The sequence below is a fragment of the Rheinheimera marina genome, assembly GCF_042654345.1.
In the GTDB taxonomy this organism is placed as follows: domain Bacteria; phylum Pseudomonadota; class Gammaproteobacteria; order Enterobacterales; family Alteromonadaceae; genus Pararheinheimera; species Pararheinheimera marina.
In genome coordinates this window covers 689128-746798 of the sequence record NZ_JBHSGB010000010.1, presented here as the reverse complement: position 1 = coordinate 746798, position 57671 = coordinate 689128, and the positions used below count along the sequence as shown (strand labels likewise).

The 57671-nt window shown below is 51.2% G+C and carries 51 protein-coding genes (2 of these 51 only partly in view); 23 read left to right on the top strand and 28 right to left on the bottom strand.

From position 1 onward, the window contains the following. From ACFO3I_RS13020 to ACFO3I_RS13000, 5 genes are all read right to left on the bottom strand, one after another. Positions 1-6: the beginning of an MAPEG family protein gene (locus ACFO3I_RS13020; RefSeq protein ID WP_377334494.1), read on the bottom strand. Its footprint begins 375 nt before the window's first position; the window shows 6 of its 381 coding nt (coding positions 1-6); its start codon is at positions 4-6; its stop codon lies beyond the left edge, outside the window. 2 nt (positions 7-8) lie between these two features. Continuing rightward, a complete protein-coding gene (hemH, locus tag ACFO3I_RS13015) occupies positions 9-992 on the bottom strand; it encodes a ferrochelatase (protein WP_377334492.1) in 984 nt (327 codons plus the stop codon). Positions 993-1045: 53 nt separating this feature from the next. Beyond that, entirely contained in the window at positions 1046-1690 is a 645-nt protein-coding gene (adk, locus tag ACFO3I_RS13010) for an adenylate kinase (RefSeq protein WP_377334490.1), read from the bottom strand. A 353-nt stretch (positions 1691-2043) separates the two neighbouring features. Then, positions 2044-2754 carry a DUF3379 family protein gene (locus tag ACFO3I_RS13005; RefSeq protein ID WP_377334488.1) on the bottom strand — a complete coding sequence of 237 codons (711 nt, stop codon included), beginning with the start codon at positions 2752-2754 and terminating at the stop codon, positions 2044-2046. Further along, the gene (locus ACFO3I_RS13000) at positions 2747-3295 is read right to left on the bottom strand and encodes a sigma-70 family RNA polymerase sigma factor (protein WP_377334486.1); all 549 of its coding nucleotides are present in this window, start codon (positions 3293-3295) and stop codon (positions 2747-2749) included. The genes ACFO3I_RS13005 and ACFO3I_RS13000 overlap by 8 nt, the downstream gene beginning before the upstream one ends. Before the next feature lie 352 nt (positions 3296-3647). Here ACFO3I_RS13000 and ACFO3I_RS12995 point away from each other — a divergent pair, with 352 nt between their 5' ends. Then, a complete protein-coding gene (locus ACFO3I_RS12995) occupies positions 3648-3860 on the top strand; it encodes a hypothetical protein (protein WP_377334484.1) in 213 nt (70 codons plus the stop codon). 106 nt (positions 3861-3966) lie between these two features. On the opposite strand, the gene htpG is transcribed toward ACFO3I_RS12995, so the two are convergent. The 8 genes from htpG to ACFO3I_RS12955 form a co-directional block, all read right to left on the bottom strand. After that, the gene (htpG, locus tag ACFO3I_RS12990; protein ID WP_377334482.1) at positions 3967-5898 is read right to left on the bottom strand and encodes a molecular chaperone HtpG; all 1932 of its coding nucleotides are present in this window, start codon (positions 5896-5898) and stop codon (positions 3967-3969) included. Between the two features lie 161 nt (positions 5899-6059). Continuing rightward, positions 6060-6665, bottom strand: coding sequence for a recombination mediator RecR (recR, locus tag ACFO3I_RS12985; RefSeq protein ID WP_377334480.1), 606 nt, complete (start codon positions 6663-6665; stop codon positions 6060-6062). A gap of 5 nt (positions 6666-6670) precedes the next feature. Continuing rightward, positions 6671-7003 (bottom strand): YbaB/EbfC family nucleoid-associated protein, encoded by a 333-nt coding sequence (locus ACFO3I_RS12980; RefSeq protein WP_377334478.1) that lies wholly within the window; start codon positions 7001-7003, stop codon positions 6671-6673. Positions 7004-7081: 78 nt separating this feature from the next. Beyond that, on the bottom strand, positions 7082-9319 hold the full coding sequence (dnaX, locus tag ACFO3I_RS12975; protein ID WP_377334476.1) for a DNA polymerase III subunit gamma/tau: 2238 nt from the start codon (positions 9317-9319) through the stop codon (positions 7082-7084). Between the two features lie 14 nt (positions 9320-9333). Beyond that, positions 9334-9882, bottom strand: coding sequence for an adenine phosphoribosyltransferase (gene apt, locus ACFO3I_RS12970; RefSeq protein ID WP_377334474.1), 549 nt, complete (start codon positions 9880-9882; stop codon positions 9334-9336). 248 nt (positions 9883-10130) lie between these two features. Further along, complete coding sequence (locus ACFO3I_RS12965) at positions 10131-10856, bottom strand: HvfC family RiPP maturation protein (protein ID WP_377334472.1); 726 nt, start codon at positions 10854-10856, stop codon at positions 10131-10133. Continuing rightward, positions 10846-11682 (bottom strand): HvfB family MNIO-type RiPP peptide maturase, encoded by an 837-nt coding sequence (locus ACFO3I_RS12960; protein ID WP_377334642.1) that lies wholly within the window; start codon positions 11680-11682, stop codon positions 10846-10848. Before ACFO3I_RS12960 ends, ACFO3I_RS12965 begins: the two co-directional genes overlap by 11 nt. Before the next feature lie 52 nt (positions 11683-11734). Beyond that, on the bottom strand, positions 11735-12049 hold the full coding sequence (locus ACFO3I_RS12955; RefSeq protein WP_377334470.1) for an HvfA family oxazolone/thioamide-modified RiPP metallophore: 315 nt from the start codon (positions 12047-12049) through the stop codon (positions 11735-11737). A gap of 144 nt (positions 12050-12193) precedes the next feature. Between ACFO3I_RS12955 and ACFO3I_RS12950 the strand changes: the two genes are divergently transcribed. From ACFO3I_RS12950 to ACFO3I_RS12935, 4 genes are all read left to right on the top strand, one after another. Then, positions 12194-12580 (top strand): hypothetical protein, encoded by a 387-nt coding sequence (locus ACFO3I_RS12950; protein ID WP_377334468.1) that lies wholly within the window; start codon positions 12194-12196, stop codon positions 12578-12580. A gap of 61 nt (positions 12581-12641) precedes the next feature. Next, entirely contained in the window at positions 12642-14384 is a 1743-nt protein-coding gene (locus ACFO3I_RS12945) for a tetratricopeptide repeat-containing sulfotransferase family protein (RefSeq protein WP_377334466.1), read from the top strand. 289 nt (positions 14385-14673) lie between these two features. Then, entirely contained in the window at positions 14674-16416 is a 1743-nt protein-coding gene (locus tag ACFO3I_RS12940; RefSeq protein WP_377334464.1) for a tetratricopeptide repeat-containing sulfotransferase family protein, read from the top strand. 57 nt (positions 16417-16473) lie between these two features. Then, positions 16474-18264, top strand: a complete 1791-nt coding sequence (locus ACFO3I_RS12935; protein ID WP_377334462.1) for a 2OG-Fe(II) oxygenase family protein — start codon at positions 16474-16476, stop codon at positions 18262-18264. Here ACFO3I_RS12935 and ACFO3I_RS12930 read toward each other — a convergent pair. The 3 genes from ACFO3I_RS12930 to ACFO3I_RS12920 all read right to left on the bottom strand — a co-directional run bounded on the left by ACFO3I_RS12930 (position 18233) and on the right by ACFO3I_RS12920 (position 26127). Beyond that, positions 18233-19879, bottom strand: coding sequence for a tetratricopeptide repeat-containing sulfotransferase family protein (locus ACFO3I_RS12930; RefSeq protein WP_377334460.1), 1647 nt, complete (start codon positions 19877-19879; stop codon positions 18233-18235). The two genes, ACFO3I_RS12935 and ACFO3I_RS12930, sit on opposite strands and share 32 nt — an antisense overlap. Before the next feature lie 96 nt (positions 19880-19975). Then, positions 19976-22762 (bottom strand): TonB-dependent receptor plug domain-containing protein, encoded by a 2787-nt coding sequence (locus ACFO3I_RS12925; protein ID WP_377334458.1) that lies wholly within the window; start codon positions 22760-22762, stop codon positions 19976-19978. Positions 22763-23250: 488 nt separating this feature from the next. Continuing rightward, positions 23251-26127: a TonB-dependent receptor domain-containing protein gene (locus ACFO3I_RS12920; RefSeq protein WP_377334456.1), complete on the bottom strand. Its 2877-nt coding sequence runs from the start codon at positions 26125-26127 to the stop codon at positions 23251-23253. A 463-nt stretch (positions 26128-26590) separates the two neighbouring features. Here ACFO3I_RS12920 and dinG point away from each other — a divergent pair, with 463 nt between their 5' ends. Genes dinG through ACFO3I_RS12900 form a run of 4 tightly spaced genes read left to right on the top strand, consistent with a single transcriptional unit; the run spans position 26591 to position 30902 of the window. Further along, positions 26591-28618: an ATP-dependent DNA helicase DinG gene (gene dinG / locus ACFO3I_RS12915; RefSeq protein WP_377334454.1), complete on the top strand. Its 2028-nt coding sequence runs from the start codon at positions 26591-26593 to the stop codon at positions 28616-28618. Then, the gene (locus ACFO3I_RS12910; protein WP_377334452.1) at positions 28618-29394 is read left to right on the top strand and encodes a sulfite exporter TauE/SafE family protein; all 777 of its coding nucleotides are present in this window, start codon (positions 28618-28620) and stop codon (positions 29392-29394) included. The genes dinG and ACFO3I_RS12910 overlap by 1 nt, the downstream gene beginning before the upstream one ends. After that, a complete protein-coding gene (priC, locus tag ACFO3I_RS12905) occupies positions 29395-29964 on the top strand; it encodes a primosomal replication protein PriC (protein WP_377334450.1) in 570 nt (189 codons plus the stop codon). It abuts the gene before it with no gap. Next, a complete protein-coding gene (locus tag ACFO3I_RS12900; protein WP_377334448.1) occupies positions 29940-30902 on the top strand; it encodes a histone deacetylase family protein in 963 nt (320 codons plus the stop codon). The genes priC and ACFO3I_RS12900 overlap by 25 nt, the downstream gene beginning before the upstream one ends. Here ACFO3I_RS12900 and ACFO3I_RS12895 read toward each other — a convergent pair. After that, a complete protein-coding gene (locus ACFO3I_RS12895; RefSeq protein WP_377334446.1) occupies positions 30899-31993 on the bottom strand; it encodes a tryptophan 2,3-dioxygenase family protein in 1095 nt (364 codons plus the stop codon). The genes ACFO3I_RS12900 and ACFO3I_RS12895 overlap by 4 nt on opposite strands. Positions 31994-32143: 150 nt before the next feature. Between ACFO3I_RS12895 and ACFO3I_RS12890 the strand changes: the two genes are divergently transcribed. The 4 genes from ACFO3I_RS12890 (at position 32144) to ACFO3I_RS12875 (ending at position 34354) form a co-directional block, all read left to right on the top strand. Further along, positions 32144-32413: a late competence development ComFB family protein gene (locus ACFO3I_RS12890; RefSeq protein WP_377334444.1), complete on the top strand. Its 270-nt coding sequence runs from the start codon at positions 32144-32146 to the stop codon at positions 32411-32413. After that, complete coding sequence (locus ACFO3I_RS12885) at positions 32391-32579, top strand: YbaM family protein (protein ID WP_377334442.1); 189 nt, start codon at positions 32391-32393, stop codon at positions 32577-32579. Before ACFO3I_RS12890 ends, ACFO3I_RS12885 begins: the two co-directional genes overlap by 23 nt. Positions 32580-32587: 8 nt before the next feature. Further along, positions 32588-33505 (top strand): DMT family transporter, encoded by a 918-nt coding sequence (locus ACFO3I_RS12880; RefSeq protein WP_377334440.1) that lies wholly within the window; start codon positions 32588-32590, stop codon positions 33503-33505. Positions 33506-33571: 66 nt separating this feature from the next. Beyond that, complete coding sequence (locus ACFO3I_RS12875; RefSeq protein WP_377334438.1) at positions 33572-34354, top strand: substrate-binding periplasmic protein; 783 nt, start codon at positions 33572-33574, stop codon at positions 34352-34354. Positions 34355-34632: 278 nt separating this feature from the next. Here the strand turns inward: ACFO3I_RS12875 and ACFO3I_RS12870 are convergent, their stop codons facing one another. Next, the gene (locus ACFO3I_RS12870; RefSeq protein ID WP_377334436.1) at positions 34633-35139 is read right to left on the bottom strand and encodes a DUF1993 domain-containing protein; all 507 of its coding nucleotides are present in this window, start codon (positions 35137-35139) and stop codon (positions 34633-34635) included. Between the two features lie 75 nt (positions 35140-35214). Then, positions 35215-35607 (bottom strand): cytochrome b562, encoded by a 393-nt coding sequence (locus ACFO3I_RS12865; RefSeq protein WP_377334434.1) that lies wholly within the window; start codon positions 35605-35607, stop codon positions 35215-35217. Between the two features lie 112 nt (positions 35608-35719). Between ACFO3I_RS12865 and ACFO3I_RS12860 the strand changes: the two genes are divergently transcribed. Further along, complete coding sequence (locus ACFO3I_RS12860; RefSeq protein ID WP_377334432.1) at positions 35720-36511, top strand: PhzF family phenazine biosynthesis protein; 792 nt, start codon at positions 35720-35722, stop codon at positions 36509-36511. On the opposite strand, the gene ACFO3I_RS12855 is transcribed toward ACFO3I_RS12860, so the two are convergent. Next, positions 36508-37227, bottom strand: a complete 720-nt coding sequence (locus tag ACFO3I_RS12855; protein ID WP_377334430.1) for a DUF445 domain-containing protein — start codon at positions 37225-37227, stop codon at positions 36508-36510. The two genes, ACFO3I_RS12860 and ACFO3I_RS12855, sit on opposite strands and share 4 nt — an antisense overlap. A gap of 399 nt (positions 37228-37626) precedes the next feature. Here ACFO3I_RS12855 and ACFO3I_RS12850 point away from each other — a divergent pair, with 399 nt between their 5' ends. Then, positions 37627-38217 carry an FMN-binding negative transcriptional regulator gene (locus tag ACFO3I_RS12850; RefSeq protein ID WP_377334428.1) on the top strand — a complete coding sequence of 197 codons (591 nt, stop codon included), beginning with the start codon at positions 37627-37629 and terminating at the stop codon, positions 38215-38217. Positions 38218-38276: 59 nt separating this feature from the next. Next, complete coding sequence (locus ACFO3I_RS12845; protein WP_377334426.1) at positions 38277-38690, top strand: hypothetical protein; 414 nt, start codon at positions 38277-38279, stop codon at positions 38688-38690. A gap of 107 nt (positions 38691-38797) precedes the next feature. Here the strand turns inward: ACFO3I_RS12845 and ACFO3I_RS12840 are convergent, their stop codons facing one another. Both ACFO3I_RS12840 and ACFO3I_RS12835 read right to left on the bottom strand, forming a co-directional pair. Further along, positions 38798-38956, bottom strand: coding sequence for a hypothetical protein (locus tag ACFO3I_RS12840; RefSeq protein WP_377334424.1), 159 nt, complete (start codon positions 38954-38956; stop codon positions 38798-38800). A 77-nt stretch (positions 38957-39033) separates the two neighbouring features. Then, positions 39034-42282 (bottom strand): S41 family peptidase, encoded by a 3249-nt coding sequence (locus ACFO3I_RS12835; RefSeq protein WP_377334422.1) that lies wholly within the window; start codon positions 42280-42282, stop codon positions 39034-39036. A gap of 202 nt (positions 42283-42484) precedes the next feature. Here ACFO3I_RS12835 and ACFO3I_RS12830 point away from each other — a divergent pair, with 202 nt between their 5' ends. Continuing rightward, entirely contained in the window at positions 42485-43372 is an 888-nt protein-coding gene (locus ACFO3I_RS12830; RefSeq protein ID WP_377334420.1) for a dioxygenase family protein, read from the top strand. A gap of 56 nt (positions 43373-43428) precedes the next feature. Here the strand turns inward: ACFO3I_RS12830 and ltaE are convergent, their stop codons facing one another. Then, positions 43429-44499, bottom strand: coding sequence for a low-specificity L-threonine aldolase (gene ltaE, locus ACFO3I_RS12825; RefSeq protein WP_377334418.1), 1071 nt, complete (start codon positions 44497-44499; stop codon positions 43429-43431). 108 nt (positions 44500-44607) lie between these two features. Beyond that, positions 44608-45204 (bottom strand): LysE/ArgO family amino acid transporter, encoded by a 597-nt coding sequence (locus ACFO3I_RS12820; RefSeq protein ID WP_377334416.1) that lies wholly within the window; start codon positions 45202-45204, stop codon positions 44608-44610. A gap of 95 nt (positions 45205-45299) precedes the next feature. Between ACFO3I_RS12820 and ACFO3I_RS12815 the strand changes: the two genes are divergently transcribed. The 3 genes from ACFO3I_RS12815 (at position 45300) to ACFO3I_RS12805 (ending at position 49455) form a co-directional block, all read left to right on the top strand. After that, entirely contained in the window at positions 45300-46172 is an 873-nt protein-coding gene (locus ACFO3I_RS12815; RefSeq protein ID WP_377334414.1) for a LysR family transcriptional regulator ArgP, read from the top strand. Between the two features lie 169 nt (positions 46173-46341). Further along, the gene (gene fusA, locus ACFO3I_RS12810; protein ID WP_377334412.1) at positions 46342-48447 is read left to right on the top strand and encodes an elongation factor G; all 2106 of its coding nucleotides are present in this window, start codon (positions 46342-46344) and stop codon (positions 48445-48447) included. 228 nt (positions 48448-48675) lie between these two features. After that, entirely contained in the window at positions 48676-49455 is a 780-nt protein-coding gene (locus ACFO3I_RS12805) for a dienelactone hydrolase family protein (RefSeq protein ID WP_377334409.1), read from the top strand. 6 nt (positions 49456-49461) lie between these two features. Here ACFO3I_RS12805 and ACFO3I_RS12800 read toward each other — a convergent pair whose 3' ends face one another. Both ACFO3I_RS12800 and ACFO3I_RS12795 read right to left on the bottom strand, forming a co-directional pair. After that, positions 49462-49986: a helix-turn-helix domain-containing protein gene (locus ACFO3I_RS12800; protein WP_377334407.1), complete on the bottom strand. Its 525-nt coding sequence runs from the start codon at positions 49984-49986 to the stop codon at positions 49462-49464. Beyond that, a complete protein-coding gene (locus ACFO3I_RS12795) occupies positions 49983-50462 on the bottom strand; it encodes an AraC family ligand binding domain-containing protein (protein ID WP_377334405.1) in 480 nt (159 codons plus the stop codon). Before ACFO3I_RS12795 ends, ACFO3I_RS12800 begins: the two co-directional genes overlap by 4 nt. 60 nt (positions 50463-50522) lie before the next feature. Here ACFO3I_RS12795 and ggt point away from each other — a divergent pair, with 60 nt between their 5' ends. Further along, the gene (gene ggt / locus ACFO3I_RS12790; RefSeq protein WP_377334403.1) at positions 50523-52262 is read left to right on the top strand and encodes a gamma-glutamyltransferase; all 1740 of its coding nucleotides are present in this window, start codon (positions 50523-50525) and stop codon (positions 52260-52262) included. 167 nt (positions 52263-52429) lie between these two features. Here ggt and ACFO3I_RS12785 read toward each other — a convergent pair whose 3' ends face one another. After that, on the bottom strand, positions 52430-54595 hold the full coding sequence (locus ACFO3I_RS12785; RefSeq protein WP_377334401.1) for a prolyl oligopeptidase family serine peptidase: 2166 nt from the start codon (positions 54593-54595) through the stop codon (positions 52430-52432). Between the two features lie 182 nt (positions 54596-54777). Between ACFO3I_RS12785 and ACFO3I_RS12780 the strand changes: the two genes are divergently transcribed. Both ACFO3I_RS12780 and ACFO3I_RS12775 read left to right on the top strand, forming a co-directional pair. Then, positions 54778-55878, top strand: a complete 1101-nt coding sequence (locus tag ACFO3I_RS12780; protein WP_377334399.1) for a dienelactone hydrolase family protein — start codon at positions 54778-54780, stop codon at positions 55876-55878. A gap of 122 nt (positions 55879-56000) precedes the next feature. Beyond that, the gene (locus tag ACFO3I_RS12775; RefSeq protein ID WP_377334397.1) at positions 56001-57545 is read left to right on the top strand and encodes a S10 family peptidase; all 1545 of its coding nucleotides are present in this window, start codon (positions 56001-56003) and stop codon (positions 57543-57545) included. A 76-nt stretch (positions 57546-57621) separates the two neighbouring features. On the opposite strand, the gene ACFO3I_RS12770 is transcribed toward ACFO3I_RS12775, so the two are convergent. Next, a protein-coding gene (locus tag ACFO3I_RS12770; protein WP_377334395.1) for a DUF2937 family protein crosses the window boundary here: on the bottom strand, positions 57622-57671 show its final stretch. Its footprint extends 463 nt past the window's final position; the window shows 50 of its 513 coding nt (coding positions 464-513); the start codon falls outside the window, past its right edge; its stop codon occupies positions 57622-57624.

The window sequence follows — 57671 nt, the reverse complement described above, 5'->3', positions numbered from 1 at the left end:
ACTCATACTTACCACCCTTGTAATTGTTGTTGCACTATGGCCGCAAATACATCGATATGCGGGGAACTGTCATTCAGCGCCGCAATATACTGATAGCTTTCGCCGCCGGCGTGCAGATAAATTTCTTTATTCTCGACCGAGAGTTCTTCCAGTGTTTCCAGGCAATCGGCAGCAAATGCCGGGCTCAGTACCTGTAAGTTTTTGATCCCTTTGGCCGGTAAGGTTTGCAGCAACTGGTCTGTGTAAGGTTGCAGCCATTGCTCCTTGCCGACCCGGGATTGAAAACTCACAATCACTTTGTCCTGCGGCCAACCTAAATCTTCTGCCAGCTGAGCGGCAGTTTCAAAACAATGCGCCTCATAAGGGTCGCCCAATTCGACAAAACGTTTCGGAATACCATGAAAAGATAATAACAACGCATCGGCCTGGCCATGCTGTTGCCAGTGCTGCCGTACCGATGCGGCAAGCGCCTGACGGTACAATGGGTGCTGATGGTAGTGTTTATGAAAGCGTATTTCTGGCTGGTTCCGGCAACTACGCAAAAAGTCCCCGACCTGATCGGACACCGCCGCTGTGGTGGTGGCTGAGTACTGAGGGTACAGAGGCAGAATGACAATGCGTTTAACCCCTTGCTCCGTCAGCGCCTTTAAGGTGTTGCCTATGGCAGGTTCACCATAGGTCATGGCATAACGAACAGGCATCGGCAACCTCTGTTGCAAAGCGTTGACCTGACGTTCGGTAATCACCCGCAGCGGCGAGCCTTCCGGCCACCAGATAGACTGATAAGCCTTAGCGACCTTACGGCTGCGAAACGGCAAAATAGCCAGCTGCAGTATGGGTTGCCACAACCAATCCGGGTAATCTACCACCCGCTTGTCTGACAAAAATTGGTTTAAATAGGCTTTAATCGCCGGTACTTCAGGTGCTGCTGGTGTCCCCAGGTTCACCAGCACCACCGCATAATCCGAGCTAGATAGTTCTTGAGCTGTCATTCTTGGTCCCGTAAAAAAGCCCACTCGAGGTGGGCTTTTTTCTTTAGAAAGTTTTAGCCTAATAAGGCAGACAGTGTGGCACTGACCTGCTCCACCGGCAATGTGCCATCCATATGATGGTACTTGGTGTGGCCGGCGTCAGCTTCTTTACGGTAGTAACCCACCAATGGTTCAGTCTGGTCATGATAAATACCCAGACGTTTACGCACCGTTTCTTCTTTGTCGTCTTCACGGATCACCAGCTCATCACCAGTCTGGTCATCTTTACCCGCCACTTTCGGTGGGTTGTAGCTGATGTGGTAGACACGGCCTGACGCCGGGTGGACACGACGACCACTCATACGCTCGACGATCACATCGTCCGGTACATCAAATTCAATGACATGATCCACAGTAACGCCGTTGGCTTTCATCGCATCAGCCTGTGGAATAGTACGAGGAAAACCATCAAGCAGGAAACCTTTGGCGCAATCTGCTTTGGCAATGCGTTCTTTGACCAGACCAATAATTAAATCGTCCGATACCAGTTGACCCGCGTCCATCACTTGTTTGGCCGCTAAACCCAACTCTGTGCCTTCTTTAATGGCGGCACGTAACATATCGCCGGTAGAAATTTGTGGGATCCCATACTTATTCATCAGGAACTGGGCTTGTGTTCCCTTACCTGCACCTGGGGCACCCAACAAAATTATACGCATACAAATAACCCTCAATTAACCTGGGATAGTTCAGTTCGTTACAAGGGCTGAATATTTACATAATGCGCTTCATCAGACAAGAAATTTGTCGGCTCATCCTACCTGCTTCAGCGCAGTCAAGCATTCTTTAGTAGTAAGCTGCGCAATTGCGCATCTGGCGCCATTCCTGGGCTCAGAGGCATAAAAACAGATAAAAAAGCAGAAATACGGAGAGTGGATATTCGACTAAAGTGGCGACCTATATAACCAACTAATTGATCCAAAACAAAGTTGCGACTGAAAGCTGTCTTAAAAGTTTAAAAAACCATCAACAGATCCCAATCGCCACTATCTCTAAAGAAATCAAAACCAGATCAGGCCCTGAATACCAGCTGCTGTAACAGCTGACGTTGCTGCTGTTGCAACCGCCGTTCACCTTCGGCGACCAGAACCACCAGCGCATCATCGAGCATCATACCGCGACCAAAATAATGGCCATCGTCAAACTCGGGTTCAAATTGCATCTTGCTGTCCTTCGGCACCACAAAAACGGTGAGTGGGCCCAGCTCCGTCTGCAGTACCAGATGCAACGACCTCATGCCGCGAAACTGGCAGTAATTGGCATACAGTACATCCCAGCCCTTCGGCTGCATCTGCGCATTGAAATCGGCCAGCTTGATATTCACATCCTGCAACGACAACGCCTGAGTCAGGTGCTTAACATAGGGCTCCTCATGGTAAACGTGCGCCAAAGAGTTATCACCCAAGTCCTGTGGACCGTACCAGAACGACGCCCAATTCAGTCCAAAACCGGCCAGAAAAGCCAGGCTGGCCGCCAACGCCAACCAGGAGCGTGAATAATTTTTTCGTTTAGACTGGATGTCCGCCACCGGCAGCAATTGCAGCTGTTGCTGCAGCTTCACAGGCACAGGTTGCTGCAACGCATTTTTCAGCAAGTCATCCTGCTCCAGCACCGACTGATGGAACTGCCGCAGTTCTGCATCCTGTTGCAAAGCATGCTGCACTTCGACAGTCAAATGGTAGGGGTCAGCCAACAGTTGACGACGTACTTCTAATTCATCCAATTTGCTGCTCCCCCGGCTGTTGCTCCAACCGATCTCTTAACTGCTTGCGCGCCCGGAATAAGCGGGTATTCACTGTGTTCAGGTTTAAATTCAGCAACTGAGAAATCTCATTACCGCTGAAACCACCAATCAGCTGCAAGACTAAAGGTTCACTATATTGTGCTTCAAGACTCTGCATCAGGACCAGCAGCTGTTGCTGCTCGTACTGCTGCTCAGGGCCACCTTGTTCGTCAGGTAACAAGTCCTGCTCGGAGTCCTGATAATCAAACTGTCGCTTCTCAAAACGACGAGCGTTTTCATGCCGTAAGATAGTAAAAAGCCAGGCTTTGGCCGAGCCTTGTGTTTGCAGACTGTCCAGGCTTTTCCATGCCCTTAAAAAGGTGTCCTGGACCACATCGGCGGCTGTATCCGGGCTCCTGCACAACCAGCAGGCGTAACGGTATAAATCTGCCTGATGCAGTTGCACCAGCTGCAGATAGAAATGCTCTTTCGCATTGGAAGACGACGTTGTTTTTACCAACTTGATGTTCTCTCTCTTCATGCTCTGCACGGGCTCAGGTCGCCGCTGATTATAAGTTAGAAATAGCAGGGACACTTAGTAACTCCTTTGCTCTGTCGCAGAGCAATTCAGAAACCCAAATCTATTGCTACTGACCGCCATACGGCCAATGAACTTTCATCTGTGCCTAAATAAAAGCGAATTTCGGTTATGACAGCTGCCAGATGACGAAAAATTGTTCTCATTTGTAATAATCAATAGATGATTTGAACAATGAAAGTTACATTGTTCACCTTGAATTTACATGGGGTAGGTAATGATTAAACAATTAGGATGTATCGCTCTAACGCTTTCATTGTTGGCTTGTCAATAAGTCCCGGCGCCAGCAACAACCATGGCAACAGTTTCCCAGACGCCTGCAAATGACGAGGTAAAAACTGCAACGACAGCGTCTCCGGATAAAGTCGTTTGCGAGCAATCCCGGACAACGGGGTCTTTTATCAAAAGTAAACGTTGCCGTACCGTCGCCCAAATTGAAGAAGAACGCAAGGATGCACAAAGTGCGATGCAAGGTATCCGCAGCACTACGGGCTCCAAAGGAAACTAAGCACGCTTAGGCGTCATTCAGTTGCAGCCAGATAATAAAAATCCCGGCAGGAGCGGATGCAGTCCGCTGCCGGCCGGGATTTTTTTCGTGGATCTCAGTCTGAAATTCAGGCTTTCGCTGACAAGCTCAGCAGCAAGCTGTTTAAACGGCTGACAAAGGTTGCCGGCTGTTTCAGGCTGCCACGTTCTGCCAATAAAGCTTGGTCCAATAACACTTCAGCCCATTGTTTAAACTGAGTTTCGTCCTGTACATCCGCGATGTGTTTCACCAGCTGATGCTCTGGGTTCAGTTCAAAAATTGGTTTCACTTCAGGCACTTTCTGACCGACAGACTCCATCAGTTTGATCATCTGGGTACTCATATCAAACTCGTCGGTGACCACACAGGCCGGGCTGTCGGTCAGGCGATGGCTGACTTTGACATCTTTCACCTGCTCACCCAGAGCCGCTTTAAAACGCTCTGCGACAGAGGCAAACTGCTTTTCGGCTTCTTCCTGAGCTTTTTTGGTTTCTTCATCATCCAGCTTGGATAAATCCAACCCACCTTTGGCCACAGAACGCAGTTTTTTGCCGTCAAACTCGGTCAGATGCTGCATCAGCCACTCGTCGATGCGGTCAGAGAGCAACAGCACCTCAATGCCTTTTTTGCGGAATACTTCCAGATGCGGGCTGTGTTTAGCTGCTTCGTAGCTGTCTGCCACCAGGAAGAAAATCTCGTCCTGGCCTTCTTTCATCCGGCTGACGTAAGACTCTAAGGATACCTTTTGCTCCGCGGTATCTTCGTGCGTCGAGGCAAAACGCAGCAATTTAGCCACAGTTTCTTTATTGGCAAAGTCTTCACCCGGACCTTCTTTCAGTACCTGACCAAACTCAGCCCAGAAAGTCTGATAATCGGTTTGGTCTTCTGCCTTCGCCATTTTCTCCAGCATCTTCAGCACACGGCTGGTGCAGCCTTTACGCAAACTCTGAGTGACTTTGGTGTCCTGCAGAATTTCACGCGACACGTTCAGCGGTAAGTCACTGGAATCCAGCACGCCTTTAATAAAACGCAGGTAGCTTGGCATAAACTGCTCAGCATCATCCATGATAAACACACGTTGAACGTACAGCTTCAGGCCGTGACGGGCTTCGCGGTTCCACAGATCAAAAGGCGCTTTTTTCGGCACATACAGCAGACTGGTGTAGTTGGTGCCACCTTCCACTTTGTTATGGCTCCAGCTCAGTGGTTCAGTCCAGTCGTGCGAAATGTGTTTGTAGAATTCGTTGTATTCGTCGTCGTTGATTTCAGACTTGTCACGCATCCAAAGCGCCGTGGCTTTGTTGACGGCTTTCCAGTGACCTTCTGTGGCCGCAATTTTTTCGCCGTCTTCGCCATCGCGCTCCGGGGTGCCTTCCTGCCACATTTCGACCGGAATGCTGATATGGTCAGAGTATTTAGTGACAATGGATTCAACTTTCCACTGGCTTAAAAACTCAGTTTCATCTTCACGCAGGTGCAGAATAATGTCGGTGCCGCGGCTGTCTTTGCTGATAGGGCTCAGGCTGTACTCACCCTCACCTGAACTTTCCCATTCAATGGCGGCATCGGCTGGGGTGCCTGCTTTGCGGGTGCGGACCGTAACTTTATCGGCGACGATAAAGGCCGAATAGAACCCGACACCAAACTGACCGATCAGCTTGGAGTCTTTGCTCTGATCGCCGGATAACTGGCTGAAAAACTCTTTGGTGCCCGATTTGGCAATAGTACCCAGGTTGGTGATGACTTCTTCTTGGGTCATACCAATACCGTTGTCACTGATGGTCAGGGTTTTGGCTTGTTCATCCAGGCTGATACGAACACGCAGCTCGCCATCATTGCCATACAGGCTGCTGTCCGACAGGGCCAGAAAGCGCAACTTGTCCGCCGCATCGGATGCGTTCGAAACCAGTTCACGCAGGAAAATTTCTTTATTGGAATACAGTGAATGGATCATCAACTGCAGCAGTTGTTTGACCTCAGCCTGAAAGCCATGTGTTTGTTTTTGTACTGTCTCAGTCATTGGCAGCTCCTTACACAAAAGTAGAGTTTTTGAGGACAAGCCTCATTTCAATCAGTTGTGTCAGGATTTGGGGATAATCCCCATATTTTCAAGAGGGGTATTAAATTGATGAGCAGTAAAACGAGCTGATTGCTGCAATAACAGCCAATGCTAATAAAAAGCTAGAGCAATAACTTACGGCCGCTCAGCGCATGTGACAAGGTAGTGCCGTCGACGTACTCCAATTCTCCACCCACAGGAACACCGTGGGCAATGCGGGACACCTGCACCTGGTATTTTTTACACTGCTCTGCAATGTAATAAGCCGTTGCATCGCCTTCGACAGTCGGGTTGGTGGCTAAAATCACCTCGCTGACCCCACCGGCAGAAAGTTGCTGCTGCAGTTTGTCCAGGCCGAGTTGAGCCGGGCCTATGCCATCCAGCGGTGATAACTGGCCCTGCAGCACAAAATAACGGCCTTTATACTGGCCGGTCTGCTCTATCGCCAGCTGATCAGCGCTTGAGGCCACCACACAGAGGCTGGGGCTGTCTGAACGCCTGGAATCAGCGCAGATATGGCAAAGTTCAGTCTCACAAAAAGTCCGGCATCTGGCGCATTGCCCCACATGCTCCATGGCCTCAGCCAAGGCTCTGGACAGCTGCATCGCACCGGCTCTGTTGCGTTCCAACAACTGCAGCGCAATACGCTGGGCAGATTTAGGCCCGACGCCAGGTAAAATACGCAGCGAATCGACCAGTTGTTGGATCAGTGGACTGAACTTGCTCATCAGGATCAGAATGGCATTTTAAAACCAGGAGGTAATTGCATACCGCCTGTGACTGAGGCCATTTTTGCTTTGCTGCTTTCATCGACACGACGCACAGCGTCATTGATAGCAGCAGCAATTAAGTCTTCCAGCATGTCTTTGTCATCCTGCATCAGGCTTTCATCAATGCTGACGCGGCGCACGTTATGGTTACCGGCCATAGTGATTTTGACCAGACCAGCCCCGGATTCACCCGTCACTTCCAGATTGGCCAGTTCCTGTTGTGCCTTTTGCATCTTTTCCTGCATGGCTTGCGCCTGCTTCATGATGTTGCCTAAACCACCGCCACCTTTAAACATAAGTCTGCTCTCTTTATCCAATCAAAGGCCGACACCTTAATAAGTCGGCCAACAAAACTCAAGGGGCAAACGCCCGCTTCAGTTCACCACAATAGTATCGGGCAAAAGCTCTGCCTGGAACAGCTGCTGCAACGCCAGAACATTGGGGTCCGTTTGCAGCAGCTCTTTTACATAAACCCGGCGTTCCTGTTCAATGCGTTGCTGGATAGCCACCGGGCAGGTATCAACCCAATCCTGATACTGAATTTGCAATTGTAGGGCTTTATTAAAGGCCTGGCTCAGCTGTTCTGCCAGCTCCTGCCGGAATCTTGGTTTGTCCAGATGCGACTGACTCTGACAGACCGTCAACAACGCCGTGTCCTGTTGCCACTCAATGCTGCTATGTAACAAATACAGACGCATCAGGCCACCTAAGGCCAGACCATCCACCAGCGCCGCCCAGCGGTCCACTTGTGCGGCCAGGCGTACAGAAAAATTCTCCGCCGTGATCACGCCGTCAAACTGATAGGCCGGAGCTGCAGGTTCGGCTTGCTCCTGCTGTTGCTGCCAGGCCCAATCAGCAGCCATATCCAGCTCTGCCGCACTAAACTCCAGCGGGTCTGTTTCATCAGCATCGTCGTGCGCTGCTTGAAAATCGCTGTCACCAACAGGGGTTTGAGCGGCTTGCGAAACCGCAGTAGCTGCCGGCGCCTGCACATCGCCAAGATCCCAGGGCGGTCCTTCGTCGGCCGCCTGAACTTCTGATTGCGGCGCAGCTTGTACTTTGTCCACCGCAACAACTGCTGCTGGCACAGGAACAGCGGCGACAGCAGTCTCAGTCACCACAGTATTGGTCACAGCAGGGACTGGCGTGACAACAGCGGCAGGCTCTGCATCTGCGGGCTCCTGGCGCTGAGACACTGGGGCCGCAACAGCGGCTTCAGACTTTTTTGCCGGTGGTGTCTCTGCAGGGCTGGCAGCACCAGCTTGCGGGCCAAAACCGCGACGCGCCAAAATAGAGGCTGTCGCAGAGACAGCTGCCGGCTGTTCGGCGACAGCTGGGGCTGGGTTGCCAGGATTCTGTGCTTGCATCGGTTCGGCTTCAGGCGATGGCTCCACCACCGGCTCAGCCAGTGCTGCAGGTTCAGTTTTAGCCGCAGCAGCTGTCTGAGCAGTCGCCGTCGGCAGATTAAAGCGGGCTCTGAGCTGGTCGGCTTGAGAAACCACCGTTTTGGCTTCAGCCTGGCTTCCTTCTGCAGGCACAAAAGCCAAGGCTCTGAGCAGCGCCATCTCCAGGCCAATACGAGGTTCAGGCGCATAGGCCAGTTCCTTTTTGCCGGAGATGAGTAACTGATAATAGAGTTGCAGTACTTCCGGGCTGACTTGCTCGGCCAATTGGCGGATAAATTCAGAGTTTTGTGCTGAAAGCTCGGCCGCCTGCCAGTTAAACTGGCTCAAAGCAGCAAGATGCAATACCGCCAGCATATCGTCCAACACGGCACTGAACTGGCTATGTTGTTGCACTAACTGGTCCAGCGTGTGCTGCAACAACACAGCATCCCGTTCCAGCAGAGCTTTGAGCAATAATTCGGCCCAGCTTTGTTCTAAATACCCCAGCATGTCGCGCACCACAGGCAAACGTACCTGCGCATTGCCTTGGGCTATGGCCTGATCGGTCAAGCTCAGCGAGTCACGCAAACTACCTTTGGCCGCTCTGGATAACAGTGCCAGCGCTTCGTCGTCATAAGGCAGCGCTTCTTGGGTCAGCACATAGGCCAGGTGTTGTTTGATCTGTTCGGGGCTTAATGCTTTGAGACTAAATTGCAGACAACGGGATAACACTGTGACCGGTAATTTTTGTGGGTCCGTGGTTGCCAGTAAAAACTTTACATGCGGTGGAGGTTCTTCCAGAGTTTTCAGCAATGCATTAAAGCTGTGCCGGGACAGCATATGCACTTCGTCAATCAGGTAAACCTTGTAGCGACCACGGCTGGGTGCGTACTGCACATTGTCCAGCAAATCCCGGGTGTCTTCGACCTTAGTACGGGACGCGGCATCAATTTCCAGCAAGTCCACATAAAAGCCCTGCTCGATTTCCTTACAGGTGGAACACTGGCCACAAGGCGTGGCAGTGATACCAGTTTCGCAGTTCAGGCTTTTGGCAAAAATGCGTGCTATGGTGGTTTTACCGACACCCCGGGTGCCGGTAAACAAATAGGCATGATGCAGTCGGTTATTGGCAAGTGCATTGCCAAGTGCGGCTTTGACATGGTCCTGCCCCACTAACTCAGCGAATTGCTGCGGCCGCCATTTTCTCGCCAGTACCTGATAACTCATGCCACCTGCCTTGTTTAATCGCCAGCAAACTCCACCAGCGTGTATACCGGAATATCTAAAGCTTCTAACTTGGCCTGTCCGCCTAAATCAGGCAAATTGACGACAAATGCCGCCGCCTGTACGGTGCCGCCTAAGCGTTGTACCAGACTTGAAGTTGCAGCAATAGTACCACCAGTTGCCAATAAGTCATCTACTAACAAGACTTTATCGCCGCTCTGGATAGCATCGATATGAATTTCCAGTTTGTCTTCACCGTACTCCAGTGAATAGGCTTGGCCAATGCGCTCGCGCGGCAATTTATTCGGTTTACGTACCGGCACAAAAGGCAGGCCCATCGCATAGGCCAGTGGAGCACCGAAAATAAAACCACGGGATTCAGTACCAACAATTTTGGTAATCCCCTGCCCTTGGTATTGGGCTTTAAAAGCGTCAATGACTTTGGCAAAGGCCGGCGCGTCCAGCATCAGACTGGTCACATCACGGAACATAATGCCTGGTTTCGGATAATCAGGGACGGCTTTAATTACTTGTGCCAGCAAATCTGACAAAGGTTGTGAAGACATGCATCACTCCTTAAGGCGTGTTGACGTAAATCATGCAGATAAAAAAACCGCCATCGGGCGGTTCTCTCTCACCAGACTCGGTTTAGCTGGCAATATTTAACCAGGTTAAAATGGGTGCCAGGCACAGCAATGCGACAAACACTGCAACCAGACCCAGTAACTGGCCAACACCAAAAGACTCTTTAAAATTTTCGTCTGCCATTTTGTTTTGACTCATTGAAGACCAAAGGCCGCCATGGTAATGAATTTCAGGCCGGATGAAAAGTCTGAACCACGGCTTTTGCCGCAAAATCCAGCAATAATTGCCGTGCTCCGGCTTCAATCTGATGTATTTCCAGCGCAGGTAAATACTGGGCCAATTGCGTAACCAGCTCCGCCAGCTGCACTCCCGGTTGAGACTCTAATAACTGCAGCAACAAAGCACTCAACGAATTGAGTTCGACAAACTGCACCTGGTCCTCTACATCGCGGTACAACAGTAAAAAGGTGGCAGTGATTTCTGTCGGCTGAAACTCCGCGCAAATTCTATGGACCGGGTAATGATAGGCCTGTACTTCCGCCAGCTCAGACAGAGCCAGCGCACCATCAATCCCGGTACAGAGCTGTGGTTGCGTCGTCGTTTTCCGTGTCGACAGTTCCAGTTCCAGCCATTCGTAATGAGCCAACTCCAGCAGAAACACCGGTTCAGGCTCGGCTTGGCTTTGCTGTAAAAACTGCAGAAACTGCCCGGCGATATGCAGGAAATAAGGGCTGCTGCAGCGAAAATCCGCCAAAAACTGCCGCTTTAACTGGTACCAGCGCTCAGCAGGAATTAAAGATTTCAGCACAGGGTAACCGCTGTCGATAAAACCACTGACATTGTTAAACAGCAGGTCCTGGTACACCGCCAGTCGTTCATCCGGCACGGCGGGTTTAGCGGCTGAGCTGTCGCGTAAGTAAGCAACAAATTGCTTTTGGTCCTGTTTAAACTGCATGGGCCAGCCTCTGTTGCGCTGCGGCTATCTGCCGGATTTTCTGCAGCTCCAATTGCAGCTCATCCAGTGACGGGATATTAAAATCACGTTCCAGCAAAGTAGGAAACACCCCATGAATGCGATAGGCCTCTGCCAATAATTCCCACACAGGATCGGCCACCGCCGCGCCGTGGGTGTCGATCAGTAAATGCTCGTGTTGCTGGTAATGACCGGCAACATGACCATAACGAATACGTTGACTGGGCAATCCCTGCAGGAACTGCAAGGCATCGTAGCCATGATTGACTGAGTTGACGTAGATATTGTTCACATCCAGTAGCAAATCACAATCGGCCAGCTCCAACACCGCATTGGTAAATTCGAGCTCGCTCAGTTGCTGGCCTGGCGCGGCATAATAAGACACGTTTTCTATGGCGATACGCTGCTCCAGCACTTCCTGCACCTGACGGATCCGGCCGGCCACATAGGTTGCCGCCTCTTCGGTAAAGGGAATGGGCAACAAGTCATACAGATGACCATCCAGCGAACAATAACTCAGGTGTTCGCTGTACAAACGAATTTGGTGTTCGGTAAAAAATTGTTTGAGCTGGCGCAGGAAATTCAGGTCCAGCGGGTCCGGACTACCGAGCGATAACGAGAGGCCATGACAAATCATGGGGAATTGTTCGGTCAGCGCCCGAAATTTTTTCTGATAAGCCCCACCATAGGGCAACCAGTTTTCCGGGGCAACCTCGAAGAAATCGATATCGGCCGGCCGTTGCTGCAATACTTGTTCTGCAAAATCTCGCCTTAACCCCAGCCCTACCGCTTGTGCTGACAACACCAGATAGTCTCCCCTGTAAAACCGGCTGACCTGAACTCAGGTCAGCCGCCGTGACTTAAGCTGCACCACCGCATTTGCCTTCGCCGCACTTCCCTTCTTTATCTTTTTTGGCTTTGTCTTTGGCGTCTTTTTTATCTTCGCCACACTTGCCTTCACCGCATTTGCCTTCTTTGTCTTTTTTGGCTTTGTCTTCGCCGCATTTGGCTTCTTTCGACTTGTCAGCACCACAAGAGGCTTCGGCAGACGCCAGCTGGTAACCAGCCTGCAGCTGCTCAGCAGCAAAAGGATTCGCCTGAGCGGCCAGGCTGACCGCAGACAACGAACTTAACACTAATGCGCTGATCGCGACTTTTGACGAGGTAGATTTCATAGCTTTGTTCCTTGGGTTGCATTGAGTTGCATCTGATAGACAGAGCTACCTTAGAAAATATTTCAGGCCTGCACAATTTATTTGATTTACATCAGGGCTGGAAAACCGTGACGGCAGTACCCTTACAGAAAACCTGGAGGACACATGATTCATCGTTTCCATGCCGATTGCCAAGCGCGACTTCAGCTTGAACTCAACCGTTTGCAACACAGCATAGTGCAGCTATTGCAGCAGGAGAACCATGCCGCCGAAGCCGCCCTGGCTCTGCGGCTACAACAACATCCGGTTTCCAGCTGGCCAGATTTGCTCACAGCGAACAAACCCTGGTGCATTCGCCAGCAATTAGAACGGCTGGAAGCGGTGATCGCCGCACTAAGTCAGATTGAACTGAAACTCTACGGCGTCTGCTCAGATTGCGAAGCACAAATCGAACAAGAGCGGCTGGAACTGGATGCCGCCAGTCAACGCTGCACTCAGTGCGAGGAACGGCATAAAAAACGGGACGAGATCAGCCTCTTAAAGCGGTCCTGAATCTTCTCCATGTTAACAGATTGGGCTAAAGTACGAAAAATACCCAATCCGTTAACTTTTAATGAATAATCTTTTATCAACTTTACCTTTATTAGCAAACGCTAATCAACTTAAGCAGGCCGCTCATCAACTGCATAGTGACCTGTGCAATAACCCCACTGAACATGAAGGCTGGCTGAAACTGGCAGAGCTCGCCAATAAAGCAGGCTTAACGCAGTTGCAACATCATGCCCAAAAACAATATGAACTGGTGGCCTACTTTAATCACCGGCTGCATCTGGCGAATCAGGCCCTGCTCACACAGAAGTTTGACCAATGTCAGCAAGTGCTGGATGCATTACTGGCCGACGTGCCAGGAGAATTCAGGGCACTGGCATTGTACGCAGAACTTGCTATTGCCCGAGGCGATAACGAGACGGCTACCGAAATATTCGAGACGCTTCATCGCCACAACTTTAACAATCTAAAAACAAAGCACAGAGCCATTCAGCATATGGCCAATGCGAAACAATTTAATAAAGCCTTGCAAATTGGCCGCACACTCCAGCAACAGCAAATCCTGGAAACTCCAGAAACAGCCCTGGCGATGGCACACTCTTATCTGAAACTGGCGCAATTGGAGAAGGCGGAACATATTTTTTTACAACTATTGGATCAAGGTCAGCCAAAGCTTCTGGTTATGCACTGGTTAGGACATATCAAAGCGTTCACTGGCAATACGAAAGCTGCTGCACGATGGTACCAGCAGGCACTCACTGTCTATCCAGAAAAAACGGAAAGTTACTGGCATCTGGCAAATCTGAAAACATACAGGTTCAGCGAACCTGAAGCAAAGCAGATGCTTGAATTGCTGCAAAGCCCTCTAGAAGAGCAAGAGAGGATGTACTTGTGCTTCGCAGTAGCCAAAATGAAAGAGCAACAACAACACCTCACTGAGTCATGCAGCTATTATGCGCAGGCAAACCAATTGCGCTACAAAGCAGGCAGGAACGTCAAAGTTCATGACTCTCTAGCGTTAAGACACTACTTCAGTACCCAGCCATTACCCAAGCAAACGACCGCTCCTAGTGGTTTGATTTTTATCCTGGGAATGCCCAGAACCGGGTCAACGTTGCTCGAACAAATGCTTAGTTCCCATCCGGAAATTGATGCTTCCTACGAGCTATCAGAAATCAGCGCCATAGCCCGCAACCTTGAATCAAGAAAACAGGACAACAGCCCTTACGGATTAGCTCATTTAGACAGTAAGCAGCGAAACGCTCTTGCCAAACGCTATCTGGACTATGTCGCGCCATTACGACAACAAGGCCGCTATCTAATCGACAAGCTGCCAGCCAATTGCAACCATATAGGTCTTATCAAAACGTTGTTTCCAGACGCCAAGATCATAGAAACCACTCGAGATCCTATAGCTGCAGGCTGGAGCCTGTATCGCCATCTATTTTCCGAAGGACACCTTTATGCCAATGATCTGCAGGAAATCGGTCAATATTACCTAGACTATGAACAAATGATGCAGTTTTGGCGCAGCCAGTTGGGCTCATCGCTGTTTACTGTTAAATATGAAGAGTTGGTAGAGAAGCCAGAGTCAACCCTAGGCCAGTTGCTCGAGTATATGGGGCTTGAGTTTGACCCGGATTGCCTGCAATTTTATCAATCCCAGCGGGCAGTTCTTACCCCAAGTACCATGCAAGTCAGACAACCATTGTATAGATCGGCAATCTCAGGTTGGCAGCAAGTCAGTGATTTTTTGGAGCCGCTTATCAATACAGTGCGTTCCAGTAGACCAACTACGCTGAACTAAGTTGAGCATGTTTACTGCTGAAGTTAACCAAATTCACTGGGCAGTTTCAGCAGTGCTCACCAGGAATCTAAAGCGTCTGAGTGGCTAAGACTCAAGCATCAGCTTTTTTAATCAACCTGATTCAAAGCAGGATCTGGTGTTCTGCAATGCAGATCCTTTTGCACCTTTGTGATGTTCCACCAGCCTGCTCTTTCCCCATAAAAAAGCATAGGTTTGATGGAAAAGGAGGGTTTTCTGCCGCAGTGTATTGGGCTAGAGTAGGGGGAAAATTCGATCTTTAAAATACGTTATGCACACGATTCTTTCTGAGTTAACTCCTTTGCTGACGAAAGGTAAATACGCCGACGCAGCACATCTCCTGCAGCGTCATTTGTCGCAACATCCAGCGGATCATGAACTTTGGTTAAAACTGGCCACCATTGCGAAACAGGCGAATTTAGCCGAATTGCATCATCAAGCTCAGACACAGTACCAGTTAGTCTCTTATTACAACCATCGCCTTTATTTGGCCGACCAGGCTTTGAGACAGCGCCAGTTAAAAGAGTGCGGAGCACTGCTTAACGAGTTGCTACGTGATGTTCCTGGAGAGTTCAGGGCTTTAGCGCTGTATGCAGAATTAGCAATCGCCTGTGGCGACTATGACGCTGCAACTGAAATTTTCGAAACTCTCAATCTGCATAACTATGCGCACCCACAACTACACCACCGAGCGGTGCAACATTTAGCTGCAGCCAAACAATTTAACAAGGCGCTTCTCGTCAGTCAGCAGATACCCCTGCAACAATTGATTGCCACGCCAGAAACCGCGTTAGCTGTAGCGCAGTCCTATGTAAAAACAGCAAAATTAGAACAAGCTGAGCAACTCTATATTCTGCTTAGCCAGAATCAAAGGTTAAAAGCTTTTGTTACTCAAAGACTTGGACATTTAAAAGCTTTCATTGGCGATTCAGATAGAGCGGCCGCGTATTACACAGACGCACTTGAGACTGAACCTGAAAATACAGAGAGCTATTGGTATCTGGCCAACCTAAAAACCTACAGCTTTAATGAGCAGCAAATTGCGAGAATGGAGCAGTTGCAGCAAACAGACTTACCTCTGCAACACCAAATTTTTCTGTTGTTCGCGTTAGCCAAGGTAAAAGAGCAACAGCATAACTGGACGGAAGCTTGTCGTTATTACCAACAAGCGAACGGGCTACTGCACAAACCCGGTCAGCACCATACATTAAATGACTCTTTAAGTCTGAGAGACTATTTTAGTCGACACCCGGTTGCACAAAAAGCTGCAGGCTCCAGCGGTTTGATTTTTATACTTGGCTTGCCAAGAACAGGATCGACTTTACTCGAACAAATGCTCGCATCTCACCCACAAATAGACGCCAGCCATGAAATTCCTGAAATAACGAGTATTGCCAGAATGCTGGAGTCCAGAAAAACAGATAGCAGCCCCTATGGTTTGGCAACGTTAAGCGAACAACAGAAATGCAGTCTTGCCCAACGTTATCTGGATTATGTAGCACCACTTCGACAACAAGGACGCTATCTGATTGATAAGCTGCCCGCAAATTGTAATCATATAGGTTTGATTAAAACGCTGTTTCCTGATGCCAAGATCATTGAAATGACCAGGGACCCTATAGCGACAGGCTGGAGTTTGTTTCGTCATTTATTTGCTGAAGGACACCTTTACGCCAATAACCTGCAGGACATTGGCCAGTATTACCTTAACTATGAGCAGATGATGCAGTTTTGGCGCCAGCAGCTGGGGACTCAGCTCTATTCAATCAGCTATGAAGAATTGTTGCAGGCTCCCGAAACACACTTGCAGCGGCTGATGCAGTACCTGGAGCTAGAGTTCCATCCTGGCTGTATGCAATTTCATCAAACAGCACGAGCCATTCAGACTCCCAGCACGATGCAGGTACGACAACCTTTGTATACCTCTGCACTTACTGATTGGCTCCAAGTCAGCGATTTCCTGGAGCCGCTGATTACCAAAGTGCAATCAGGACGAGCAAATATATTGAGTTAAAAACAGTAATCCACCGCCACGGCTCCAAGGCGAAGGTTTTTAATTGGAAAGTAATCAATGCAGACAGACCCTTATCAGGCCGCATTAGTCGCGTTGCAACGAAATAATGCAGGCCAGGCACTCCGCTACTTAACTGATGTGCAATGTCGGCGACCTGAACATTGGTTGTTAAAAGCACAAATTTACTTCCAGTTGAGTGAATCCGCTAAAGCGATCACTCTGTTGCAGCAAGGCTTGCAGCATTATCCTGATTCAACGCAGATCCGCAGCACCTTGGCACAGCTATTGAGCAAACAGCATGCATATCAGCAAATTGTTGATTTGTTTGACTTGAAAAACAGATTACCTGACCAAGCGGCCGCTACAGTACTGCTAGACGCACTCCTCCAGTTAAAGCTGTATCAGCAAGCCACTCAGCTTAGTCAATTGCTGAGTAGTAGTCAGGATAAAACTTTTACATGGTTGAGAACGAAACTTTTATTCGCTACGCACCAACTGCCTGAAGCTATAGTTCTGTTGCAACAGGCATTAGGCACCTATCCAACTGACTTACATTTTGGCTATAGCTTGGGTCATGCGCTAAAAGAAACTGGACAGCTTCACCAAGCCTTGCAGCAATATCTGTCGTTATACAACCACCACTCTCATCACGTGGAAATCAGCTACAGCATTGCCTGCACTTATTACGAACTTAACCAGTATGCTCTTTGCGAGAAGTGGTTAAAACAGACCTTAGAACTCGCGCCCAACTACGTCCCTGCACATGAAAGCCTCGATAAACTCTATTGGAGTCAAGGTAACACTGAACAGATGCATTCATCCTATCAACTGGTAATGCAAAGAATACAACCACACCCGGATCTGCAAGCTTCATACATCAACCAGTTGCTGCGCAGTGGTCAAAGCGAACAAGCCGTGGACGCCGCCGAACTGGCGTTAAAGACAGCACCGACAGAGGCTCGCTTCTACCATCTCAAAGCGGTGTCTTTATCTCAGCTGAAACAGGATGACCTCGCCTTCCCCTGGTATATAAAAGCGGCTGAAATGACGCCAGATTCAGCCCGTTACCAAATTGATTTGGCCAACCATTATTTGCAGCATGCAGACTATAAACGCGCTGAGCAGCAATTACAAAAAGCCTTGCCGCATCATCCTGATAATCAGGAGTTATGGGCCTATCTCGGTCTGGTCTGGCGCCTGGCTGGCGATGAGCGTCATGAGTGGCTGAATAATTACGACAAGTTAGTTCGAGTAATGGAATTACCAGTGCCCCCGGCCTTTAGCCGCCAACAAGATTTCTTATTTGAACTGACTCAGTATGTACGCAGCTTACATCGACGGCAAAAGCGTCAACCGCTGGATCAAAGTGTTCGAGCAGGAACTCAAAGTGAAGGGCACTTTCTGTTAAACCCCAACCCTCTGGTTCAGGCATTCCGGCAAGGAGTTGAGCACTGCATTCAACAGTATCTGTTAAGTTTACCTGCAGATATCACCCATCCAACTTGCCGCAGAAATACCGGCCATTACCAGTTGAACGGCAGTTGGTCTGTACAACTGGGTCAAGGAGGTTTTCACAGCAATCATGTCCACCCAGCAGGCTGGTTGTCGGCTCCCAGCTATATCGAAGTTCCATCCAGCATGCATGCAGCAGATCCGAACAAGTCAGGCTGGTTAAAATTGGGAGAGACCTGTCTTGATTTAGGAGACAGGGAAGAAATCGCCAGAGAGATTTGCCCGCAAGCGGGCCAAATCATTCTATTCCCAAGCTATTTCTGGCATGGCACCTACCCTGTGTTAAGTGCTGAGCCTCGCAGCACTATTCCCTGTGATCTGTGGCCAGTGAATTAAGTAACAGGCAGTAGTCCGGATAGAGACCACTCTGCAGAATTTCCGCCTGGTAATTTCGGTAGCGGCCTGACGAATGCTGATAAAGTGGCCGCCGTACCTGGGAGACACTCGCCGTTTTTACCGCATGTTTAAGCTGATAAAAACGTTCAGCTTCGCCGTTATAGTGAAGCCCTAAAAATGCAAACAAGGCTTGAAGCACAGAAGTAGGTTGTGAAACCAATTCATCATAATCCAGCTCAAAAATCTGTCCCGGATAACGTTGCTGCCAGTGGTGCATCAACTGACGCTGTTGCTGCTCATAATGCAGAATGGCGTCCAGATTAGCCGCATAATTCATGCCTGGCCCCAGCCGATGAAAATATACGGATAGTGCATTGTCAGCCAACTGACGGCGTGTCCAGATCACCTTCGCTGCCGGGAAATTATAAAAAACAGCGTCCAGGTACAGAAAGTTTTCTGGTCGTTTATCGGTAAAGTAGCGACGTCCCTGCAAAAGCCGTTCGATTTGTTCCAGATAACCTGCCGTAAAGTCTGACTCTGAGGCTTTTGCCACTAAGGCTTCGGGTTGTTGGATCAGTGGAAATAACTGCCGGTGCAAAAACTCCAATTCTCCACCACAGGCTACTTGTTCACTGGCCGCAATGATCTGCTCGGCCAAGGTAGAGCCGGAACGAAACATCCCACAAATCAATATCGGGATCAGAGCAGAGGCCTGGCTCTTCGGCCACACTGCAGAATCCCTCCTCAGGCAATCTGCAATCAGTTGCTTTGTGCGCTCTGGCTGATACTGCGGTAAAAACTGACTGTCCCCCTGATTGGCCTTTTGGTAACAATGCCAAGCCTCGTTATACAACCCCAAACGGTCATAACTAAGCCCAAATGCATAGTAAAGGTCAATTTGTGATGTATTTAACGGTGCCGATAGCAGAGCCTCTAGTTGAACCCGATGCTGCTGTAGCTGCTGTTTGTCTAGTTTGGCCAGCTCCAACCAGCGCGCCCAACTGGTCGCATCGTCAGGATGGCTCTGACAGGCCGCATAAAAGTAGCTGGTCGCCTCTGTCAGCTCGCCAAGTTGCTCACTCAAATGCCCTAAATTGAATAATGCGCCGTGATGGCCAGGCTGCAGAACCAGCAGTTGCTGCAGTAACTCCATCGCTTTGCGCTCCTGCCGCAACAGCTCGGAATACACCAATGCCTGTTGAAATAGAAACTCCCCGTTATCCCCAGTCAGCTCAAACCAACGAGCCAGTGCTGTCAGCGCGACCTCTGCGTTCCGGCTTCGTCTGGCTGACAATACCAGATTGAACCAGCCTTTTTGCTCAGTCGGCCATTTGGACACAAATTGTTGCCACAGCTGCAGCAGTTTCTGCTCCTGAAACTCCAACTGATAAAATTGAGCCAGAGAAACGTAGTAATCTTGATTATCCGGATGATCGGCAAGCAATTGTTCTGTGAACTCAATGGCTTGCTGAAGCTTGTTTTGACTGACATAGAGCCTGACCAATAACCGTAAAGCCCCATGACGATCGGTTTGAGAACTCAGAGCCTTCAACAACAACACTTCTGCTGACGCTAAATCATTGGCTTTTAATGCTGCCAAAGCCTGTTCCAGCATGCTCTCATCCCTCGTTACTGCATAAATCACTGAAAAATTGACGATACAAATAAATAAAAAAGCGGGCCTATGCCCGCTTTTTCAGCTCAAGTCAAATTAGAACTTGAAGGTCACAGAAGCGTGTAAGTAACGACCTAAGGTGTCATAGAAACCTGCGATCGCGTTACCGTTTGTGGCCAGAGAACCACCAACCATTGGAGGCTCACGGTCCAGTACGTTGTTCACACCCACTAACAGAGTGGTGTAATCGTTCACTGCGAATGAACCTTTCAGGTCGATGAAGCTTTGTGAGTCAATACCGTCCTGAACCAGGGTGTCAGTACCGCTATAGTCGCTAACTTCACCGTAGAAACGCCATTTCACTGTAGCACGCCAGAAGCTGCCAGTGTCATAGTTGAATGCCATGACATGACGCCATTCAGGCTGAGCGAAACAACCGTTATCCAGTGTGCTCACACAGTCATATGCTGGTGCAACGCCTGGCACGTTATCAAACTCTTTGGTCAGCATATAAGTACCAATCAGGCTGGTGCTAAAGTTGCCGCCAAACAGTTCAGTGGCGTAGTTCGCACTTAAGTCAACACCTTCCCAGTGCAGTTTACCCAGGTTGATGTTGGTTGCGACTACACGGCCATCACCTAACCACAAGCTGCCGCTACCCGGAGTACGCTGTACGTTGTCACAGAAAGTGGCACTGCCTGTCAGGGCACATTGCTCAACGATGATTTCTGGATCGATAGTACCGATAGCGTCTTCCAGTTCAATGTTGAAGTAATCAACAGAGAAGTTGAAACCTTCAAACAAGTTAGCTACCACACCGAAAGAAATGGTATCAGCCACTTCTGGGCTCAGTGATGGGTTACCACCAAACAGAGCGTTGTACTGGTCAGCGTTGTTCTTACCGATGTTGCCGTATTGAGCAGCAGTCACACCAGTGTTCGCACACTGAGCAGCTGTCAGTGCAGGAGTTGCAGTAGCACAAGGGTCAGTACCTTGCCATAAACCAGTGCTTTGCGGTGCATACAGCTCAATGTTGTTCGCAGCACGAACAGCACGGTTGTAGCTACCACGCAGTTTCCAGTCGTCGTTTACGTCCCAGTCAAGAGCCACTTTGTAGGTCGGCTCTGCGCCAGACACGCTGTAATCAGACCAGCGGTAACCTAAGTCCAGCGCGATACTTTCGGCAATCGCAATGTCCTGAACTAATGGTACGCGTAATTCTGAGTACAGTTCACGAACTGAATAACCACCGTTGATGCTCTTCGTCGTGCCGCCCTGACCTAACAACAGGCCTTGCTCGTACACTTCGTCCGCAGTACGTGAGTAGTTTTCTTTACGGTATTCAGCACCTAATACAGCAGAAATTGGTGTATCTGAACCTGGGAAGCTCACACCAGTTTCACCAGTCACGAAACCACCGAAAATGATCTGTTCAGTCACACCATTCATAATGGCGGTACCAGTCAGTGTCTTGGCTTGTTCAGCAGTTACACCATTGTAAGTGAACACTTCGTATGGAATACAACCATCAGTGCTGGCACAGTCTTCACCGTTTGCAGACAGCGCAGTGAAAATACGAGGACCAAAGAAGTCATTCAGGTAAGCTGAAGAAGACGAGGTTGAACCGTACTGGATAGTGGTGTCGTAAGTCCAGGTATCAGAAATCTCACCTTCTGAACCTAAAACTAAACGGAAAGAGTTGTGTTCCAGCTGATCCTGACGACCACCACCTTCAACGTTACGTTTACCGATGTAAGTTGCGAACTGATCACCTGACTGCAGACCGAAACGGTCAGTCAGCTGAGCACGCTGGGCATCAGACAGTAATGGGCTGTCGAAATCGATCACGTAGTTATCGTTGAAGAAAGTGCCTGACTCTGCGATCTGAGCCACAGTCCGGTCACGCATAAACATAGCTTCCATGTAAGGACGGAAGTTATCGTTGACTTCGTAATTAGCAAACATACCAATGGTATGACGCTCGTTAGGACGCATAAAGAAGTTAACTGGAGCGTAGTTATACAACTCAGTGTCCGGCGTGAATGTGCTGTCAGAGTTCAGTGACCAGTATTCATAGTCATCCCAGTTGAATGAACCATCAGCGTTTGCAGCAGACAGGTAGAAGTTAGGGTTTGGCGTAGTACCTGAACCACCACAAGCAGTACCTGTTGCATTCAGCGCACAAGATGAATAATCACGGGCGCCCTGGCGTAATTCATTTTGCTTCATGTAGGTCATGTAACCTACAACGTGGCCTTTGTCACCTAACTCACCACCCATAGTGACAGAGAAGTCATACGACTTACCGTCGATACCTGAGCTACCAGTTGGGTAGTCAAAACCACGGGCATCCATTTTGCTTTGGATGTATTTATTGTCATTGTCGTGCTGATAACCTGAAGCGTTCGCAGTAACTTCTAAACCTTCGAAGTTTTTATCCATGACGAAGTTCACAACACCAGCAACGGCGTCAGCACCGTAAGTAGAAGAACCACCACCGGTCATGACTTCTACACGCTCAACCAGAGCCGCAGGGATTTGGTTGATGTCAGCAGCTGAAGAGTTGATACCACCGGCCTGCATACGGCGACCGTTGATCAACACCAGTGTACGCTGTGGACCCATACCACGTAAGTCTAAGCTTGCAGTACCTGTAGCGCCGTTCGATTGGAATGCAGTGTTAGAGGCTTCGATTTGTGGCAGGCTGTTCATCATGTCTTCGACACGGGTAAAACCGGCAATTTTGATTTCTTCTTTGCTGGTGACCTGAACCGGGCTGGCAGTTTCTAAGTCGGTTCTCTTAATACGAGAACCAGTCACAGAAATACGCTCAACTGACTCGCCTTCAGCAGCTGCATCCTGAGCCATGACAGCAGAAGACATAGCCGCACTTGAACTCACGCCGAAAATCATCGCCAGCTTGACAGCCTTTGACAGTTTATTATTTGTAAACATGTTTTTCTCCCTGGACCACTCTCTATACAAGTGATTCTATTTTTTTAGAAGGACTAATCCTGTTCAGCAACACAAGTTCCGTCTCATTGTTTCGGCCTTTGGCCTCAAACACATCGATAATAAACGCAATTTTTTCGGCGGGTCAACAGCTTTTACGGAACTAAACACCTTGAAGCTGGTCTGCTTGCTTGACCAGTTAACCAACAAATCGTTCATCTTTTAAGCAAGCCATTTTCCTCCATCAAACCGTAGCAATCTGCCATCTCCCGAAAAAACTGGCCTGTAGACCGATCTCAGATCTGCGCTGTATGACGGAAGCTGCTGATTGCGCAAAAAAAACCAGCCCTAAACAAGGCTGGTTTTTTTTGAAATGACAGCTGAAAATTAATCAGCTGTTCATATTTTCTAAGCTCAGCTTAGAACTTCTGCTCGTAACGTACGTAGAAGAAGCGGCCAATATCAAAACCACCGTAGTAAGCGAAGTTACTGCTTGGTTGTGAGTACATGATTGGACCGTATTTCTCGAACACGTTGTTAGCACCAACAGAGATGCGAGCTTCCCATGGAGCATGGTAGCTGAACTGTACATCGTTAAAGGTTGTAGAACCGTAACGGTTGTACGGAGTTACTACGTCGTTTGTCCAGTCAGCTTTGAAGTCTGGCAGGCTACACTTGTCTGTGTAGTAGCAACGCTCTTTGGTGGAAGAGTAGTAACGCATTGTCCAGTTCACACCGAAATCGCCCAGGTTCCAGCTTAAACCTAAGTTAGAACGAACGCGGAACGTAGAGCCGTAACCAACTGAAGGAGTCAGCAGCGCTTCTGGATCGTTAGTTGACTTGCTGTCGTATTTGTCAGTGTAAGTCGTGTTCCAGTTAGTACCAAAAGTACCGAATTCAGTCTCGTATTTGTACGCCAGACCTAAATCGAAACCAGCTGTCTTAGTGATACCAGCGTTACGCAGACCGTAAGTCAGGTTGCTTACGATATGGTTGACTGGGTCACGTGAGAACATGGCACAACGAGACTCGATCAGACCCACATAACAGTCATCGACGATAGCGTTCGCTGAGTCAGTCACCATGGTGTCTTCGATCTTGATGTTCCACCAATCGAATACCACGTTCAGGTTTTCAACAAACTCTGGGCTCCATACGAAACCGACAGTAGTAGTTTCTGAAGTTTCTGGTTGCAGCAGTGGGTTAGAACCGCTGTTGAACGGTACCGGAGTTTGAGCAGCTGGGCCAGTTGTTGGGATGAAACCTTGTTGCAGCTGACGGTAGTCGGCCGGAACGTCTTGTAAACAACGGGCAGTGCCTTTGGCAACACCGTATACAGAGTCACACGGGTCGATAAAACCAGTTACGAAGCTCTGAGAACCACCACCGTACAGGTTGCTGATAGTCGGTGCACGGAAGCCTTCAGAAGCAGTAGCACGAACCAACAGAGAGTCGATTGGTTTCCACTTCAGACCGATTTTGCTGTTAGTGGTGTCACCGAATGAGCTGTAGTCTGAATAACGAGACGCCAGGCTCAGGCTCACTTCCTGCGCAAATTCCATTTCAGAAATGATTGGCACGTTCAATTCTGCATAGTACTCGTCCAGGTCATAGGTACCTTTAGTAGGACCTGCGGCCAGAGTAGTCGTCATACCTGATTGAGCCAGCGCGTCTGGGCTGAATGCACCATCTTCTTTACGGTGTTCAGTACCCACAGCGAACGTCACGTCACCAGCAGGCAGAGTGAATAACAGACCACCAATGTTCGCGAAGAAAATTGATGAAGTGGTTTCACCACGAGCGTGTGAAGTTGGGAACAGGAAGGCTTGAACGGCTGGATCTTCCAGAGAGTTTGCCGTAGTACCTGCGCCGTAACCGGCCAGCGGGTTCCAAGGAACACAGCGGGTCAGAGGGATTGGGCTAGCCGCAGTACCACACTGGACAATACCTTGCGCGTTCATGAACGATGGACCAGTGGCCAGCACAGTGTTTGGTACGTGGAAGTCACCACGGCCAATTTGTAACGTAGTGCTTTGGCTGTATACGCCACCTACGTCCCAGTCAAAGTAACGTTCACCGATATCAAATGAACCTTCCAGGGCTGCAGTAGCACGTAAAGTGTCTTGCTTGCTCTCTGTCGTACGAGGTACTTCCCAACCACGACGCGTGAAACGTACGTTAGTATCAACTGGGTTGAAATAGCTGTTAGCATCCAGGTACCAGCCGCTCACTGCACCGAAAGTACTGGCTGATTGCAGTGGGTAACCAGCGATCTGACGCGTAGAGCTACGGTTAGTAAAACCGATGTCGGAAGTGAACTTAATATTTTCAGCCAGGCTGTAGTTCGAGCTCAGGTACAGAGAACGTGCACTCAGTGGGCTCAGAACATGCATAGTGTCGTTGGTGTTAGTGGTATCACCTTGACCAGAAGCGCTTGCTGCTTGCTGAACATGGAAATCGTTGGCGAAATCAGAAGCTGCGCCCGGACGGTCGGCTACCCACCACTGACCGTTGTAGCTGAAACGGCCGTATTGACCTACTAAGGTGTAGTTTGAAGCGTAGTCATCACGGTCTGGGCGACCCAGTTTAGAAAACTCACGGTCTTTCGCCCATACTTCTTCTTCGTCACGCCACTCAGCACCCCAAGTGATCGAACCTTTTTCGCCGGCTACGCCGCCCACCAGACTGATGTTGGTCTTAGCGCCGTCGCCCTGGTCGTATTCACCAGTGTACGCAATTAATTCCAGACCTTCGAAGTCTTTACGGGTAATGATGTTCACCACACCGGCCATTGCGTCAGAACCGTAAATGGTTGATGCACCATCTTTCAGTACGTCTACGCGCTCAACCATTGACATTGGGATGGCTGACAAGTCTTGCAGACCGCTGGTGGTGATACCTAAACGCTTGCCGTTAACCAGAACCAGAGTACGGTTAGCACCCAGGTTACGTAAGTTAGCGTAGTTACCACCCACGTTTTCACCTGAGCTCAGAACTGCTGAACGGCTGATTGGAGGTGCACCAGTGCTTGACATGTTCTGCAGAATATCTGTTACAGAAGTGAAGCCTTGGTTAGCAATGTCCATACGATCCAGTGTGAATACTGGCTGTGCAGTTTCGATGTCCGTTTGACGAATACGAGAACCCGTTACGTCGATACGCTCTACTTTTTCTGCAGATTCTTCTTTTTGGGCAGCATCCTGAGCGAAGGCTGCACCGGTGAACGCTACGGTTGATACAGCGCCAAAAGCAACGGCTAAGCGCACCGCTTTTGACAACTTATTATTTGTAAACATGTTTTTCTCCCTGGACCACTGTGAAGTGATTCTATTTTTACGACAATCACCCCTGGGGATGACTGGAATTCCGATACAACTTTCCGGAGATCTAGCCGGTTCGGCAGCCGGATAATAAACGTAAATTTTTCGCGTGGTCAACAAATTTGCAGGAACTTATGAGGTTAAGAGTTGTCTAATGTAAAGTTCGGTGAATGGATTTGCTCAGATTTGGCGGAAACGCCCACGATAACTGGAATGAGACCGCACTGCCAGGCTATAGCAAATTACCGAAAATATCAGACAGTTCACCATATTTTAACAGTCATTCGTCGCATCGACTTCCCGTCTGATACTCCACTTTGCCAATAAAATGCTTTTTTTTTCATGCTTAATCGATGATTTTAATTCAGCCGTAATTCGAGATTGTTGCAGTTGCCCTACTGCTTTATCATGGCCCTTTGTTGTAAGCCGACCTCAGCCCATGCTCAGCGACACTCTGAAACAACGTATTCGCTCCATTCATCAGGCACTGAAACAGCAATTGCCCGACTATCAGCCTCGGCCAGGTCAAAACCAGATGATTGCCGAAACGGCCAATGTGATTGCAGGCAGTTACCACAGTTACGACAGAGTCGCGCTGATTGAAGCAGGCACAGGCACAGGTAAATCCTTGGCTTATCTGATGGCGGCCATTCCAGCTGCGCAGTTTTATAAAAAGAAACTGGTGATAGCCACAGCCACAGTGGCACTGCAAGAACAACTGGTCAGCAAAGACTTACCGTTTTTTCGCCAGCATAGCGGGCTGAAGTTTGAGTTTTGTCTGGTGAAAGGACGGCAGCGGTACGCTTGTGTGGAAAAAATAAAGCGGCAAATTCAGCAACCTGATCTGTTCGGCAGTGCGACAGTAGCAAGCGATCTGACACTACTACCAAAATGGCTGGAGCTTTGGCAACAGGGTCAATGGGCTGGCGACCGCGACAGCCTGGATGATGCGGTAACCGACAGCTTTTGGCATGTTATCAGTGCAGACCCACAACAATGCCCGCGCAGCCATCAGCACTGCCCTTTTCATCAAAGCCGGCAGCAGGTTGAACAAGCCACAGTGCTGGTGGTCAACCATGCCTTATTGCTGGCCGATTTAGACAGCGGCGCGCAAATTCTACCTGCGCCGGAAGACTGTATCTATGTGATAGACGAAGCACACCATCTGCCGGATATTGGTCGTGACTTCTTCTCGGCTCAGGCGCAATTGGATTTACCTGAGCGCTGGCTGGATAAAATGAAGAAGCTCAGCCAGCAATTGCATGGGGTGTTACCCCAAAGTGGCGCCAGTACCTTATGTTTCCAGTTTGATGAGCTTTGGGCCGAGCTCGACAAAGAGCTGCGGCAACTCAGCCGCTTGATTAGTCAGCAAGGCTGGTTCGGTGACAAAGCCAGTTACCGCTTTGCCGATGCGCTGTTGCCAGACTGGCTGCAAAAGCTGACCAACCCCTTGGCCGAGTGCAGCGGCAAGCTACTCAGTGTCGTAGAAAAGTTACAACAACTACTGACAGAAGCTGAAACCGAACACAAAGTCGCCCATAAACTGACCCAACCTCTGCTGTATGAACTCAGTCAGCAACAACACAGAGTGCAGAACCAGTCGGAACTGTGGCAGTTATTTTCTGTGCCGCAGTCCAAACATGTCAGCCAGGCTCGTTGGCTGGAATACCAGGACCACCTGAGCGCCCATGCTTGCCCTTTGTCGGTCAGTTTTATGCTGGACGATTTGTTATTCAGCCAGGCCTTTGCCAGCATCTTGTGTTCCGCCACCCTGACCACGCTCAATAGCTTTGACCATATCCGCTTTGAACTGGGGCTCAAAGACCATGAAGGGCTTCGAATGCTTAGAGTGGCCTCCCCCTTTGCCTATCAGCACAATGCCAGCTTGCTGATCCCTTCGATGAAAACAGACCCGGCTGACGAAGCCTTTACCGACGAGCTGGTCAGCTGTTTGCCGAGCTATCTGGACAAAACCCAGGGCCACCTGGTGCTTTTCGCTTCGTACTGGCAAATGCAGCAGGTGGCTGAGGGGTTGCGGGCCAAAGGCTGGTCGCTACTGGTACAAGGCGAAGCGTCACGCCAGAGCCTGCTGGATTTGCACCAGCAAAAAATCAACGGCGGCAGCGGCAGTATCCTGTTTGGCACCCAAAGTTTTTCTGAAGGGCTGGATTTACCAGGCAAACTGCTGACCAACCTTATTATCACCAAACTGCCTTTTGCCGTGCCCTCTTCGCCGTTTGAAGAAGCTATGGCTGAGGCCATTACCAAACGGGGTGGCAATGCGTTTTTGCAGCAAACTGTGCCAGCCACGGCACGAAAACTGGTGCAAGCCTGTGGTAGACTGCTGCGCAAAGAGCAAGACTCCGGTCGGGTGGTGATACTGGACCGGCGTTTACTGACCAAATCGTATGGCAAAGCAATGCTCAATGCCTTACCCCCTTTTTCGCGGATCATAGAAGACAATTAATGGAAATAGCGCTGGATGTATGGATGGTGGCGGCTTTGTGTGCGGTTGCCCTGGTGGCGGGTTTTATTGACGCCGTGGCGGGTGGCGGCGGCTTGTTAACAGTGCCTGCGCTACTGACCGCAGGCCTGCCACCGCATCTGGTGCTGGGCACCAACAAGCTGGCCGCCACTTTTGGGTCAGTGACCGCTTCCATTACTTACTACAGAAGACGGTTGTTCGATCCGGCTTACTGGCGCACTGCACTGATTTTTACCGCGATAGGCGCGGTCGCCGGCACTTTGGTGGTCGACCTGATCCCCAAAGAATGGCTGGAGAAGATCATCCCGTTTTTTATTGTCATCGCCGCTTTATACAGCCTGCTGATGAAAATGCAGCCGGATGACAAACTGAACCTGCCAGAACAAACCCCGGGCCATTTCTGGCGTCAGCGCCTGCAAGGCCTGAGCCTGGGGTTTTATGATGGTTTAGCCGGACCGGGCACAGGCTCATTCTGGATGGTGTCGACCATGGCGCTGTACAAAATCAACCTGCTGCTAACCAGCGGTGTGGCACGGACCATGAACTGTGTCAGTAATGTGTTTGCGCTGGTAACCTTCGCTTACCTCGGTCACATTCATTACGCCTTGGGTCTGACCATGGGCGCCAGCCTGATGTTGGGTTCTTACTTTGGAGCCCGCTCCGCCATCCGTTTTGGCAGCAAGTTTATCCGGCCTTTGTTTTTAACTATGGTGCTGGCCATTACTGCCCGTTTGCTGTGGCAAGCCTGGGGCAACTAGATGCAGAACCAGCTGAGTATCCTGACAGAGCAATTGCACCATCTGGCCAGCCAGGCAGAACAATTGGATCAGCAGCAGGCTCAGTGGTCGAAAAAGCCCTGGTTTGACACCGATCTGTTTCAAAGCCGTTCGCCTTATCTGATTGATTATGTGCAGGAAGCCGAGCAATGCCTGAAGCGGCTGAAACAAGCCATGCAAAGCCAAAGTCCCTCCGCCGCATTACTTGCGGCTAAGTTAGCGCAGCAAGTGGATGCACTGCGCCGGGCCTTTGAGACCAAAGAGCTTCGGGCGTTAAAAGGCAAACCCAGAGTAAAAACTCAGCGCCAAAAAGCCGAGCAGTTGGTCGGCCAGCTACGCCAAAGCACTCAGCAGCTTTACAGTCAGCTCAGCACCACCAAAGGGTACGAGCAGCGTTTATTGGATATGCTGCAATTAGAGCAACAGGCATTATCACAGCAGAAAAGCAGCCCTGAACGCGTGCTGGCGTTGCAGGCCAGGCTGGGTCGCTGTCGCAAAGCCATCTCTGAACTGGAGGCACAAATTCAATGGGCCGAACAGCACCAAAGCTGATTTATCACCCTATTTATTCAGAGCTGGAATTACCGGACCGCCACCGTTACCCCATAGGTAAATACCGCGCACTCTACCTGGCATTGCAGCAGCTGGGCGTGCCGCCTGACGCCTTTAACTTATCGGAAACCGCAGATTTATCCCTGGTCGGCCAGGTGCATCAGGCCAGTTACCTCGATGCACTCTGCAGTGGTCAGCTGGACGCAAAAGCGATGCGCCGTATTGGCTTTCCCTGGTCCGAGCAACTGATCCGCCGTTCTTTATTGTCGGTCGGTGGCACGGTGCAAAGCACCGCACTTGCCCTGCAACACGGCATAGCGCTGCATTTAAGCGGTGGTTATCACCACGCCTTTGCGGATTACGGCAGCGGCTTTTGCTTGCTGAATGACCTTGCGGTCGCCGCACAGTACGCGCTGAATCAAGGGGTGCACAAGGTGCTGATTTTTGATTGCGATGTGCATCAGGGGGACGGCACCGCGGCCATATTTGCTGACAATCCGGCGGTGGTCACCTGCTCATTGCATGGTGAAAAGAATTTCCCTTACTACAAGCAGCGTTCGGACTGGGATTTGGCGCTGGACAGTCAAGTGAGTGACAAAGAGTACCTGACGGCTGCAGAACAAAGCCTGGATTACCTGCTCAGGCTGTATCAGCCAGAGCTGGTGATCTATGACGCCGGTATCGATATTCATCAGGATGATGATTTAGGCCTGCTGGCCGTGACAACAACTGGTATCGCCAAACGCGACGCTCTGGTGTTAAGCCGCTGCCGTCAGGCAGGTATTCCTGTCGCCGCCGTGATTGGCGGCGGTTATCAGCGAGACCTGAACCGCCTGACCCAAATTCACCTGCAGCTGTTTTATGCTGCTTTTGCGCTTTGCGATGCTCCACTGCCCGCCCATCCGGACTGGCAGTGGCTCGCCAGCGTTACCAGTTAGTGACCAGACAGGTAAAAACCCAGCTGTTTGCGTACCTGCTCTGGCAGCTCAGGTAAACCTGCTTTTGGCAGCAGGAAAGTGGCCATATGGAACAAGTCGGTAAAAATACGGTTTTTCTCCGTGGTACGTTTCAGGTAATCATGGCCTGAAGAGCCGCCAGTGCCGATTTTAGTTCCCAACATACGCTGCACCATCATCGCGTGTTTGTAACGCCAAATCGTCAGGTTTTCATCAATTTCGGTCAGGCAAGTCAATACCTGGAATGGCAGGTTAAACACAGGTTCTTCCTGATATAGGGTGATGAAAAGTGCCGACAACATCGCGCGCTGACTCAAACGGAAACTGCCTTGTTGCTGCAGTTGCTGGTATTTCTCATCGTCCAGCAAAGCGGCGAATTTAGCCCGGGTATTGTCAATTTCTTTTAGCTGCAACTCGCGTTCATGCTCAGCAATCTGCTCAATAGCACGTACAGTACTCTCGTCTTCGTCCAGCATTTGCGACGTGGCGTCCTGGTACATTTGCCAGAAACTGAAGTCACCAAATTGTAAAAATGGCATCCGCTCCAGCCAGTTTTGTACCAGCTCAAATAAGCTGGGTTCGGTCTCCAGCGCTTGCAGGAACTGACGGTCTTTGTCATTCAGGCGGCTGTAAAAAGAATTTTTGTCAAAGTCGATGCGGTATTCACTTTTTAGCCCCAGGCCGATTTCCAGCATCTTAAACTGCACACTCTGAAACCCAGAAGCAGGCACCAGGTAATCACGGAAGGACATAAAATCCTGCGGTGTCATGGTTTCCATCACGCTGATCTGCTGGTTCAGCAACTGCTGAATGCTGATCACCCGCTTTAACTTGTGCACCACGCCGGTCAGTTGCTGGTCTTTTACCGCAGGTTCAGCAAATACGGCCAGCACCGCTTTTAATTCATGCAGAATTTGCTTAAACCAAAGCTCGTACACCTGATGCACCACAATAAACAGGGTTTCATCATGAGCTTCCTGGCCATACTTTTCACTTTCAGGGGCCTGAGCGGTCAGAATTTTGTCTAGCTGCAGGTAGTCACCGTAATAACAAGGAGTGGTATTTTTTTGCATAATTCGATTCTCTTGGCACTAGCCAATTGTATAGACAAGCTATTGTAGCCAGACGAAGCGGTGCTGGCTATCCACCCGTACAGCGGTAGCCTTTTTTCACTGAACTGATTATGCTAAGCCAAGCTGCGAACCGGCAGACAAGGAGCTCCAATGAAATTAGATGACGATATCCACAACTATTACGAAAAACTCTTGCTGGATCACTTGGTTGAACTGCAAATAGATGAGCAGTATGACGCCGAGTTTATTGCCGATTTGTGCTGCATTGTGCTGAACCAGCTGCCAGCCAAATACATCCGTTATGAAGTGGATATGGCGTTTTACCTGCCACAAACAGAGCGTTTTGAAATGGTGATGAAAGTCCGGGAAGCGGTGACCCGCGCCAAGACCTTTCTCGATGGCCAACGTGACAAAGAATAGCACTCCCCCGCTGTCCGAGGCCGCACCAGAGGTTCAGCTAGCGGTCGATTTGATCCAGTTGCTGGAGCAACACCAGCTCCCTGCGGAGTTGGTGCTCGGTGCACTTAAAATCGTACAACGGGATTATCAACACAAACTTCAGCTGGCGGTATCCACCAGCACCTGAGTGTATCCATGCTGACTCATTCCGCAACGCTTTACCTGGCCACAGTGCTGATCTGGGGCTCCACTTTTTACGCCATTAAGTTCCAGCTGGGTGAAGTCTCCGAACTCTGGTCAATTTGTTACCGCTTTGCGCTGGCATCTGTGTTGTTGTTTCTCTGGTCCAGCTGGCGAAAATTGCCGATGCGCTTTAGCCGCCAGCAACATGGCTGGATGGCGCTGCAGGGCCTGTTTCTGTTTTGCCTGAATTATCTGGTGATCTATTACGCCACCGGCATGCTAACCAGCGGTCTGATTGCGGTGGTATTTTCCAGCATAGTGCTGATGAATATCTTCAATGGCGCCCTGTTTTTTGGCCGGTCTGTTGAGCGCCGCAGCTTGTTGGGCGCATTGCTCGGTTTGGTTGGTATTGCCTTGGTATTCTGGCCTGAACTGCAAAAACTTGGGCACGACAGTAAAGCACTGACCGGTCTTGGCCTGAGCGTGCTCGGCACTTATATCGCGTCGTTAGGCAATTTGTTTTCATCAAAAAATCAGCAGCATCAACTGCCCGTGATCCAGACCAATGCCTATGGCATGGCGTATGGTGCTGCATTGATGGCCGTGCTGGCGCTCTGCAGCAGTGGTCTGCCGGATTACAGCAGCAAACTTAGTTTTAGTGTGTCGTTGTTCTACCTGGCACTGTTCGGCTCCGTGCTGGCGTTTGGGGCTTACCTGACCTTGCTAGGCCGGATTGGCGCTGCCAAAGCTGCTTACACCATGGTGCTGTTTCCGCTGGTGGCGCTGCTGATCTCCACCTTGTTTGAGTCTTACCATTGGAGTCCGCAGGCGCTGCTGGGTATTGCCGTTGTGGTCGCCGGTAATCTGATTATTCTGGCGCCAGCCAGCCTGTGGCAGAAATTCTCGCTGGTCAAAACACAATCCGGTTAAAGCCGCCTTGTCAGCTCCATTGCGCGCAGCTATAACCTTGGTAAGTGAAGGGGAACGGAGACCAGTATGCTGCGTCTGATCCTGCTGTTGTGTGGTTTTAGCTTTATGTTGCAGGCGCAGCCACTGCGCCTGATCACTGTGATTGAACCCCCAGTCAGTTACCTGGACAGTCACGGCAAGGCCGTTGGCTTTGCTGTGGAAGTGGTCCAGGCCATCCAAAAAGAACTCGGCGATAAAACACTGATTGAAGTGATGCCGGAAGCCCGCGCCATCTATATAGCCCGCACCGAACCCAATGTAGTGTTGTTCAGTTTTTCACGTACCGCAGAGCGTGAAAACGAGTTTTATTGGATAATACCTTTAGTGCAAAAATCATGGGCAGTGTACGCGCTGAACAGCAACCCAATACAGATTGAAACTCTCGAACAGCTTAAAGAGGTTACCTCTATAGGAGTGGTGCGCGGCGATATTCGTGAGGAGTGGTTTACCAATCTTGGCTTTAAAAATCTCAGCAAATCGGTCAATCATCAGCAGAACCTGAACCGCCTTCTGGCCGGTCGGCTGGATCTAATCGCCTACGAAAGCCAGGGCATTCGTCATTTATTACAGGAAGAAAGTGTCAGCCTGGACACGGTAAGGCCGGTTTTTCTGCTGCGTCAGTCCAATGTTTATTTACTGATGTCGAAAACAGGCACGTCGCCCGAGCTGGCAGAGCGCTGGAAAATGGCAGCAGATAAAATACGCCGTAGCGGAGCCCAGCAATTTATCGCCGAAAAGTGGCAGCTACAGCTGAAACACTTTCAGGAGATGGACACTGAAGTCCAAAACGGCGTCTTGGTATTTAAGTAGGGCTTGTTGACGTTTCAGGGTTATTTTTGCAGCAGTCTGGCCGGTTTTTATGCCAGGCAGTGCGAGTGCAGTGTAGTGTAGTTATTCTACATAAATGAGCACTAACGCAGCAGAAAGGCCGGCCAGGCGCTGCCCTTCGGGTTCGGTCTGGCGGCGCCCTGCACTTTGTCACTCGTCGTTCATTTAGAATCACTAAACTTCGCTCCTCGTTTCGCGTTCAGAACACCGCCAGAGCGAACAAAATTTAATCTCGAAACGTCAACAAGCCCTAAATCGGCTTAGCCCATAAAGTCTTTTTTACCTACCTCCACCCCATTGGAGCGCAAAATGGCGTAGGCGGTGGTGACATGGAAATAAAACTGCGGCACCCCGTAGTGCAGCAGATAATCTGCTGTGCTGGCAAAACGTTTTTCTTTTTCAGTGCCAGGCCTTAATACCACCTCACGGCTGGCCGCTTCAGCAAAGGCTGCTTCAGGAATACTCAGCAAAAACTGACGGGTTTTATCCAGGCGCTGATAAAGATCTGCATAACTTTGCTCAGTATCTTCATAGGAAGGCACCTCAACACCCGCCAAACGGGCAGAAACACTCTTAGCAAAATCTGCCGCAATTTGAACCTGACGCAGCAAAGGGAACATATCCGGGAACAAACGACTTTGCAGCAACACGGACGGGTCAAGTTTTTTGCTTTGGCCGTAGGATTCCGCCGTTTTCAGCAGTGATTCCAGGTTATTCAGAAACTTAACAAAAACAGGCACCGAGGCCTGATAAAAATTCAGACTCATAACAAGCATCCTTAGTGGTGAAGACTCATGCTTGATATGAGGCTGGATTTCATTATTTACAAGCAGGCGCCCTGATCAGGCTTCATCAGAGCCAAAAAGTAATTGCCAGAAACTTGGCTGACGTTCCTTATGGTATTTTTTTCTGAGCCTATCTATCTCAGTCAGGCTGCTTTTGGCGCCGGCTAAATCTTTTTGCTTAACTAACTGCTGGGTGTGCTGTGCGGCTTGGTCCAGCTCGGTCAGTCCTTGTTGCATCAGCTGTGCTTTGCTGCCTTTAAAACCCAGTTGCTGCGCCTGCTGCAGTGACGCACTAAAATCCTGCATCGCGTGTTGCATAGCGTCCAGTGTTTGGGCTTCCCGCGCCTGCTTAAAGCTCAGGCCCATCTGTTTCATACAGTCTTCCATATCAGGTGCCGCCTGGGCAGCAAAGACCATCAGGCCAAAGAATAAAGTTGTCAGGGTTTTCATGCTGTCCTCCGGTTCGGGCCGGCAGTATAAACCTTTCATCCAGTGTTTTGTGCTGTGCGCGGCGGATTAGCCTTGTTATGCTGCAAAGTTCTTCAATCACAGGAACCCATCTATGCGTGCAGAGCTTTACCAGGTAGACGCTTTTACCAATCAGCTGTTTCGTGGCAACTATGCCGCCGTGGTGCCAACCACAGAACCACTTGCAGCAGCTCTGATGCAACAGATTGCCAGTGAAAACAACTTGTCTGAAACAGCCTTTGTGTGGCCTCTAACACCAAACCATTACCAAATTCGCTGGTTTTCACCGCTGACTGAAATTGATTTTTGTGGCCATGCCACCCTGGCGGCGGCTTTCGTGTTGCTCAGCCAGGGCGCAGGCCCGGTGATCCGCTTCAGTACCCAAGCGGTTGGTGATTTATCGGTACGACAAAATGAAACCGGCCGGATAGAAATGGATTTTCCGCTGCGCCCGGCGAAAATTGCCAACGCACCGGCCACTCTGCTGGCCGGTGTTTCTGCAGCGCCACTGGAAGTCTGGCAAAGTCCACAAGCCTGGATGCTGGTGTATGCCAACGAACAGCAAGTGCGTGAGCTGACCACAGACTCTGCCCAGTTAAAACAACTGGCACCTTATGATGTGGTCGTCACCGCGCCAGGCTTGCAGCATGATTTTGTCTCGCGCTATTTCTGGCCTGCCAATGGCGGCGATGAAGACCCGGTGACTGGTTCCATTCATGCTGCATTGGCGCCGTATTGGGCCGAGCGACTTGGGAAAACAGAACTCACCGCCTTTCAGGCGTCAGCACGAGGCGGTGAGTTATGGTGCCGCTTGCAGGGCGACCGTGTGCTGGTCGGCGGTGAAGCTGTACTTTATTTAAAAGGGGAAATACAACTGCCTGTTTAAACGGGCAGTTGTGGCAACAGCTGGCTGGCGAGGCCAATCAAGGCGCCAAAGACGCCGCCCCAAACCACCAGCCAGCCCAGATGCTCGCGAATTAATTGCTGCACCAGCTCTTTGACTAATTGTGGCGTCAGTTCATCCAGACGCCCTTGCACTACAGTGCTGATTTTAGCTTGCAACTGCTCCAGCTGTTCATTGTGCTGCAGTTGGGCTAACAGTTGTTGTTGCACTTGCGGGCTGTCCGACAGCTGCAGTAACGACTGCTTTAAGTTGTCAATAAACGGTTGTTTCAGCGGCTCCAGCATCTGTGCACCACCAAACATGGCCAGCATGCTGCCTAAAGAGGACTTTTGTACTGTCTCCAGCAAGGCATCAAAGGCAGGTGACAAGTCCACCGACTCCAGCACAGGGCCTAATTTCAATGCAACCGCGTCGTCCTGATGCTGACTGCTGAGCAGCCGCTGCAGATTTTCCAGCGAAAAAAACTGTCCCATCACCAATTGATACAGCGCCTGCTTAAATTCAGCAAAACGCGCTGGGATCACACCTGAGCCATACAACAAAGGCACTTTTTCAAACAGCATATGGATAGCCAGCCAGTTGGTGACTGCGCCAGAAAATGCAAACAGCCCCATCACCCACAACCAGCTGATGCCTAACGAAAACCCCATTCCCATGGCCAGCAAGGCCACTAGATTGGTTACCAAACTTTTATTCATGTCGCAGACTCCTTCTCCATCCAGCGCGTCATTCTTCAATGCCGCCAGATTGTAATGAGCCTGCCTGCGCTCAACAAGACCGGGTTCGCAATCGCCTTAGAATGGCCACTGTTGTTGAATCATCAGGCCACTGCCCATCAGCACCACGGCCAGGCCCAACAATTTGCGACTTTGCACCACCAACTGTGGTTGCCGTTTTAACTCTTGCTCATTCATTAGTCACCTCCGCTTCGATTTATTGAGAATAATTCTCAATAAACTAAATTACAAGCGTTCCGTGCCTGATTAAAACGGATAAGAAAATTCTGTTTTTCCGATGAAGCGCCAGCAAAGCGCTGTTGCAGAGACTGCGGCTTATGCCAGAATGGCCACTTTTCCCCATGTATTGCAGAGTCAGGCATGAGCTACCCACCCCGTTATTTTACCTGCACGGATGAGGCCGTGATTCGGCAGTTTTTACAGCAGCACTATTTTGGCTTGTTATTGAGCTGTCAGTCGGGTCTGCATTACAGCCCTTTACCTTTTTTAATTGAGCAACAAGCGCAAGGTTGGCAGCTGGCCTGCCATCTGGCACGGTCTAACCCACAACTTCAAGGTCTGGACGGACAGCCGGTGACAGTGGTGATCCAGGGCCCACACGCCTTTGTCTCCGCCGACTGTTACCCGGACAAACCTGCCGTGTCGACCTGGAATTATTTATTGGTTGAATTTAAAGGCCTGGCCCGCTTGTTATCCCCCGAGCAGACGCTGAGTCTGGCACGACGTCAGGAAAGCCATTCCGACCCGCAGTTGGAGCAATCCGCCGACTATCAGCAGAAATTACTGGCCGGTATTCAGGGGGTGCAAATCGAGGTAGAAAGCGTCAGCGCCCGATTTAAATTGTCGCAGAATAAAAATTCACAACAGCATCAAGCCGTGTTGCAGTATCTGCAGCTGCATGAACAGGCCGATTTTGTCTGGCGCTGGATGCAGCAAACAGGCAGTGAGTAAGGCTCTGTTCAGCTGAGGCTCCCTACACTGTGCTTCGACTTTTTTAGAAGGAGCACAACATGAAAAAGTATCTGAGCGCACTGACATTGGTTGCCGCAACTCAAACCATGGCTGGTGAATTTGTTCCAGCCGCAGGCTTCGGTTCACAGTACGGTGATTTAGGCGCCAAGTTTATGTACCGCGAAGGCAATATGGCAGCCTACGCAGGGGTCGGCGTGGGTGGCGGAGCTGTGGGCTTCCACATTGCCCAATCGGCTGGCAGCCAACACGTCTTTGGCGCCCAGTACGCCTTTTCATCCGACGTATTCGACAGCAAAGACATGATTTTAGCCACCTATGACTACAACTTTAATGGTTTTAGTGGCCGTGGCTGGACGCTGGGCGGAGGCCTGGGGGTTGCGGATTATGACGATGGCCGTCGCGACGGCGACTCCAAAACAGTCGCTGTGCTGAACGTGGGTTATAAGTTCTGATCTTTAGCTCAATGGGGTCAGGTCTTGAATTTTGCATTGAAACGCAAAATTCAAGACCTGACCCCAAAACACAAAACATAAAAAAACCGGGCAAGCCCGGTTTTTTTTTATCGCTCAACAGCTTTTTGCTGTTCCTTGTCGTCTGGCTCGTCGTCATTCCAGACCTGTTGCAAGGCTTGGCGCTCCTGCTCAGTCAAATAGACAGTCCAGTGACGTGGGCTGAAATATGGCTGAGGTTCAGGCAGCTTACGCTTTAAGGCACTCATTCTGCTCTCCTCTGATTTGGCTTAGCCCGAGACTAGCAAAGCCAAACTGAGCGCAAACTGAATACCTCTCGTGCCGACTACCTTAATCTCTGCGCGTCTGCGGCCATCCCTGGGTGCAGCGGTTCTGCATTTAATGCCGGAACCGGCGCTTGTTCAAGCTGAGTGTTCAGCTCCTGAATCGCTCTGCTTAGCTGGGCATCCTGACCAGCAAAACTGGCAAAAGGCAGGTTTTCCACATGAATATCCGGGCTAACGCCACGGCCTTCAATGATCCAGCGCCCCGCCGCATCAAACTGGGCGGTCTCTGCAACCCGCGCCACACCAAAGTCTGTCAGCAAATTACGGCCAGACAACCAGACGCCTGCCCCTGAGGTTTGCTGACCGATCACAGGTCCTAACCCAAGCGCTTTGACCCCGGCCGCAAAAGTTTCGCCATCTGAGTAGGTCAAAGGATCAGTCAGCACCACCAACCGGCCTCGGAAAGTCTGCTGCATATTGGTATAGGCTTTGCCTTGCTGTGGCTGCCAGAATGCCCAGACCCGCCGCAACAGTTTCTCAATCACCCAACTGTCGATATTGCCGCCTCTGTTGCGGCGTACATCAATCACCAAACCTTCCTTGTCCATCTGTGCGTAGAAATCGCGGGCAAATTGCGCTAAATCGTTCGAGCCCATGGCATACAGATGCAGGTAACCAAAACGCCCCTGACTTTGCTTCGCCACCAGGGCTTTGTTCTGGTTGACCCAGTGTTGGTAACGCCAGGTCTGCTCTTGTTCCGGGCTTTGTGGCACCACCACTTTTTGCCAGTTTTTGCCGTCGCGCTGCAGGCTCAGTAATACCTGCTGGCCTTGCTGTTGCAGCAGCTGTTGCTGCAATTCGACCTGAGTCCGCACCTGTTGATGGTTGACTGCCAACAATAGATCACCGTTATGCAGTGGATCTATTCCCTTAGCCAACGGGCTCTGTAACCAGGGTAAATCAGCATCCGTCAGGTACAGCGTCTGCAGCACCAGCCCTTTGTCGGTTTCGCGCCACTGGCCACCTAAACTGGCAGCCTGGCTTTGCTCCTGCGCTTTGGCGTAATCACCGCCGCGCACCTGAGAATGAAGCACCGACAATTCACCAATCAGCTGAGCCAGCACATCGTCCAGTTCAAACCTGTCACGTACCCGGTCCAGCAAAGGCAAATAATGTTGCTTCATGGCGGTCCAGTCTTTACCACGCATGGCCGGGTCAAATAAAAACTCGCGGTGCATCAGCCAGGCGTCCTGGTACATTTGCTGCCACTCTGCTTTTGGTTTTAGCTTCAGCACCAATTTATCAGACGCCCAAGGTTCTGCTGTCTCGCCGTCCGGCGCTTTTGCCGTGGCAGCGCCCAGGAAAAATCGGTGGCTGGCAGGACCCATCTGGTACCAAAGTGCGACGTTTTTGCCATCAGCAGCCACCTGGATATCCCGTACCGAGCTGGCATAACCTTTCAGCGCTTTGTTGTCCGGCTCAATACTCAGGCTATGTACAGCACCGGCCTGGCCGGGCGCATCAGCAGCAGACAGCAGATACAAATGCTTTTCAGCAACCTGTAATTTCTGGTAATTACCTGCCACCACCGGCACCTGCCACAGGTTTTGCCCGAGCTGAGACAAGGCTAATGGTTTAGGGTCACCCTCCAGCGCTTTGGTCAGTTCAGATCCGGCGTCAAACGGAAACTGCGGCTCGGTACTGAGTGCATAGGCAAATACCAAAGCGCGCTTGTCAAATGCCGGCCCCATATTGCGGTCGCCCCAAGGGGCGCCAGGTTTGGCCTGTAATTGCCGCTCAGACAAAAAGTACAGCCATTGATTGTCCGGGCTAAACGCCGGGCTGTACGAGTTGTAATCGGCACTGGTCAGCAAACGGGTTTTCTTCTCTCGCAGTGAATACAGGCCCAGCTGAGCCCGGCCAATCCCGTCAGTTTCGGTGACAAAGGCCAGTGCAGAAGAATCGGGTTGCCATACCAGCGCTGTGTAAGGCGATAGGCCAAAGCCCTGCTGGTAAACTTCGTGGTTATTGCCGTTTTGGGTGTCCAGAATAAATAAACGCCCGGCTTTGTCGTCGTGCGCCAGGTAACGGCCGTCAGGCGACAGACTCAGTTGCCAGCGAAAGCCAGCTTTGCCATCCGTCATTTGTTTACCTTGGTCAGAACCATCCGCCGCATAACGCCAGATTTGTAACTCCCCGCTCTGGTCCGACAGCAGATAAACCCACTGACCATTTGGACTGAGCACCGCACTGCGGGCGCGCGCGGTTTCAGGCAATGGCAACTCCACTGTACGTTTGGGTGCGCGTGACAAGACCTCCACTTTGCCGCGCACTGTCAGCACCAGCTTTTCTGCTTTAAAGCTGACAGCCTGATCGGTCAGGTATTTTAATGGCTCGCTCAGCAGGCGCTCGCGCTGAGCAGGTGAATCAGACAGCAGTGCCGGGCTAATTAACTTGTCGTGGCCACTGCTATCGAGCAGGTGCATATCGGCCCCTTGTTGATAAATCAGCTGGTCAGCGGAAGCTCGCACCGAGCGCACCGCGTAGTCCTGATGCTGGGTCAGCGCACTGAATTGCCCTGTTGCCGGCTGATAACGCCAGAGGTTGGGCATACCGGACGCATCACTGATCAGCACCAGCTCCCCTTGCCTCCAGACCGGATTACGTAACGAGCCCTGATGCTCTGCCAGCAAACGCTGCGCTTCTTCGGTCGAATTGAGTTTCCAGCGCCAGAGCTGACCGCGGGCGCCGCCCTGGTATTGACGGGCGTTATCACCGGTCAGTTGCAGACCGTAGCGAATAAAATAAAGGTACTGTCCCTGCGGGTCGATCACCCCTTCGACCGCATCCTGCAGTGGTAAGGTCCGGCTTTGGCCCGAGGCTAAATTCAGCAAGCGCAGCTGCCAGGTATTGACCGGACCGGTGTTGGCATCTGTGCTGTACAGCAGCTCGCCGTCCGGGCTAAACCCATGCAGCTTCACTTTGCCATTGAGCGCAGTCAGGCGTTTCGGCTGACCGCCACTGCGGGACAGCTGGTAAATATCCATACTGCCGTCATAGGCCGCCACATACAGCACCTGCTGACCATCCGGACTAAACAAGGCCTGATTCTCTTCCGCCGGGTGGGTGGTCAGCCGGCTGGCAATGCCAGCCTCCAGGGTACTGACCCACAGATCGCCCTCAGCAGTAAACACCAGCTGATTGCCTTCAATTGCCGGGCTGCGGTAATAAGGTAACGCCGCCATTGCCGGCAGACTCAGGCTGAACGCCATTAATGCGGCCAACTGGTTTAAATGGATTCGTTTCATAATGCTCCCTGACCTGTCTGTGCAGGCTGTTGATAGTGACCTTACCTTAACTGCTGACCGTCGGCCAAACCAGCCCAACCGCCTTATTTTCTGTAGCTTTTAGCCTGTTTGAGTCAAAAAAAGTAAAGTTAGGTTTGGCCGCTGAACTCTGGGTTTATGCTGCATTCTGAGCATTAGAAATGACTAAAACTTGGAGTCAACCATGAGCCAGCACAACACAGAACAACAAGCCAGACGGCGCTTTTTAAAACACCTTGGGATAGGCCTGGCCACAGTGCCTTTGATTGGCCTGGTCGCCTGTGGCGGTGGGTCGGACAACAATGAAGTTGCAGACACCGGCTCCTCAGGCGACAGCACTGACAGTACAGGTGGAACAGGCAGTACGGGGGGCACCGGCAGCAGCACCAGCTGGGCGACCGGCGGTACCGCCTCGATGACCGCCAGCTTTCCGGATGACAGCATTTTCGCAACCAGCGCAGCCTGTGCTGTGGCACTGACCAAAGCCATGACCGAAGGGCCGTGCTTTTTTGCCGCCGACGCGCTGGATGATATTTCAGAAGAGCAAGTCGGCTTGCCGATGCAGTTGTGCCTGCGGGTGATCGACAGCAGCTGTAACCCGGTATCGGGCCTGGAAGTGGAAGTCTGGCACTGTGACGTCGAAGGCATTTATTCAGGCGACACCACAGGCAGCTCGGACAGCCGCCGTTTCTCCAGCAGCTTTTGTACCGGCAACGACGCTGATGCGCTGAAATCCAAATGGTTCCGTGGGTACCAGGTGACCGACAGCAGTGGCCGGGTGAATTTTAAAAGCTGCTTCCCTGGTTGGTACTCCAGCCGCACTATCCATATTCATTTCCGGGTACGCAATAACAACAACGACCAGGTCATTTCGCAGTTTTGTTTCCCAGACAGCCTGACCGAAGATATTTGTACCACCCATGCCGAATACAAAAACCACGGCATTCAGGATACGACGCTAAGCAGTGGTAAAGACACAGTGTTTGGCAGCAACTACCAGGATTACCTGTTTGACTATCAGCAAAACAGTGACGGCTCAATTTTGGTGTATAAAACCATTCAGATCAGCTAATGCAGTGACTGGAACAAAAGGCGGGCCTCAACACGCAAGCCCGCCTTTTTTTGGTGTTAAAAACTACGCAGTGCATTCAGCGCCTGTTGCAGATGTGCCGGCTGAATATCTAGGTGGGTCACCCAGCGCAGTCGTTTGTACTGGCCTTCACTGCTGGCGTAGCTGGACGAAGTGTACCGGATGCCTTGCGCAGTCAGATGGGCCAGCAAGGCGTCGGCCACCGACAGCTCAATATCGGTAAACAGAATATTGGTATGAGCCTGATGCACCAGCACTTTGCCGGCGAGTTTGGGATGCTCTGCCACCACAGCAGCGATACCGGCCGCCAGCTCAGCGGCATGACGATGATCGTCAGCCAGTCGGTCTACATTGTGCTGCAAGGCACAAAGCCCCGCCGCCGCAATGACCCCTGCCTGACGCATACCACCGCCGAGCATTTTTCGCACCCGGCGGGCTTGCTGAATAAACGCATGGCTGCCCAGTAATAGAGAGCCAACAGGTGCCCCTAAGCCTTTGGACAAACACAAAGACACCGAGTCATAACCTGCAGTTAAAGCTCGGGCGGCCTGCCACACATCTATGCCTTGCTCGGCAGCGACAGCAGCGGCCGCATTCATCAGCCGGGCGCCGTCAATATGGGCCTTTAAGCCCAGCTCTTTGCATAAGGCCGCAACGTCCTGCATATAGGCCAGCGGTAATACCTTACCGCCTGTGGTGTTTTCCATCACCACCAGCTTGGTGCGGGCAAAATGCGGGTCGTCTGGTTTTACTGCAGCGCGAATAGCGGCTAATGGAATGGTGCCGTCCGGGTTTTGTTCCAGCGGCTGTGGCTGAATAGAGCCCAGCACCGCCATACCACCGCCTTCCCAGCGGTAAGTGTGCCAGTACTGACCAACGATGGCTTCGTCACCGCGCTGGCAATGCGTCATCATCGCAATTAAATTGGTTTGGGTGCCGCTCGGCGCAAACAGCGCCGCTTCAAAGCCCAACTGAGCTGCGGCGAATTGCTGCAGCTGGTTTACCGTCGGGTCATCGGCAAAGACATCATCCCCCACTTGTGCCTGCGCCATCGCCTGACGCATCGCGCTGCAGGGCTGGGTCACGGTATCACTGCGAAAATCAGCCATCTTGTTCTCCTTGTTTAGCTTTGGGCTATCAAACCCGATACCGCTGCACAGCACAAGAGCAGCAAGGCCAAATAAAACCCTGCCGCGACACCCGGCAGGTGTGCGCCTTTAATTCAACACGAGCCGCAGCGCTATGGCTGTCATCACCAGCGCAATCACTCCATCAAAGCAGCGCCAGCGCTGCGGTGAGTTGAGTAGCACGTTCAGTTTAGGAGCAAAGCCGGTCAAGCTGCAGAACCAGACCACAGACGCCAGCACAGCGCCGACCCCAAACCAAAAAGGCGATTGCTGCTGATTGCCGACGCTGCCAATCAGCACCACAGTATCCAGATACACATGCGGATTCAGCAAGGTAATAGCAAAAGCGGTCGCCATGGTTTTTTGCCAGGGGTCGGGCTGAATTTGCTCAGCCTGCAGCCGTCCCTGCCCTTGCCAGGCCCGCTTGGCCGCACCAAAAGCCAGGTAAAGTAATAACGCCACACCAGCCCAGGTCAGCACAGGTACCAAAGGCGGCAACCACTGCTGCACCAGCGCTATGCTGGAAATGCCCAGCACAATCAGCAGCGCATCACACAAAATGCACACGGCGGCGATCACCAGCCGGTTTGCCCCCGCCATACTCTGGCTCAGTACCCAGATATTCTGCGCCCCGATGGCCACAATCAGACCAAGACCGACACCAAAGCCAATTCCCAACGATCCCATACTAAATCCACTTCTTTCGTTTGATGATCAGCAGGCTAGCTCAACCTGCTATCATGATTCCAACGAATAATATTCCTATATCATGAGTTTTAATCATGCTTGATTATCGACTGGTGCAGGCGCTGGATGCCGTCCTGACCCAAGGTGGTTTTGAAAAAGCGGCGCAATCACTTTATTTAACGCAATCAGCCGTCAGTCGCCGTATTAAGCAGCTGGAGGCTCAACTGGGCCAGATGGTGCTACAGCGCACCACACCACCCAAAGCGACCTTGGCTGGCCAGCGGCTACTGCACCATTACCAGCAAGTCCGGCAAATGGAGGCCGCATTGGGTTTAAGTTCAGCTGACGAAAAACAAAGCATCCGGCTGGCGATGAATGCAGACAGCCTGGCCACCTGGGTCACAGAAGCCTTACTACTGCCAGACCACCCGGGGGTTCGCTTTGATTTAGTGGTGGAAGACCAGTCGGTTGGGCTGAACCGGATGAAACAAGGCGACGTGATGGCCTGCATTTGTGCCAGCCCGGAAGCGGTCAACGGCGGTGCTGTGGTGGCTTTGGGGGCATTGCGTTACCGCGCCGTCGCCAGCCCGGCTTTTATTCGGCGTTATCAGCTGGACAGCGCCTCACCGGCTCAGCTGGCCTCATTGCCTTGCCTGGTCTTTAACGAAGATGACCAGCTGCAACACCTCTACCTGCGCCAGTACTGCGGCGAATTGCCACAACATATTCATTATTGCCCTTCGTCTGAAGGCTTCTTAAAGGCCTGTCTGGCAGGGTTAGGCTATGGCTTACTGCCTGAGCTACAAATGCAACAAGAGTTTGCCGAAGGGCGGCTGGTCGATTTAAGCCCACAGCTCTACCTTGATGTGCCGCTTTACTGGCATCACTGGCAAACCGAAAGCCCACTGCTGCAGCAACTGCGTGAGCAGGTGCAACAAGTAGCAACCAAGACGCTCAGACATCTTTAATGCTCTGAAAGCGCAGACAAAGCCCGGCAACAGTGTGTTTTTTGCAGGCAAAGCCCAAACCAAGTTCGCTGTTCTACAGGGGCTTTCGTTTTCGCTGTTTTTTTTAGCGCAAAATAAAATAAAATCCTGTATATTGTCGCCCTATTTTCTAACCCTTAGCTTAATCGAGATGACTATGTCAGCAGATTTATCTTTATATAGAAACATTGGTATCTTCGCTCACGTTGATGCCGGCAAAACCACAACCACCGAGCGGATCCTGAAACTGACAGGTAAAATCCACAAGCTGGGCGAAGTTCACGAAGGTGAATCGACCACTGACTTCATGGAACAGGAAGCTGAGCGTGGTATTACTATTCAGTCAGCCGCAGTCAGCTGTTACTGGAAAGGTCACCGTTTCAACGTGATCGACACCCCAGGACACGTTGACTTCACCGTTGAAGTTTATCGTTCACTGAAAGTTCTGGACGGCGGTATCGGCGTATTCTGTGGTTCTGGTGGTGTTGAACCTCAATCAGAAACTAACTGGCGTTATGCGAACGACGCACAAGTTTCGCGTCTGATCTTCGTGAACAAACTGGACCGTATCGGCGCTGATTTTATCCGCGTTACCGAGCAGGTGAAGAAAGTTCTGGGTGCAAACCCATTGATCATGGTTCTGCCAATCGGTCGTGAAGATACCTTCAAAGGCGTGGTAGACCTGCTGACTGAAAAAGCTTACGTGTGGGACGATTCTGGCCTGCCAGAAAACTACACAGTCACAGATATCCCGGCTGACATGGTAGAAGACGTTGCTATGTACCGCGAACAGCTGATCGAAACTGCTGTAGAGCAAGACGACGAGCTGCTGATGGCGTACATGGAAGGCGAAATGCCAACGATTGAACAGATCAAAGCCTGTATCCGTAAAGGTACCCGCGACCTGGCTTTCTTCCCAACTTTCTGTGGTTCAGCCTTTAAAAACAAAGGTATGCAGTTAGTTCTGGATGGCGTTGTTGATTACTTGCCAGCTCCAACAGAAGTAAACCCACAGCCACTGACCGATGAAGAAGGGAATGAAACCGGCGAATTCGCTATCGTTTCTGCTGACGAGCCGTTCCGCGCTCTGGCGTTCAAAATCATGGACGACCGTTTCGGCGCCCTGACCTTTATCCGTATTTACTCAGGTGTTCTGAACAAAGGCGACACAGTTCTGAACTCGTACACCGGTAAAACAGAACGTATCGGCCGTATGGTTGAAATGCACGCCAACGACCGTACCGACCTGACCACAGCTCAGGCCGGTGACATCATCGCGCTGGTAGGTCTGAAAAACAATACTCAGACTGGTCACACTCTGTGTGATCCGAAAACCCCATGTACGCTGGAACCAATGGTTTTCCCAGAGCCGGTAATTTCTATCTCTGTCACGCCAAAAGATAAAGGTGGCATGGAGAAGATGTCTGTAGCTATCGGTAAGATGGTGGCTGAAGACCCGACGTTCCGCGTTGAAACTGACCAGGATTCTGGCGAAACCATTCTGAAAGGTATGGGCGAACTGCACCTGGATATCAAAGTAGACATCCTGAAGCGTACTTACGGCGTAGAGCTGATTGTAGGTCAACCACAGGTGGCTTACCGCGAAACTATTACCCGTGAAGTGGAAGACAGCTACACGCACAAGAAGCAGTCTGGTGGTTCAGGTCAATACGGTAAAATCGACTACCGCATTCGTCCGGGCGAGCCAAACTCAGGCTTCAAGTTCATTTCTTCTATCGTGGGCGGTAGCGTTCCAAAAGAATTCATGCCTGCTATTGAAAAAGGCTTCGAGTCGATGATGTCGACTGGTACTCTGGCTGGTTTCCCGGTGCTGGACGTTGAAGTTGAAGTATTTGACGGTGGTTTCCACGCTGTTGACTCGTCAGCCATCGCGTTCGAAATCGCTGCCAAAGGTGCGTTCCGTCAATCTATGCCTAAAGCCGGCGCTCAATTGCTGGAACCAATCATGAAAGTTGACGTCTTCACACCAGAAGACCACGTAGGTGACGTGATCGGTGACTTAAACCGTCGTCGCGGCATGATCTCTGGTCAGGAATCTGGCGCAACTGGCGTACGTATCAAGGCGACAGTACCACTGTCAGAGATGTTCGGTTACATCTCTACTCTGCGTACTATGACGTCTGGCCGTGGCCAGTTCTCTATGGAATTCGATCACTATGCGCCGTGCCCGTCTAACGTGGCTGACGCTGTAATCGCGAAAGAAAAAGAGAAAAAAGCTGCCGCTGCTAAAGGTTAATTCCTTCTAGCCCTCAGCTAAAAAAGCCCCGCTGGTGCAAACCGCGGGGCTTTTTGTTTTCTTCTTTGGGGTCAGGTCTCCTTTGGGGTCAGGTCTTGAATTTTGCGTTTCAATGCAAAATTCAAGACCTGACCCCAACAAGCAGAATCACTCCATTTAGTGGCAGACAGTCGCTTTTTCCTGCACTAGGCTTAGCTGCGGGAACCACCACTAACCGGAGAATGATGCATGAAATGGCTTTTAACACTAGGTTGCGTTGCTTTATTAATGCTGGGCAACAACAGCCTGGCAGCGGTCACAGAGCAGGCCGTGCAGCTGCCCAACCAGCTGGGCAGCGCCATTATTTACCGCAATGACGCAGTGAAAAACCAAGGCGCCGCTGTGCTGGTGATCCACGAATGGTGGGGCTTTAATGACTACGCCCGCAGCAGAGCCAAAATGCTGGCTGAACTCGGTTACACCAGCATCGCAGTGGATATGTACGGCACAGGCAAAGTGGCGGACCACCCGGACAATGCAATGGCATTTATGGAAGCGGCGATGAAAGAACCAGAAAAGGTCAATGCCCGCTTTGATGCCGCCATGGCGTTACTAAAAGCAGCCCCTGGCGTAGATGCGAGCCGGATTTATGCCATGGGTTACTGCTTTGGTGGTGGTGTAGTGCTGAATCAGGCCCGGATGGGCAAAGCACTGGCCGGCGTCGCCAGCTTTCATGGCATGTTGACCTCGAAACACCACAAGGCCGATGCCGCTACGCTCAAAGCAAAAATTCTGGTGGCGCACGGTGGTGCCGATCCATTTGTCCCCGCCGAACAAGCCACCAGCTTTATCAGCGAAATGTTAGGAGCCGGCGCCGATCTGGATTTTCGGGTCTACCCTGGCGTGAAGCACAGCTTTACCGTGCCGGATGCAACAGAAAAAGGTAAAGCCTTTCACATGCCTTTTGAATACAACGAGCAGGCCGACAAAGACAGCTGGGCTGCCTTGTTACGCATGCTGGCGTCTTAACAGGATTTAACTGGCTCCAGGGCTTTGCGTCGCATGCGCTGCTGGCGAAGCAAAGCCAGCAGCCTGAACTAATCTGGCCCATAGCTTAGGGGTAGTGCCAAAACAGTTTTTAAAATGGCGACTCAAATGGCTCTGATCAGCAAAGCCACTGTCAAATGCGGCTTGTGCCAATGGCAAACCCTGTTCAATCATGGATTTAGCTTTTTGTAGTCGTTTTAGCGTGATATAGCGATAAGGGGTGGTGCCGTACAAAGCGCGAAAATCCCTTGTCACCTGCCATTTGCTGTACTGAGCGACAGCGGCCAGCTCATCCAACGTAAGCTCGAACGATAAATTGCAATCCAGCCTCAGCATATCATCCAGAAACTCCCGCACCCGCTTCATCGCCTGATAATTGGCCCGAGTATGCTGAACTCTGGTGTGGCTGAGGCGCTGCAGGCAACTGGCAAACGAGAACACCAGATCCTGATGCTCCATCCTCTGTAATGGACGATGCAGCTCAGCTAACAGCCGGTTGGCAATCTGAATCAATTCCGTATCCCGGCTGACCCCACCAGGTAAAAAAGCAGGCTACAGCCCTGCAGCACAGCTTGTACATCCATAGGATCAACCGAAATTGCCCGGTAACTAAAAGGACTTTCCGTGCCGGCCTGCCCATCGTGCACCTCATCGGGATGCAGGATCACCACTTCGCCAGGCAGCGAATGACGTAGTTCGCCCCGATAATGGAAGCTTTGGACTCCGCCTGTGGTCAGTGCGAAGGTGTAACTGTCATGGCTATGCGGCGCATAGGCCAGGCCGCTAAAGCTGGCTTCAATACGCTCAACCGCACCAGCGCCTCTTTTGACCCAACTCTGGTCTTTCGCCATCGGCACACGACTCCTGATCAGATCCTGTTGTGGATAGAGTACACCCTGGAAACCGGCCCACTCAGCTTCATTGAAGCCAGCGCAATTTCGTTCAATAAAACCCGCCAAGGCTGAGTTACTATACCTGATAAATTTCATTGGGTTATCAAAACTGGCTAAAAATTTAGCGGCCAGTTCAACAGGGAGAAAACACCGAAAATGCAAGGATTCAAACGTTTTATGCTGTGGGCCTTCGGCCTGCTTGTACTTGCAGCCTTAACCGCCATTGTGGTGGGCTGGTCCTATCAAAACGCCAAGGGTTCCGACTATGCGCCGTTCCAGGCCAATGCCGTCTATGCCCCGAACGGGGTGGTCACCACCAGCCAGCCACTGGCCAGTCAGGCAGGCCTTGCTGTGTTGCAGCGGGGGGGCAATGCCGTTGATGCGGCCGTCACAGCGGCTGCAGTACTGAGTGTGGTCGAACCCTATATGACCGGCATTGGCGGCGACATGTTTTCCCTGCTCTGGTCAGAAAAAGAGCAGCGGCTGATTGGCATTAACGGCAGCGGCTACGCTGGAGAACTCATGACGATGGAGCGGATTGGCGACCGCGGTAAAGTGCCAGATGAAGGGCCACACTCCATCACCCTACCAGGTGCCTTGTCTGGCTGGGCCATGCTACTGGAAAAACACGGCACTCTGACACTGGCCGAAGCATTGGCCCCTGCCATCGCGCTGGCAGAGCAAGGCTTCCCGGTTTCCGAGGTAACAGCGAACGAATGGGCCTTGTTTGAAAGCAAGCTGAGTTGGGATCCAGGCGCAAAAGCGACTTTTCTGGTCGGTGACGGCCGGGCCCCTAAAGTGGGTGAATGGTTTAGCAACCCAGATTACGCCAACACGCTCAAATTAATTGCGGCTCAGGGCCCAGAAGTTTTATATGGCGGCGAGCTTGGCGACAAGATTGCCGGCAGAGTGCAGCAGCTCGGCGGTTTCTTAACCGCAGCCGACTTTGCCCGCTATCAGGCCCAATGGGTCGAGCCGTTATCTGTCTCTTTCAAAGACTATAGGCTATGGGAGCTGCCACCCAATGGTCAGGGCATCGCCGCACTGGAAATGCTAAAACTACTGGAGCCCTATGATCTGGCGGCCATGCAACACAATTCGGCTGCTTACCTGCACCATTTGATCGAAGCGAAAAAACTGGCTTATGCCGATTTAGAGCATTTTGTTGGTGACCCGGACTTTATGCAGGTCGCTCCTGAGCAGCTGTTGTCTGATGCCGTCATCGCCAAACGTCGCCAGCAGATCAACCCCGATACCGCGATGCAGCGGGCCGATCCGGAAACGTCGTTGACCACCAGTGAAACCACCTACCTGAGCGTGGCTGACAAAGATGGCAATATGGTGTCTTTTATCAACAGCCTGGCTGGTACTTTTGGTTCAGGCATCGTGGTGCCCGGTACTGGTTTTGCGCTGCAAAACCGCGGTGTTGGCCTGTCGATGCAACCGGGCCGAGCCAACTCAGTGGCGCCGGGCCGACGCCCCTTTCACACCATTATCCCCGGTTTTGTCACCAAAACCGATGCGAAGGGCAACCAACAGCCCTGGCTCAGTTATGGCGTAGTTGGCGGCCCGCAACAACCGCAGGCCCATGTGCAGGTGCTGCTGAATATGCTGCTGTTCGGCATGGATGTACAGCAAGCCATCGACGCACCGCGCTTTCGCCACTGGGAAGAGAACAACGTCAGTTTTGAACCTGGGATCGCCGAAGCGACAGTGGAACAACTGTATTCCATGGGGCATGCACCACAAAACCCGCTGATGTCCACTGCGCAAAGTATCTTCCTTGGCAATAGCAGAGGCTTACTCTTTGGTGGCGGGCAAGGCGTGATGAAGCTGGAAAAAGGCTATGTGGCAGGCTCTGATTCCAGACGGGACGGCGTCGCCGCTGCTCATTAGCATAGGGGCAATTTGGGGTCAGGCTTTGTGTTTCGGGGTCAGGTCTTGAATTTTGCGTTTCAATGCAAAATTCAAGACCTGACCCCGACACAAAATTCAAGACCTGACCCCAAGCAAAAAAGCAGCCTTGCGGCTGCTTTTCACATGCTCAGACTTGCGTTAGTGTATTACTGCTTTGGCAGCTCTTTTACACCCATATTAAACAGGCTGAAACCTATGATATCGGCGGCCAGTTCAATTTGTTTTGACACAGGTACACCTGCCCCGTGACCAGCATTGGTTTCAATGCGGATCAGTTGCGGGTTGCTACCACCGGCTTTGGCTTGCAGCTCAGCGGCAAACTTAAAGGAGTGCGCCGGTACCACGCGGTCATCGTGGTCGCCCGTGGTGACCAGAGTGGCTGGGTAGGCAACGCCTTGCTTCACATTGTGAACTGGTGAGTAGCCTTTGATGTAGTCGAACATCTCTTTGCTTTGCTCAGAGGTACCGTAGTCATAAGCCCAGCCTGCACCGGCGGTAAAGGTGTGGTAACGCAACATATCCAGTACACCCACTTGCGGAATGGCGACTTTCATTAAGTCAGGGCGTTGAGTCATCACCGCGCCTACCAGCAGGCCACCGTTGGACCCACCACGAATGGCCAGCTTGTCACTGGAGGTGTATTTCTGGGCAATCAGGTATTCACCGGCCGCAATAAAGTCATCAAAGACGTTTTGCTTTTTCTGCTGAATACCAGCGTCGTGCCAGGCTTTACCGTATTCACCGCCACCACGCAGGTTAGGCACCGCATACACGCCGCCTAATTCCATCCACACCAGGTTGGCCACACTAAAGGCTGGCGTCAGGCTGACGTTAAAACCACCGTAGCCGTAAAGCAGCGTCGGGTTGTTGCCGTCCAGCTGCACACCTTTTTTATGGGTAATGATCATCGGCACCTTGGTGCCGTCTTTACTGGTGTAGAACACCTGCTTCGACTCGTAGTCGTCGCTGTTAAACTTGACTGCCGGTTTGTAATACACAGTGCTTTCACCGGCTTTTGGTTCAAAGGCAAAAGTGGTGGCTGCGGTGTTGTAGTTAGTGAAGCTGAAATACACCTGCTCATCTTTGGTTTTACCACCAAAGCCAGAAACGGTGCCGACGCCTGGCAGCGTCACGTCACGCACCAGCTTGCCGTCGTAGTCGTATTGTTTCACCTGAGAAATGGCGTCCACCATATAGTGGGCAAACAGGAAACCAGCACCTTTGTTTACATCCAGCACGTTGGCAGTTTCCGCAATAACGTCCGTCCACTTGTCTTGTGCCACGTCTTTCGCGTTGATTTTCACCAGCTTTTTATTGGCGGCATTGAGGTTAGTGACGAAATACAGCTCATCGCCACGGCTGTCGACGAACTCAAAATCTGCACTACCTTCGGCATAGACTGTGACAAAAGCACTGTCTGGCGCCGTTAAATCTTTGATAAAGACTTTGTTGCCTGACGTAGCGTTTGCCGCAGACACAATCAGGTACTTGCCGTCGTCGGTTACACCGCCACCGACATAACGGTGTTTTTCAGCTTCCACGCCGCCGTACACCAGCTGGTCATCTTTTTGTGCCGTGCCCAGTTTGTGGTAATACAGCTTGTGCTGGTCGGTTTTAGCTGACAGCTCAGAGCCTTCAGGTTTGTCGTAGCTGGAGTAGAAGAAACCTTCATTACCTTTCCAGCTCACGCCGCTGAACTTCACGTCCACCAGCTGAGTTTCCAGCTCTTTTTTGCTTTCGGTGTCGATAATAATAATTTTGCGCCAGTCGCTGCCGCCTTCAGAAATCGAATAGGCCAGCACCTTGCCGTCTTTGGAGAAAGACACATCAGCCAGTGACGTCGTGCCGTCAGCGGAGAAGGTGTTCGGGTCTAAAAAGAGTTCAGCTTCGCCGTCGCCTTTTTTGCGGTACAACACAGACTGATTTTGTAAGCCATCGTTTTTAAAGAAGTAGCTGTAATCGCCTTCTTTAAACGGCGCCCCTACTTTTTCATAGTTCCACAGGGTTTCTAAACGCTGTTTGATCTGGTCGCGGTAACCAATCTGGTCCAGATAAGCAAAAGTGACTTTGTTTTGCTCTTTTACCCAGGCGCCGGTTTCTGCGCTGCGGTCATCTTCCAGCCAACGGTAAGGGTCAGCCACCTGAGTGTCGAAGTAACTGTCCACCACCTCACCTTTTTGCGTCAGTGGGTAGGTAAAAGGGTGAGCCTTCGTTTCGGCTGCTGTCACGGTGTCGGTGCTCTTGGTTGTGTCTTGAGGTTGGCCGCAGGCGGTTAATAATGCCAGTGCCACGGCGCTTACTGCGTATTTCATCGATCCTGTTCCCCGGATTTTAGTAAGTGAAGTGTGAATAAATCGCAACGAGCATAACAAAGTCAACAGCGCCGTGCAGCCCTATCTCCTGAAATACTGCTGTTTCAAACAGGCATTTTTTCTTGTCCCCCTGCAGCCAGCTGGCTAGAGTAGAAGCCCTGTTGATTCGCCGAGTGTTGCCCATGTTGTTCTCTGCCCTGCTCCTGCAGTTGGCGCTTAATCAGCCAACCCCAGCTCAGCCGCTGGCCGATCCGACCTTGCCGCTGCCAGCCGTTCAGGCAACCGCCTCCTGGCAGCCGAAGCAAGACTTCAGCGCATGGCAGCACCAGCAAAAACAGCGCTATCGCGCAGCTCTACTCTGGCCGGATGAAGCTGCAGCCAGCGGGAAGTTGCAGCACAAGGAACAGCGCGACAGCTACCAGCTTGAATACTGGCAATTGCAATTGACCCACCAAACCCAAAGCCAGGCCATTATTTTACGTCCGGTCAAGCCGATAGGTGCTGTGCTATTGCTGCATGATCACGGCGCCTTTTTTAGCCTTGGCAAAGAAAAATACATACACCCGACCGACAAAGCGCAACTGGCATTGGCGCAGCCATGGGTCGACAAATACTTCTCAGGCGTCTTTATTGGCGACGAGCTGGCACGTCAGGGCTATCTGGTACTGGCGGCTGACAGTCCTGGGTTCTCCAGCCGCGGCCCCATCAGCTATGACCAGCAACAGCAACTGGCGTCAAATTTACTGGCTTCTGGTCATTCGCTGGCGGGCCTTGCTGCTTATGAAGATATGCAGCTGGCCGGTTTTTTACGCCAGCAGCTGCAAAGCGACCGCTTGCCGCTGGTAAGCTTGGGGTTTTCGATGGGTGCATTTCGCGCCTGGCAGGTCGCAGCCTTGTCCGACGAGGTGAACGCTGCTGTTGCCGCCTGCTGGTTTAACAGCTGGCCGGCGCTGCTTTATAGCGGCAGTAATCTGGCCAAAGGCCAGTCGTCGTTTTATTTTCTGCATCCAGGGCTGAACAGCCAACTGGATATTGCCGATTTAGTCAGCCTGGCAGCGCCAAAACCACTGTACCTGTTAAACGGCGGCCAGGACCCACTGATGCCGTCTGATGCAGTGCTGGCAGGCTATAAGCAGCTGCAGTTGGCCTGGCAACAGGCTGGGGCGTCACAGCAGCTGCGTACTGAGCTGTGGACAGAAGCCAAACACGAATTTCCGCTGGCGCAGCAGCAACAAGTCTGGGCCTGGCTGGCAGAGCTCAACCGCAGCCTACCCAGCCGCTGAAAGCAGGCTTTTGGTCGCAGCACACTGGTGCTTTGACCTTAGCTACGTTACAAACCTAGGGCGGTGTTTCGCCCTTAACGCCAGCACAACCTTTTTATGCATATAAAAACATGGGACTAACAATGAAAAAAACCACCCTGAATCTGGCCAGCCTTAGCCTGGCCATTTTAGTCAGCCTGCAACCAGGCCCGGCGCTGGCTAAAGATGCTCCGGCTGACGCGCTGCATAGCCGTCAGATTGACGTAGACTCTGTAGTCGTGACCAATCACGACACCAAAGTGCTGGGAGAATCCTTCAGCTATAAAGCTTACACCGGCACCCAGCCGGTTTGGGATGACGAAGGCAACGCTATTGCCAGCGTGTTTTATACCTATTACGAACGTCAGGGCGTAAAAGACCGTAACAGCCGGCCTTTACTGATTTCCTTTAACGGCGGTCCGGGCTCAGCCTCGGTCTGGATGCAAATTGCTTACACAGGCCCGCAGGCCATCAATATCGACAGTGAAGGCTACCCATTGCAGCCTTATGGCGTCAAAGAGAACCCATACTCAGTGCTGGACACCGCTGACATCGTGTTTGTGAACCCGGTCAACACCGCCTATTCGCGGGTGCTGCCAGGTAAAGATGGCAAACTGCCAGGCAAAGATGCCCAGCAAAAAATGTTCTTTGGCACCAACTCCGACATCAAGTACCTGGCCGACTGGCTGAACACCTTTGTCAGCCGTTATGACCGCTGGCCGTCACCTAAGTACCTGATTGGCGAAAGCTATGGCACCACCCGGGTCTCAGGCCTGGCACTGGCGCTGCAAAACCAGCAGTGGATGTACCTTAATGGCGTGGTGCTGGTGTCTCCGACCGAGATCGGCATTAAACGCGAAGGCCCGGTTGATGTAGCTAACCGTCTGCCTTATTTCGCTGCAACCGCCTGGCACCATAAAAAGCTGCCGCAGGAGCTGCAACAAAAAGACCTGATGGAGGTACTGGCCGAAGTAGAAGAGTACACCTTGAATAACTACCTGCCAGCGCTGGCCAAAGGTGCATTTATTGACCCGGCAGAGAAGCAGGCGGTGGCAGAAAAAGTAGCGCATTATTCGGGCTTATCGCTGAAATCTGTGCTGCAGAACAATCTGGATATCGAACCGGCGTTCTTCTGGAAAGATTTATTGCGAGACGAAGGCAAAACGGTAGGCCGGTTGGATTCCCGCTACATTGGGATTGACCGCAAAGAAAGCGGCGACAGACCGGATTACAACGCTGAGCTGACGTCCTGGCTGCACTCTTTCACTCCAGCGATGAACCATTACCTGCGTACTGAGCTGAATTACAAAACCGACGTTAAATACAATATGTTTGGCCCGGTGCATCCATGGGATAACAGCAATGACAACACGGGCGAAAACCTGCGTCTGGCTATGGCCGCCAACCCCTACCTGAACGTGATGATCCAGTCCGGTTATTACGACGGTGCCACCAACTATTTCGATGCGAAATACAGCATGTGGCAGCTCGACCCAAGTGGCAAAATGAAAGACCGTTTAAGCTTCAAAGGCTACCGTAGCGGCCATATGATGTACCTGCGCCACGACGACTTAAAACAGTCGAACCAGGACTTACGTGACTTTATCAAAGCCACCCTGGTCAAACCGGATCAGGCCGCCAAGTACTAATCCAACAGCTGCAATTTGGGGTCAGGTCTTGTATTTTGCATTGAAACGCAAAATACAAGACCTGACCCCATTTTGTTCAAGACCTGACTTCATGTTGTTTTATCGTCTTTTGCCGGCCAAAGGCAT

What these genes read in the sequence shown, in the direction of transcription:
- hemH (WP_377334492.1), bottom strand. Translation starts at nt 992, where the DNA reads ATGACAGCTCAAGAACTATCTAGCTCGGATTATGCGGTGGTGCTGGTG.
- adk (WP_377334490.1), bottom strand. Translation starts at nt 1,690, where the DNA reads ATGCGTATAATTTTGTTGGGTGCCCCAGGTGCAGGTAAGGGAACACAA.
- ACFO3I_RS13000 (WP_377334486.1), bottom strand. Translation starts at nt 3,295, where the DNA reads ATGAAGAGAGAGAACATCAAGTTGGTAAAAACAACGTCGTCTTCCAAT.
- ACFO3I_RS12995 (WP_377334484.1), top strand. Translation starts at nt 3,648, where the DNA reads ATGGCAACAGTTTCCCAGACGCCTGCAAATGACGAGGTAAAAACTGCA.
- htpG (WP_377334482.1), bottom strand. Translation starts at nt 5,898, where the DNA reads ATGACTGAGACAGTACAAAAACAAACACATGGCTTTCAGGCTGAGGTC.
- recR (WP_377334480.1), bottom strand. Translation starts at nt 6,665, where the DNA reads ATGAGCAAGTTCAGTCCACTGATCCAACAACTGGTCGATTCGCTGCGT.
- ACFO3I_RS12980 (WP_377334478.1), bottom strand. Translation starts at nt 7,003, where the DNA reads ATGTTTAAAGGTGGCGGTGGTTTAGGCAACATCATGAAGCAGGCGCAA.
- dnaX (WP_377334476.1), bottom strand. Translation starts at nt 9,319, where the DNA reads ATGAGTTATCAGGTACTGGCGAGAAAATGGCGGCCGCAGCAATTCGCT.
- apt (WP_377334474.1), bottom strand. Translation starts at nt 9,882, where the DNA reads ATGTCTTCACAACCTTTGTCAGATTTGCTGGCACAAGTAATTAAAGCC.
- ACFO3I_RS12965 (WP_377334472.1), bottom strand. Translation starts at nt 10,856, where the DNA reads ATGCAGTTTAAACAGGACCAAAAGCAATTTGTTGCTTACTTACGCGAC.
- ACFO3I_RS12955 (WP_377334470.1), bottom strand. Translation starts at nt 12,049, where the DNA reads ATGAAATCTACCTCGTCAAAAGTCGCGATCAGCGCATTAGTGTTAAGT.
- ACFO3I_RS12950 (WP_377334468.1), top strand. Translation starts at nt 12,194, where the DNA reads ATGATTCATCGTTTCCATGCCGATTGCCAAGCGCGACTTCAGCTTGAA.
- ACFO3I_RS12945 (WP_377334466.1), top strand. Translation starts at nt 12,642, where the DNA reads ATGAATAATCTTTTATCAACTTTACCTTTATTAGCAAACGCTAATCAA.
- ACFO3I_RS12940 (WP_377334464.1), top strand. Translation starts at nt 14,674, where the DNA reads ATGCACACGATTCTTTCTGAGTTAACTCCTTTGCTGACGAAAGGTAAA.
- ACFO3I_RS12935 (WP_377334462.1), top strand. Translation starts at nt 16,474, where the DNA reads ATGCAGACAGACCCTTATCAGGCCGCATTAGTCGCGTTGCAACGAAAT.
- ACFO3I_RS12930 (WP_377334460.1), bottom strand. Translation starts at nt 19,879, where the DNA reads ATGCTGGAACAGGCTTTGGCAGCATTAAAAGCCAATGATTTAGCGTCA.
- ACFO3I_RS12925 (WP_377334458.1), bottom strand. Translation starts at nt 22,762, where the DNA reads ATGTCTTCTGCTGTCATGGCTCAGGATGCAGCTGCTGAAGGCGAGTCA.
- ACFO3I_RS12920 (WP_377334456.1), bottom strand. Translation starts at nt 26,127, where the DNA reads ATGTTTACAAATAATAAGTTGTCAAAAGCGGTGCGCTTAGCCGTTGCT.
- dinG (WP_377334454.1), top strand. Translation starts at nt 26,591, where the DNA reads ATGCTCAGCGACACTCTGAAACAACGTATTCGCTCCATTCATCAGGCA.
- ACFO3I_RS12910 (WP_377334452.1), top strand. Translation starts at nt 28,618, where the DNA reads ATGGAAATAGCGCTGGATGTATGGATGGTGGCGGCTTTGTGTGCGGTT.
- priC (WP_377334450.1), top strand. Translation starts at nt 29,395, where the DNA reads ATGCAGAACCAGCTGAGTATCCTGACAGAGCAATTGCACCATCTGGCC.
- ACFO3I_RS12900 (WP_377334448.1), top strand. Translation starts at nt 29,940, where the DNA reads ATGGGCCGAACAGCACCAAAGCTGATTTATCACCCTATTTATTCAGAG.
- ACFO3I_RS12895 (WP_377334446.1), bottom strand. Translation starts at nt 31,993, where the DNA reads ATGCAAAAAAATACCACTCCTTGTTATTACGGTGACTACCTGCAGCTA.
- ACFO3I_RS12890 (WP_377334444.1), top strand. Translation starts at nt 32,144, where the DNA reads ATGAAATTAGATGACGATATCCACAACTATTACGAAAAACTCTTGCTG.
- ACFO3I_RS12885 (WP_377334442.1), top strand. Translation starts at nt 32,391, where the DNA reads ATGGCCAACGTGACAAAGAATAGCACTCCCCCGCTGTCCGAGGCCGCA.
- ACFO3I_RS12880 (WP_377334440.1), top strand. Translation starts at nt 32,588, where the DNA reads ATGCTGACTCATTCCGCAACGCTTTACCTGGCCACAGTGCTGATCTGG.
- ACFO3I_RS12875 (WP_377334438.1), top strand. Translation starts at nt 33,572, where the DNA reads ATGCTGCGTCTGATCCTGCTGTTGTGTGGTTTTAGCTTTATGTTGCAG.
- ACFO3I_RS12870 (WP_377334436.1), bottom strand. Translation starts at nt 35,139, where the DNA reads ATGAGTCTGAATTTTTATCAGGCCTCGGTGCCTGTTTTTGTTAAGTTT.
- ACFO3I_RS12865 (WP_377334434.1), bottom strand. Translation starts at nt 35,607, where the DNA reads ATGAAAACCCTGACAACTTTATTCTTTGGCCTGATGGTCTTTGCTGCC.
- ACFO3I_RS12860 (WP_377334432.1), top strand. Translation starts at nt 35,720, where the DNA reads ATGCGTGCAGAGCTTTACCAGGTAGACGCTTTTACCAATCAGCTGTTT.
- ACFO3I_RS12855 (WP_377334430.1), bottom strand. Translation starts at nt 37,227, where the DNA reads ATGAATAAAAGTTTGGTAACCAATCTAGTGGCCTTGCTGGCCATGGGA.
- ACFO3I_RS12850 (WP_377334428.1), top strand. Translation starts at nt 37,627, where the DNA reads ATGAGCTACCCACCCCGTTATTTTACCTGCACGGATGAGGCCGTGATT.
- ACFO3I_RS12845 (WP_377334426.1), top strand. Translation starts at nt 38,277, where the DNA reads ATGAAAAAGTATCTGAGCGCACTGACATTGGTTGCCGCAACTCAAACC.
- ACFO3I_RS12840 (WP_377334424.1), bottom strand. Translation starts at nt 38,956, where the DNA reads ATGAGTGCCTTAAAGCGTAAGCTGCCTGAACCTCAGCCATATTTCAGC.
- ACFO3I_RS12835 (WP_377334422.1), bottom strand. Translation starts at nt 42,282, where the DNA reads ATGAAACGAATCCATTTAAACCAGTTGGCCGCATTAATGGCGTTCAGC.
- ACFO3I_RS12830 (WP_377334420.1), top strand. Translation starts at nt 42,485, where the DNA reads ATGAGCCAGCACAACACAGAACAACAAGCCAGACGGCGCTTTTTAAAA.
- ltaE (WP_377334418.1), bottom strand. Translation starts at nt 44,499, where the DNA reads ATGGCTGATTTTCGCAGTGATACCGTGACCCAGCCCTGCAGCGCGATG.
- ACFO3I_RS12820 (WP_377334416.1), bottom strand. Translation starts at nt 45,204, where the DNA reads ATGGGATCGTTGGGAATTGGCTTTGGTGTCGGTCTTGGTCTGATTGTG.
- ACFO3I_RS12815 (WP_377334414.1), top strand. Translation starts at nt 45,300, where the DNA reads ATGCTTGATTATCGACTGGTGCAGGCGCTGGATGCCGTCCTGACCCAA.
- fusA (WP_377334412.1), top strand. Translation starts at nt 46,342, where the DNA reads ATGACTATGTCAGCAGATTTATCTTTATATAGAAACATTGGTATCTTC.
- ACFO3I_RS12805 (WP_377334409.1), top strand. Translation starts at nt 48,676, where the DNA reads ATGAAATGGCTTTTAACACTAGGTTGCGTTGCTTTATTAATGCTGGGC.
- ACFO3I_RS12795 (WP_377334405.1), bottom strand. Translation starts at nt 50,462, where the DNA reads ATGAAATTTATCAGGTATAGTAACTCAGCCTTGGCGGGTTTTATTGAA.
- ggt (WP_377334403.1), top strand. Translation starts at nt 50,523, where the DNA reads ATGCAAGGATTCAAACGTTTTATGCTGTGGGCCTTCGGCCTGCTTGTA.
- ACFO3I_RS12785 (WP_377334401.1), bottom strand. Translation starts at nt 54,595, where the DNA reads ATGAAATACGCAGTAAGCGCCGTGGCACTGGCATTATTAACCGCCTGC.
- ACFO3I_RS12780 (WP_377334399.1), top strand. Translation starts at nt 54,778, where the DNA reads ATGTTGTTCTCTGCCCTGCTCCTGCAGTTGGCGCTTAATCAGCCAACC.
- ACFO3I_RS12775 (WP_377334397.1), top strand. Translation starts at nt 56,001, where the DNA reads ATGAAAAAAACCACCCTGAATCTGGCCAGCCTTAGCCTGGCCATTTTA.